This window comes from Pseudaminobacter soli (ex Li et al. 2025), from assembly GCF_029892515.1.
In the GTDB taxonomy this organism is placed as follows: Bacteria; Pseudomonadota; Alphaproteobacteria; order Rhizobiales; family Rhizobiaceae; genus Pseudaminobacter; species Pseudaminobacter soli_A.
On sequence record NZ_JARXVF010000002.1, the window covers coordinates 686,509 to 744,179 of the forward strand.

At 61.5% G+C, this 57,671-nt stretch carries 46 protein-coding genes and 4 pseudogenes (1 of these 50 running past the window's edge); 22 read left to right on the forward strand and 28 right to left on the reverse strand.

The window, feature by feature from the left end; all coding sequences use genetic code 11:
- Positions 1-43: 43 nt before the first annotated feature.
- The 3 genes from M2281_RS14000 to M2281_RS14010 form a co-directional block, all read right to left on the reverse strand.
- The gene (locus M2281_RS14000) at positions 44-994 is read right to left on the reverse strand and encodes a LysR substrate-binding domain-containing protein (RefSeq protein ID WP_280821745.1); all 951 of its coding nucleotides are present in this window, start codon (positions 992-994) and stop codon (positions 44-46) included.
- Positions 995-1,349: 355 nt separating this feature from the next.
- A complete protein-coding gene (locus M2281_RS14005) occupies positions 1,350-2,063 on the reverse strand; it encodes an SDR family oxidoreductase (protein ID WP_280821746.1) in 714 nt (237 codons plus the stop codon).
- Between the two features lie 264 nt (positions 2,064-2,327).
- On the reverse strand, positions 2,328-2,798 hold the full coding sequence (locus tag M2281_RS14010; RefSeq protein WP_280821747.1) for a gamma-glutamylcyclotransferase family protein: 471 nt from the start codon (positions 2,796-2,798) through the stop codon (positions 2,328-2,330).
- Between the two features lie 134 nt (positions 2,799-2,932).
- On the opposite strand from M2281_RS14010, the gene M2281_RS14015 reads away from it, so the two are divergent.
- From M2281_RS14015 to M2281_RS14035, 5 genes are all read left to right on the forward strand, one after another.
- Positions 2,933-3,751 (forward strand): transporter substrate-binding domain-containing protein, encoded by an 819-nt coding sequence (locus M2281_RS14015; RefSeq protein WP_280821748.1) that lies wholly within the window; start codon positions 2,933-2,935, stop codon positions 3,749-3,751.
- Positions 3,752-3,845: 94 nt separating this feature from the next.
- Positions 3,846-5,006: an NAD(P)/FAD-dependent oxidoreductase gene (locus M2281_RS14020; protein ID WP_280821749.1), complete on the forward strand. Its 1,161-nt coding sequence runs from the start codon at positions 3,846-3,848 to the stop codon at positions 5,004-5,006.
- A 4-nt stretch (positions 5,007-5,010) separates the two neighbouring features.
- Positions 5,011-6,000 (forward strand): amino acid ABC transporter permease, encoded by a 990-nt coding sequence (locus M2281_RS14025; RefSeq protein WP_280821750.1) that lies wholly within the window; start codon positions 5,011-5,013, stop codon positions 5,998-6,000.
- Positions 6,000-6,743, forward strand: coding sequence for an amino acid ABC transporter ATP-binding protein (locus M2281_RS14030; RefSeq protein WP_280821751.1), 744 nt, complete (start codon positions 6,000-6,002; stop codon positions 6,741-6,743). Before M2281_RS14025 ends, M2281_RS14030 begins: the two co-directional genes overlap by 1 nt.
- Positions 6,744-7,163: 420 nt before the next feature.
- Positions 7,164-7,901, forward strand: coding sequence for a FadR/GntR family transcriptional regulator (locus M2281_RS14035; RefSeq protein WP_280821752.1), 738 nt, complete (start codon positions 7,164-7,166; stop codon positions 7,899-7,901).
- 236 nt (positions 7,902-8,137) lie between these two features.
- Here M2281_RS14035 and M2281_RS14040 read toward each other — a convergent pair whose 3' ends face one another.
- Complete coding sequence (locus tag M2281_RS14040; RefSeq protein ID WP_280821753.1) at positions 8,138-8,779, reverse strand: HD domain-containing protein; 642 nt, start codon at positions 8,777-8,779, stop codon at positions 8,138-8,140.
- A 108-nt stretch (positions 8,780-8,887) separates the two neighbouring features.
- Between M2281_RS14040 and M2281_RS14045 the strand changes: the two genes are divergently transcribed.
- Positions 8,888-9,862 (forward strand): GlxA family transcriptional regulator, encoded by a 975-nt coding sequence (locus tag M2281_RS14045; protein WP_280821754.1) that lies wholly within the window; start codon positions 8,888-8,890, stop codon positions 9,860-9,862.
- A 456-nt stretch (positions 9,863-10,318) separates the two neighbouring features.
- Here M2281_RS14045 and M2281_RS14050 read toward each other — a convergent pair whose 3' ends face one another.
- The 5 genes from M2281_RS14050 to hutC form a co-directional block, all read right to left on the reverse strand.
- Positions 10,319-10,699, reverse strand: a complete 381-nt coding sequence (locus M2281_RS14050; protein WP_280821755.1) for an alpha-hydroxy-acid oxidizing protein — start codon at positions 10,697-10,699, stop codon at positions 10,319-10,321.
- A gap of 38 nt (positions 10,700-10,737) precedes the next feature.
- Entirely contained in the window at positions 10,738-12,138 is a 1,401-nt protein-coding gene (locus M2281_RS14055) for an FAD-binding oxidoreductase (protein WP_280821756.1), read from the reverse strand.
- Positions 12,139-12,143: 5 nt separating this feature from the next.
- Positions 12,144-13,793 (reverse strand): HAL/PAL/TAL family ammonia-lyase, encoded by a 1,650-nt coding sequence (locus M2281_RS14060; protein WP_280821757.1) that lies wholly within the window; start codon positions 13,791-13,793, stop codon positions 12,144-12,146.
- A 41-nt stretch (positions 13,794-13,834) separates the two neighbouring features.
- Positions 13,835-14,923, reverse strand: coding sequence for a histidinol-phosphate transaminase (gene hisC, locus M2281_RS14065; RefSeq protein WP_280821758.1), 1,089 nt, complete (start codon positions 14,921-14,923; stop codon positions 13,835-13,837).
- Between the two features lie 316 nt (positions 14,924-15,239).
- Positions 15,240-16,019 carry a histidine utilization repressor gene (gene hutC, locus M2281_RS14070; protein ID WP_280821759.1) on the reverse strand — a complete coding sequence of 260 codons (780 nt, stop codon included), beginning with the start codon at positions 16,017-16,019 and terminating at the stop codon, positions 15,240-15,242.
- A 171-nt stretch (positions 16,020-16,190) separates the two neighbouring features.
- Between hutC and M2281_RS14075 the strand changes: the two genes are divergently transcribed.
- The 6 genes from M2281_RS14075 (at position 16,191) to M2281_RS14100 (ending at position 23,887) form a co-directional block, all read left to right on the forward strand.
- Positions 16,191-17,894 (forward strand): urocanate hydratase, encoded by a 1,704-nt coding sequence (locus M2281_RS14075; protein WP_280821760.1) that lies wholly within the window; start codon positions 16,191-16,193, stop codon positions 17,892-17,894.
- 24 nt (positions 17,895-17,918) lie between these two features.
- The gene (hutI, locus tag M2281_RS14080) at positions 17,919-19,169 is read left to right on the forward strand and encodes an imidazolonepropionase (protein ID WP_280821761.1); all 1,251 of its coding nucleotides are present in this window, start codon (positions 17,919-17,921) and stop codon (positions 19,167-19,169) included.
- Positions 19,170-19,248: 79 nt separating this feature from the next.
- Positions 19,249-20,649 (forward strand): formimidoylglutamate deiminase, encoded by a 1,401-nt coding sequence (locus M2281_RS14085; protein ID WP_280821762.1) that lies wholly within the window; start codon positions 19,249-19,251, stop codon positions 20,647-20,649.
- A 546-nt stretch (positions 20,650-21,195) separates the two neighbouring features.
- Positions 21,196-22,092, forward strand: coding sequence for an ABC transporter substrate-binding protein (locus M2281_RS14090; protein WP_280821763.1), 897 nt, complete (start codon positions 21,196-21,198; stop codon positions 22,090-22,092).
- 44 nt (positions 22,093-22,136) lie between these two features.
- On the forward strand, positions 22,137-23,105 hold the full coding sequence (locus M2281_RS14095) for an amino acid ABC transporter permease (protein WP_280821764.1): 969 nt from the start codon (positions 22,137-22,139) through the stop codon (positions 23,103-23,105).
- Positions 23,102-23,887 carry an amino acid ABC transporter ATP-binding protein gene (locus M2281_RS14100; RefSeq protein WP_280821765.1) on the forward strand — a complete coding sequence of 262 codons (786 nt, stop codon included), beginning with the start codon at positions 23,102-23,104 and terminating at the stop codon, positions 23,885-23,887. Before M2281_RS14095 ends, M2281_RS14100 begins: the two co-directional genes overlap by 4 nt.
- 157 nt (positions 23,888-24,044) lie before the next feature.
- On the opposite strand, the pseudogene M2281_RS14105 reads toward M2281_RS14100, so the two are convergent.
- Positions 24,045-24,230: pseudogene (locus M2281_RS14105) on the reverse strand (DUF4158 domain-containing protein); the annotation flags it as partial.
- Positions 24,231-24,496: 266 nt separating this feature from the next.
- Between M2281_RS14105 and M2281_RS14110 the strand changes: the two are divergent.
- Positions 24,497-24,865: pseudogene (locus M2281_RS14110) on the forward strand (IS6 family transposase); the annotation flags it as partial.
- A 17-nt stretch (positions 24,866-24,882) separates the two neighbouring features.
- On the opposite strand, the pseudogene M2281_RS29215 reads toward M2281_RS14110, so the two are convergent.
- The 4 genes and pseudogenes from M2281_RS29215 to M2281_RS14125 form a co-directional block, all read right to left on the reverse strand.
- A pseudogene (locus M2281_RS29215) lies at positions 24,883-25,153 on the reverse strand (integrase); the annotation flags it as partial.
- Positions 25,154-25,301: 148 nt separating this feature from the next.
- Positions 25,302-30,260 (reverse strand): beta strand repeat-containing protein, encoded by a 4,959-nt coding sequence (locus M2281_RS14115; RefSeq protein WP_280821766.1) that lies wholly within the window; start codon positions 30,258-30,260, stop codon positions 25,302-25,304.
- A gap of 21 nt (positions 30,261-30,281) precedes the next feature.
- The gene (locus M2281_RS14120) at positions 30,282-32,003 is read right to left on the reverse strand and encodes a ShlB/FhaC/HecB family hemolysin secretion/activation protein (RefSeq protein ID WP_280821767.1); all 1,722 of its coding nucleotides are present in this window, start codon (positions 32,001-32,003) and stop codon (positions 30,282-30,284) included.
- 168 nt (positions 32,004-32,171) lie between these two features.
- The gene (locus tag M2281_RS14125) at positions 32,172-33,236 is read right to left on the reverse strand and encodes an AraC family transcriptional regulator (protein ID WP_280821768.1); all 1,065 of its coding nucleotides are present in this window, start codon (positions 33,234-33,236) and stop codon (positions 32,172-32,174) included.
- A 412-nt stretch (positions 33,237-33,648) separates the two neighbouring features.
- Between M2281_RS14125 and M2281_RS14130 the strand changes: the two genes are divergently transcribed.
- Positions 33,649-33,987 carry a 4a-hydroxytetrahydrobiopterin dehydratase gene (locus M2281_RS14130; protein WP_280821769.1) on the forward strand — a complete coding sequence of 113 codons (339 nt, stop codon included), beginning with the start codon at positions 33,649-33,651 and terminating at the stop codon, positions 33,985-33,987.
- A gap of 28 nt (positions 33,988-34,015) precedes the next feature.
- Entirely contained in the window at positions 34,016-35,050 is a 1,035-nt protein-coding gene (locus M2281_RS14135) for a ribonuclease Z (RefSeq protein WP_280821770.1), read from the forward strand.
- Here the strand turns inward: M2281_RS14135 and M2281_RS29220 are convergent.
- From M2281_RS29220 to M2281_RS14160, 6 genes are read right to left on the reverse strand one after another with little or no spacing between them, the layout of a single operon-like run.
- The gene (locus tag M2281_RS29220) at positions 34,945-35,205 is read right to left on the reverse strand and encodes a group II intron maturase-specific domain-containing protein (protein WP_425537724.1); all 261 of its coding nucleotides are present in this window, start codon (positions 35,203-35,205) and stop codon (positions 34,945-34,947) included. The genes M2281_RS14135 and M2281_RS29220 overlap by 106 nt on opposite strands.
- Positions 35,206-35,244: 39 nt before the next feature.
- On the reverse strand, positions 35,245-36,288 hold the full coding sequence (locus tag M2281_RS14140) for an ABC transporter ATP-binding protein (protein WP_280821771.1): 1,044 nt from the start codon (positions 36,286-36,288) through the stop codon (positions 35,245-35,247).
- A complete protein-coding gene (gene argH / locus M2281_RS14145; protein ID WP_280821772.1) occupies positions 36,288-37,802 on the reverse strand; it encodes an argininosuccinate lyase in 1,515 nt (504 codons plus the stop codon). Before argH ends, M2281_RS14140 begins: the two co-directional genes overlap by 1 nt.
- A gap of 6 nt (positions 37,803-37,808) precedes the next feature.
- Complete coding sequence (locus M2281_RS14150; RefSeq protein ID WP_280821773.1) at positions 37,809-38,669, reverse strand: carbohydrate ABC transporter permease; 861 nt, start codon at positions 38,667-38,669, stop codon at positions 37,809-37,811.
- Positions 38,666-39,610, reverse strand: a complete 945-nt coding sequence (locus M2281_RS14155) for a carbohydrate ABC transporter permease (RefSeq protein WP_280821774.1) — start codon at positions 39,608-39,610, stop codon at positions 38,666-38,668. Before M2281_RS14155 ends, M2281_RS14150 begins: the two co-directional genes overlap by 4 nt.
- A gap of 9 nt (positions 39,611-39,619) precedes the next feature.
- Positions 39,620-40,870, reverse strand: a complete 1,251-nt coding sequence (locus tag M2281_RS14160; RefSeq protein ID WP_280821775.1) for an extracellular solute-binding protein — start codon at positions 40,868-40,870, stop codon at positions 39,620-39,622.
- A 259-nt stretch (positions 40,871-41,129) separates the two neighbouring features.
- On the opposite strand from M2281_RS14160, the gene M2281_RS14165 reads away from it, so the two are divergent.
- Genes M2281_RS14165 through M2281_RS14175 form a run of 3 tightly spaced genes read left to right on the forward strand, consistent with a single transcriptional unit; the run spans position 41,130 to position 45,703 of the window.
- Complete coding sequence (locus M2281_RS14165) at positions 41,130-42,362, forward strand: ROK family protein (RefSeq protein WP_280821776.1); 1,233 nt, start codon at positions 41,130-41,132, stop codon at positions 42,360-42,362.
- A gap of 13 nt (positions 42,363-42,375) precedes the next feature.
- On the forward strand, positions 42,376-44,781 hold the full coding sequence (locus M2281_RS14170; protein WP_280821777.1) for a PIG-L family deacetylase: 2,406 nt from the start codon (positions 42,376-42,378) through the stop codon (positions 44,779-44,781).
- Positions 44,782-44,788: 7 nt separating this feature from the next.
- A complete protein-coding gene (locus tag M2281_RS14175; protein ID WP_280821778.1) occupies positions 44,789-45,703 on the forward strand; it encodes a DMT family transporter in 915 nt (304 codons plus the stop codon).
- A gap of 241 nt (positions 45,704-45,944) precedes the next feature.
- Here M2281_RS14175 and M2281_RS14180 read toward each other — a convergent pair whose 3' ends face one another.
- Positions 45,945-46,277 carry a hypothetical protein gene (locus M2281_RS14180; protein ID WP_280821779.1) on the reverse strand — a complete coding sequence of 111 codons (333 nt, stop codon included), beginning with the start codon at positions 46,275-46,277 and terminating at the stop codon, positions 45,945-45,947.
- Between the two features lie 730 nt (positions 46,278-47,007).
- Between M2281_RS14180 and M2281_RS14185 the strand changes: the two genes are divergently transcribed.
- The 4 genes and pseudogenes from M2281_RS14185 to M2281_RS14200 all read left to right on the forward strand — a co-directional run bounded on the left by M2281_RS14185 (position 47,008) and on the right by M2281_RS14200 (position 51,066).
- Positions 47,008-48,945: a hypothetical protein gene (locus M2281_RS14185; RefSeq protein WP_280821780.1), complete on the forward strand. Its 1,938-nt coding sequence runs from the start codon at positions 47,008-47,010 to the stop codon at positions 48,943-48,945.
- A gap of 441 nt (positions 48,946-49,386) precedes the next feature.
- A complete protein-coding gene (locus M2281_RS14190; protein WP_280821781.1) occupies positions 49,387-49,572 on the forward strand; it encodes a hypothetical protein in 186 nt (61 codons plus the stop codon).
- Positions 49,573-50,032: 460 nt separating this feature from the next.
- Positions 50,033-50,333 (forward strand): annotated as a pseudogene (locus M2281_RS14195) (Tn3 family transposase); the annotation flags it as partial.
- A gap of 100 nt (positions 50,334-50,433) precedes the next feature.
- Entirely contained in the window at positions 50,434-51,066 is a 633-nt protein-coding gene (locus M2281_RS14200) for a cysteine hydrolase family protein (RefSeq protein ID WP_280821782.1), read from the forward strand.
- Positions 51,067-51,516: 450 nt separating this feature from the next.
- Here the strand turns inward: M2281_RS14200 and M2281_RS14205 are convergent, their stop codons facing one another.
- From M2281_RS14205 to M2281_RS14235, 7 genes are all read right to left on the reverse strand, one after another.
- On the reverse strand, positions 51,517-51,765 hold the full coding sequence (locus M2281_RS14205) for a hypothetical protein (RefSeq protein ID WP_280821783.1): 249 nt from the start codon (positions 51,763-51,765) through the stop codon (positions 51,517-51,519).
- A gap of 250 nt (positions 51,766-52,015) precedes the next feature.
- The gene (locus tag M2281_RS14210) at positions 52,016-52,528 is read right to left on the reverse strand and encodes a L,D-transpeptidase family protein (protein WP_280821784.1); all 513 of its coding nucleotides are present in this window, start codon (positions 52,526-52,528) and stop codon (positions 52,016-52,018) included.
- A 34-nt stretch (positions 52,529-52,562) separates the two neighbouring features.
- Positions 52,563-53,537 carry an ABC transporter ATP-binding protein gene (locus tag M2281_RS14215; protein ID WP_280821785.1) on the reverse strand — a complete coding sequence of 325 codons (975 nt, stop codon included), beginning with the start codon at positions 53,535-53,537 and terminating at the stop codon, positions 52,563-52,565.
- Positions 53,534-54,532 (reverse strand): ABC transporter ATP-binding protein, encoded by a 999-nt coding sequence (locus M2281_RS14220; protein ID WP_280821786.1) that lies wholly within the window; start codon positions 54,530-54,532, stop codon positions 53,534-53,536. The genes M2281_RS14215 and M2281_RS14220 overlap by 4 nt, the downstream gene beginning before the upstream one ends.
- An 11-nt stretch (positions 54,533-54,543) precedes the next feature.
- Positions 54,544-55,434, reverse strand: coding sequence for an ABC transporter permease (locus M2281_RS14225; protein WP_280821787.1), 891 nt, complete (start codon positions 55,432-55,434; stop codon positions 54,544-54,546).
- Positions 55,431-56,369: an ABC transporter permease gene (locus tag M2281_RS14230; RefSeq protein WP_280821788.1), complete on the reverse strand. Its 939-nt coding sequence runs from the start codon at positions 56,367-56,369 to the stop codon at positions 55,431-55,433. Before M2281_RS14230 ends, M2281_RS14225 begins: the two co-directional genes overlap by 4 nt.
- Positions 56,370-56,491: 122 nt before the next feature.
- On the reverse strand, positions 56,492-57,671 hold the 3' portion of the coding sequence (locus tag M2281_RS14235; protein ID WP_280821789.1) for an ABC transporter substrate-binding protein. It continues 407 nt past the right edge of the window; the window shows 1,180 of its 1,587 coding nt (coding positions 408-1,587); the start codon falls outside the window, past its right edge; it ends in the stop codon at positions 56,492-56,494.

A 57,671-nucleotide genomic window follows, 5' to 3' on the forward strand; every position in this document is an offset into this window, starting at 1 on the left:
GATAGACCTGCCTGACATCGTGACCAGATCACGAGGATCGTGGTTAGTCAGAAAGTGGCGTCGGCTTCGGGATAGAGGAAATCTTCATTTCGCTCCTCCAATCCTGCTGCGCCATCCACCGGTGCAGAGCCGCGACCCCCTTTATCCGCGCATGCCCGCGCGGCATCACCAGGTAGAAACCGGGGATTTCGTCCGGGTTCATATCGGCCAGCACGTTACGGCCAAGCGGCGCCACTAGCGCGCCGGACTTGAGGTCTTCCTCGGCATCGATCACCGAAACGAGGCCGATGCCGATCCCTTGCAGCGTCGCGCAGCGCATCGTCGCCGCGTCGTCGAAACCGATGCTGCGGTCTCGGTGCGTCTGTTCCACCATAAGGTGCCGTAGGATATCGGGCCAGAGACGCTTGGACTTGACCGTGTCCAGCAATGTGAACCGCGTCAGGTCCTGTGCAGACGTGACCTGCTGTCCAATGGCCGGAGTACAGCAGATCATTTTAGGGTCAGGCACCAGCAACGTCGTGTCGTAATCCGGCCAACCGCCATAGCCCCACTGGACAGTTATATCGATGTCGTCACGCCCGAAATCGGGCATGTCGATCATGGTCGTCAGCCTGAGATCGGCGCTAGGCAGAACCTCGCGGAACAAGGAAAGGCGTGGCAGAAGATAATGTGTTGCGAAATACGGGCTTGCATTCAGGTTGATGCGATCCCGATATGTCGCTTTGGTGACACGGCGGACCCCTTCGGCGAATTCATCGAATCCGGCCTTCACATAGTGTGAAAGCAGGATCGACGACTCTGTCAGCTCGATCGAACGCCCCTTGCGTTCGAAAAGCGTGACCTGAAGTGTGTCCTCCAGAAGCTTGATCTGCTGGCCAACCGCTTGCGGAGTGACCAACAATTCATCGGCGGCCTGCCGGAAGCTCTTGTGCAGCGCGACCGAGTGAAAAACCCTGAGGGCATTCAGCGAAGGAAGGCGCAGCTTGCTGGTCATAATCAGTCCCCTCCTTCTAGATCACTTTGATCTAGCGCCCGTTGCCAGTCTGTGTTGCCCAGACATACATGTAAAGTCGGGAACAATGATGCTTTCTTCTCTCATGTCGGTGCTCTTTGGACCATCGCTAAGGGAAGCGTCCCATTTGGCATCGGTCATCTGGAGGATCGACCGGCGCGGATAGATTGCTGCCACCGCCTCGAAGACAGTGGATATTCCGCTTCCACTTGGACGTTGCTCGCAACCAATGCCGACCTCGGCCTCGCCATTCTCGACGGCCAGCCAAGCCGAAAGCGCGCCGAGGCCGGAACCGCCGCCGATGATGAGTACGGAAAGATCCTGAATTTATGCGTTCTTACTTGCTTCCGCTCGGCGTTGTCGGGCGAGTTGGCATGATGTCGAAACGGGTGACGTCCGCCCACGCGGGCAGATCGAGAAGGGCAACGACCATCTTTGCGACATCCTCCGGCTGGACGGCTGTGTTGCCGGCATACATGGCCGCGCGGGCATTGGTATCGAGGATGCCTTTGTAGAGCTGAGTCTCGACCCGCCCGGCAACGATCTCAGTGACGCGAATGCCATCGGCGGACAGATCGGCGCGCAAGGCGGCCGCGAAACCGGCGATGGCCGCTTTCGTAGCGGAATAAACGGCGATGTTGGGAAAAGCGATGTGCGCGGCCGACGAACCGGTGAACAGGATATGCCCCGCGCCGCGCTTGCGCATCTGCGGCACAACGAGCCGGGTCAGCATGATAACGGCGCTGAGGTTGACCTCTAGCGTCGCGTCGATATCCGACATCTTCATGTCGGCGAAATTGCCCAGCGGCGGCATCATCCCGGCATTGTTGATCAGAACGTCGATCCGCAAGTCCCCCACTGCAGCCTCGAGCGCATCGCGGTCGGTCACGTCGACAGCAATCGGCGTGATGTTTGGATGCGCCGACCGCAATTCCTTGAGCGCTGTCTCGCTGCGTCCCGCTGCATAAACGTTGTAGCCGGCCTCGCTGAGCGCCAATGCCATAGCGCGGCCGATGCCGCTCGTCGCTCCCGTAATGAAGGCTGTCGTCACATGGACTTCCTTTTCGTATGACATCAGTGTGTGGCGTTGAAGGACGCTGCGAAACCAAGAAGACTTAGGAAAAGCTCTCCAATCAGATTTCGCTAGCGGACGCGATCAGGCAGAGCCGCTGATGAGCTGGTCCTGAGAATGCGCGGAAATCGCTCACTTCCCTAAGAAGGGAGCAGCGACGGCCGTCGTGCCCCCTGCTCCAGCGCCACCACACACGAACCCGAGTTACCTGGCGCCGAGCGTCCCTCGGCGTGCTGGTGGCTCTCAGGCGCCGCGCCGCGCCTTCTCGACAATAGAGTCGAGCTTGGCGATGTACTCCTGAGGCAGCGCGGCCTCACGGGCCCCGTTCGTCACCAGCGCCGCGTAGTCAACTGGTGGAACCCACGGACCGCGATTTCCCTCAACCCGCAGTGTGACCACGCGCGTTCGGCCACCAGTGACGCGAGTGACGTCCAACTCGCGCGCCTCATACCACGCGGCCAGGCCGCCAACCTCGAGCAGTCTCGCCATATCCTCGCGAGACAGTTCATAAAGCACGCCAAAGAGGATGCCATCGGGATTGTGCACGATCGTGCAACCGCCACTGGCGGCATCGGCGTAACGCCAGAAACCCAACTCGTGTTGGTCGTAGAAAGCCACGCCCGTCGCCTTTGCGGAGGGATAGCTCTCCCGCATGTGACGCTCTCCTAGAAGCGTGCCGTAGGCGAAATAGGTGTTGATTGGCGATTGCGTCATGATTGTCCTCTCCAGATCCGACGTTCAGGCTCATTGCAGTCTGCGCGCAAAGCAGCCCGTGTTGACAGTACATAAGACATATGACATCCTATATCTTACAAATCAATTGAATTGCACAAAGGGAGGTAGCTGCAATGAAATTGCGTAATCTTTTGGTGGCTGCGAGTCTGATCGTAACTGGCCTGAACTGCTCTGGTCCCGCCTCGGCGCAACCCGAGCTGAAGACCTTGGTGCCAGGCACGCTGACGGTTGCGATCCCGGATTTCCCATACCCAGGCTTCCTGGACGGGACCGATCCGACAGCGCCAACCGGCGGCTACTATGTTGATATGGCCAACGACCTGGGCAAGCGGCTCGGACTCAAGGTGGCCTGGGTGCCCGCCGATTTTACGGCGTTCATTTCAGGCCAATTCACCGCCTACGATATTGCCGCCGACACCTTTTCGATCACCCCTGTGCGGCTCGAAAAGTTCATGATGACGGAACCGGTTTATTCCTACCACATAGGACTGATGACCAAAAAAGGCGTGCCTGTTTCTACGCGAGACGAAATTGGCAACTTAGTTTTAGGCTCTTGCGGCGCTTGCGACACGTTCCAGTTTGTTGTCGATGTCATCAAGCCGAGTAAGTCGCCACGCGGCTTCGACATTGACATCACCAAGTATGACGCAGCGCTCAGTGGATCGGTTGATGGGGCATTGGGCGACCTCCCGGTCATACTTGCCAAGGTAGCAACGCCGAAATACGCTGGATTGGTCGCCGCTTGCCAGTTCAAAAGCCCAATCAACGCGGCGTGGATCATGCAAAAGAACTCGCCGATCGCCGACGCGGTCAAGACCGCGCTTGGCAACGCCAAGAACGAAGGCAAGTTCACGGAGTGGGAAAAGGCCAATATCTTCCCGAAATTCGGGGGTGTTGATCCGGCCAGCATTCCTCCGTGCGCGGACTATTGATCCCGGTTTGATGTGCGGCGCGGGCCGCGCGTCAGCGCGGCCGCTCCGGCGATGGCCGGCAGGAATCCATTATCTGTAAGTGACGGGATGCAGCATGACCCATACCTGCGATGCAATTGTCGTTGGGGCCGGCCTCAACGGTGCCGCGACAGCGTTCTTCCTTGCACGGAAAGGCATTGGCCGTATCGTCATCGTCGATTCCGGCATGGTCGGCGCTGGCGCGTCGGGGGCTGCAGTCGGGCTACTCAGGTCACACTATGATAACCGGCCCGAAACTGAACTTGCGGTGAAGAGCCTGACTTTCTTCCGCAATTGGCATGAGGCGGTCGGGGGCGACTGCGGCTGGATGCCAACCGGCTTCTTCCGCTTCGTCGAACCCGAGGAAATCAGCAAGATGGAGGCCAATGTGGCTGTCCAGCGTGCGTTGGGTGAAACCGTCCAGATCCTGGACATCAGCGAAGCCCGACGGATTGCTCCGCAATTTAGCTTTAATGGGATTGGCGCGGTCGTCTATGAGCCTGGTTCCGGTACCGCAGACAATCATGAGGCGACGGTAAGCATGCTTCGCCGAGCTTGCGCCCACGGTGCGGAATTATGGCCGTTCACACGCGCGACGGCCATAGAGGTAGAGGCCGGCCGGGTAACGGGCCTCATGACGGATCGCGGGCGCATTGCGTCGCCACTGATCGTCCTTGCAGCCGGCCTGGGCAGCAAGGACTTGGCCGCCTTATGCGGCATTAAGCTTCCACTCGTCGAAAAAACAATCCGCGTCGCCGAAATCCTTCCCCCTGAGACGGTTCAGCTTTCCGTTTCCTATATGGACCCGGTGTCCGACTCCTGGATTACCCCACGGTGTCAAGGGCGCGCGATCGTTGCCGTGCCTCCGGCGCACGCCGCCGACTCGGTAGCCGAGTTCTCGCGGACCGACGCCGAGAGGTCCTTGCCTCCTGTCGCCCGCCGTTTGCCTGGTATTGAAAACTCCATTGTGGTGCGCTGGTGGGCTAGAGCTGATTGCTATGCACCAGACGGAAAACCGCTCATCGGAGGCATCGATGGCGTGGATGGCCTGTTTATCAACACAGCCGGTGCAGGAAAAGGCCACAAGGTTGCGCCGGCAGCCGGCATGGCACTTAGCGAATTGATCGTCGACAGCAAGGCGACCATCGCCGACATCACGCCCTTTTGCCTTACCCGCTTCGACGCGGAGTTGAGGCCGTGGAGCGATACTGAATACAGCAAACGAGTGATCGGGTGACCGGATGATAAAGAACGTCGTGCCAATTCCCAAACCAACCCTGGTGGCCGAGGCGTCACTAGATCCTATTCCGTTCGATGTAGGGATGGCACTACCGATCGCCAGCCTAGCTTTCCCGCCGACCGGCATTCCTGCAGTATTGTTTGCGCTTAGAGCAAAAGCGGCGTCCGACGACCGCAAGCAAATGCTACGCTATGCGATGCGGTCGCGGCTGTGGGCGCAATATTCGTTCGGCTCGCTGTTTGCGGTAGCGGTCGTAGGATTTGTCGTCGCGGCCTTGATTGCCAACAACTACGCGGTCGCTGACGGCTACTTCAACTGGGAGGTGCTCGTCGCCGGCTTTCCACAGATCGTAAAGGCGTTCGCCACCAATATCTGGGTTTCAGTGGCGGCCGAGATCGCTGCGGTGGCCTGGGGCCTAACACTGGCCGTTGCGCGAAGCCTACCCGGCCGGGCTGCGGCGCCGATCCGACTTATGGCGATATTCTATATTGACCTTTTTCGCGGGCTGCCTAGCCTGCTCACCATTCTTATCATCGGCTTCGGTCTGCCGCAAACTGGGCTCCCCATCGTCTCCAATCTGAGCCTTTTCACCAGTGGCGCGCTGGCGCTCACCATTGTCTACGGCGCTTATCTTGCCGAGACCTTTAGAGCAGGCATCGAGGGCGTGCATTGGAGCCAAGTCGCGGCAGGCAGGGCGATTGGGCTGACCTATTTCCAAGTGATGCGGTTTGTGGTGCTGCCGCAGGCATTGCGCAACGTTATACCTCCGCTGCTCAACTGGTACATATCGCTGCTGAAGGACACATCGCTCCTGTCGGTACTTGGCTTGCTCGAAGGTGTAACCACGGCTCGCATCCTGGTAACGGCACAGTCAAACCTCAGCGCACTGACAGGCGTGTCACTCTGTTTCCTTGCGGTAACGATCCCACTAGCCCGCTTTACTGACCACCTAATCAAGCGCAACGCGGCGAAACTCAGAGGGGTAGGTTGATGTCCTACATATCGATCCAGAATGTTCACAAGCGCTACAACGCGACAAACGTCCTGCGTGGCTTCACCATGGATGTCGACAGGCATGAGGTGGCCTGTCTGATTGGCCCTTCGGGTTGCGGCAAGTCGACAATGCTGCGATGCATTAACGGTCTGGAATCTATCGATGCTGGCGATATCCGGGTTGGCAACATAACCGTCTCGGAAGACTTGGCCGACACCGATACACTGCGTCGTCGGGTTGGCATTGTGTTTCAACAATTCAATCTGTTTCCGCACATGACCGCACTCGAGAATGTCAGCCTTGGCCCGCGCCAGGTCCTAAAAATACCGTCCAAGGAAGCGGAAGCGCAAGCATTCACTCTGCTCGAACGGGTCGGCCTGGCGGATAAGGCCAGGCGTTATCCGGATGCGCTGTCAGGCGGCCAACAGCAGCGCGTCGCCATCGCACGCGCGCTGGCAATGAAACCGGAAGCCTTGCTCCTCGACGAGATCACGTCGGCGCTCGACCCAGAACTTGTCGGCGAAGTCCTCAACATCGTCCGTGAACTTGCAAGAGAAGGTATGACGATGATCCTGGCAACCCATGAGATGGCCTTCGCGCGCGAAGTTGCGACACGCATTTGCTTCGTTTCCGATGGCGTTGTCCATGAATCAGGCGAACCGCATCGGCTGTTCAACAATCCGGAAAAACCCAAGACCAGAGCTTTCCTGAAGCGGCTGACCGACGCGCGAAGGATATGATGGCGTTGGTGAGAGCGGCCGAGAAGGTCGTCATCCTCAGTGGCACCAAGGATGCGTCGATCATCCAGCGCGCATGAACATGTGGGACATCGTGGCTGCGGCGGTGGTGATGGCAAATGCACGGCGCCTCGGGTAGCCTGGCGGATAATACCGTCCGGCCGAGGCGACCGTGGTGGCGCAACGGCTCTACGTCAGGCCGTTCGAAGCTCAAGTGCCCGAGTGCAAAACTCCGATCAGCCAAATTTCCCTTCAAACCCAATCGGCATGTGGGCTTGTTCAGGGTTAGCGCTGGAAATCAGGGCATGATAGTATACTTACACGACAACAGTCATCATATCAGGCCAAATTCGCATACCCGACAGTCTCGCCGACGATATAGAATCGGCGGCGAAGACTGACACACTAGATCAGGAATTGCTCATGAACAGCGGCGTGACCTACAGGCGAGGTAATCTGACTGAGTCAGTCATTGGCGAGTTGCTGTCCCGGATCGAAAACGGGGGCTACACATCAGGCCAGAAATTGCCGACAGAACAGGAGATGTGTCAGGAGTTCGGCGTCAGTCGAACAGTCGTGCGGGAGGCCGTAGCATCATTGCGGCTCGGCGGGCGCCTCGTATCGCGGCCGGGTCTGGGTGTGTTCGTCGGCGACCAGGATACGAAGAAGCTGAACTTCGCAGTCGCCAAGATCGACGACATCCGCTCGGCGATTCGAATCCTTGAGTTGCGCATCGGCGTGGAACTTGAGTCGGTAGCGCTTGCCGCAACACGTCGCACGCCTGACGCCATAGCCGACATCACCAACGCTTATGACAAGCTCGCCGTGTGGCAAACGAACAGCGTCGAGCAGGAAGCCCAGGCAGATTTCGACTTTCACTTGGCGATCGCCCGCGCCACCAATAATTCGCACTTTCCGCAATTTCTGGAGGCGGTAGGACAAGACATCAGCTTCGACCTTAGGATGAAGCACGAGCAGTCGCAGCAGGACCGCGAGCGCTATGTGAAGAAGATCTGCCGCGAGCATGGCGCGATCCTGTCAGCGATCATGCAGGGCGATCCCAAGGCGGCGCGCACTGCAATGCGGCGGCATCTCGAGGAAAGTCTGATTCGCTATCGTCGCCTCGTGGACAGCGACTCCAACGCCAAGATCGAGTCCTGAGCGGCAACCACTCAACAATCGGCCGCCCGGTGGCTAACCGCTTCAACAGATCGAGCTAGAGGTTTAAGTCGCGGATAGACAGACCGGCCGCACGGCGGCACAGCGCACCATTGGGCATGGAAATTAAGGGCGCTGGGCTATGAGGTCCGTCTAAAGCTGATGCAAGACGGCATTCCTTGTTGAGCTGCTGCCGCGTCTCGACACCCTCGCGGAAGCGCGTTGAAGTCGGAGAGGGGTCAACCGTGCCAGTGCGAGCAGCGGATGACGCTGCAGAAGTTGCCGCGACGGAAGTGCGGCTCCTTGTCGGCGATGACGTCGGCCTTAACGTTGCCAAAAGTGGTGTCCGGCTTGTGCTTGATGCCGTCGTAGAAGGCCTGGATGAGGTCTTCCTTGAACCTCGGCGTGCGCGGAAAGGCGCTGACGACGGCCACCCGCTCAGCGGCGGAATATTGATCGTAGGTCAGGCCGAGCACGTCCATCTCGACGCCGGCGGTCACCAGGGCAACCACGGGGTGCATGTGGACGGGCACGCCCGGCGTGGTGTGGAGCGCGATCGCGGTCCAGACGGTGTAGGCGTCTTCCTCGGAAATGCCGTGGCTTCTCAGGAAGTCGCGGGCGGCATGAGCGCCATCGACCTCGAAACGCTCGTTCTTACTGCTGTGGCTCGGCATGAGGCCGATGTCGTGGAACATCGCGCCGGCATAGAGCAGTTCGCGATCGAACTTGAGGTCGCGTTGGATGCCGGCCAAAGCGCCGAAATGATAGACGCGGCTCGAATGGTTGAAGAGCAGTTCGGTCTCGGTGTCGCGAATAAATTCGGTGATGGCCCGGGCCAGCCTGGTGTCGGGAATTGCGGCGTCTTTGACGATGAGTGCCATGGCTCTCTCCTGCGCTTTCTGCTCGTCAGCAGGATAGAAAACGAATATCCTGTCCTCAATCGACGTGACATGTCTACAACGGACAAAACCGGACCGAGGCGGACTCAAATGCGTGCGAAGGCCAAAACGATTGTGGTGCTGGCGCTGCCGGGCGTGCAGCTTCTCGACGTTTCCGGGCCCCTGGACGTCTTCGCCGAGGCCAATGCCCAGGTCGGTCATGAGGCGTACCGGCTCGTCGTCGCCGCGGGCGAGCCGGGTCCGATCCGCAGTTCATCGGGTGTGCGACTGATGCCGGACCGGATCATCGATCGCGACTTCGAGGAGGCCATCGATACGCTTCTCGTCGCCGGATGCCCGAACGCAGCTGAGATGCCGGCGGATCGCGTCATCATCGACTGGTTACGGGTGCGGGCGCCAATGGCGCGGCGCTACGGTTCGGTGTGCAGCGGCGCCTTCTTCCTCGCAGCGGCGGGCCTGCTCGACGGACGACGCGTGACCACGCATTGGGCGGTGGCCGAAGAGCTCGGCAGGCAGTTTCCGGACGTGACGGTGGACGAGGACGCGATCCATGTCAGCGACGGGCCGCTGCGCACGGCCGCGGGCGTGACGGCCGGGCTCGATCTGGCGCTCGCGCTGATCGAGGAGGATCTCGGTCATGACATCGCCATGCGCGTGGCGAGCCAGCTCGTGATGTTCTTCAAGCGGCCCGGCGGGCAGATGCAGTTCAGCCGCAAGGGCGAAGCCGTGCCCGCCGGTCGGGCCGCGCTTCAGGAGCTTCAGCGCTGGGTCGCGGCCAACCCCGCGCTCGATCATAGCGTGGCCAACCTCGCTAAGCGCATGGATCTGAGCCCACGGCACTTCTCGCGTCTGTTTCGCGGCGAGGTCGGCATCACGCCGGCGACCTGGGTCGAAGAGGCGCGTGTCAGCGCCGCACGGCGGCTGCTCGAGCGGGGGAATGAGGCGCCCAAGCAGGTTGCGGCCCGTTGCGGCTTTGCCGATGCCGACACCCTGCGCCGCGCCTTCGCCCGGCATGTCGGCGTGACGCCCGCAGAATATCGCAAGCGTTTTGCCGGCATCGCCTAGTGAAGTCGATTGGCCAAGTGCTTGCACACCGCCGTGCTGTGTTTCCCCTTGGTCCCCTCATTGGCTCGGACCGAGGACGGTCTTGACGACATATTTCGACGCGCGGCTCGCCTGACTTAGATTGCTGACGGCGCAATCTGAACCTCCGGCCTGACAGCTCGGAATGTCGGCTTCTAGGAAGCGGCCGAGGCTCGCTCGACGGCCGTGTTGGGGCGCAAAGTCCCCGTTTACGACTGCACCGAGGATGCCGGCTTTTGGAAGACGGCAATACCTGACAAAAGACGGTGATCGGCTCGAAGCGGAGGTAAGTGACGCATTTGCGCTGCGTCAACTTTCTCGTGCATCCGAACGGCGCCGGACATCCGGTGCGGTCGCTCTGCGCGCCAACGCTTCAGCGGCCCGTCGGAGCGAGGCGTAACACTTCGGAACCAGCCGCGCGCAGCTTATCGATCGACCTCAACCCCAGCAGCGCCACCGTGGCGTCCAGTTCGGCCCGCAGCGACGCAAGCACGGCAGAGACGCCGGCGCGAAGGACGACATGCAGGCGGGAATAACCGCCGCCTTGGCCGCGCGGAAGGATGCGGCCTCGCCGCCGGCACGAAACAGGCCGAGCGACCCCACCGGGCCAAGCATGATGGGTAGCGCATGCCGTCCGCCGAGAAAATCTGACTGAAGCTGCCGGAAAGACACATCCCGCAGGACTTGTGGTAGCAACTGAAAATTATCGAAATCGGCGAGGTTGGCACTCAGCGTCGTTTCGGCCGAAGCGCCGCCGTCGATATAGTCGAAGAAGATGCGCGGCAGACGCCGGCGCGCGGCGCGGCGAAAATCCTCCACTCCAACCATGCGCCTGAAGCGCGAGTCCGATGCCATCATCACCGCCCGGCCGAATGCCCGACCAAGATCTTGCCTGGGTTCATTATGCCCTTCGGGTCGAGGGCCGCCTTGATCGCGGCCATGATGCCCAGCGCCGGCCCCATCTCGCGTTCGAGATAGGGCTGCTTGCCCTGCCCGATGCCGTGCTCGCCGGTGCAGGTGCCTTCCAACGACAGGGCAAGCTCGTTAAGCCACCCAACATAGGTTCGCGCGGCAGCCAGTTCTTCGCGGTTCGCCGGATCGACAAGGATCAGGTTGTGGAAGTTGCCGTCGCCCACATGTCCGGCGATCGGCGCGGTCAGTCCCAGCGCTTCCGCTTTCTCGGTCGCAGCCGCGATGCATTCGGCCAGGCGCGAGATCGGCACGCAAACGTCGGTGCTGATGCCCCTGGCGCCGGGCCGCAGGCCGAGAACGGCCCAGAACACATCATGACGCGCTTTCCACAGACGCGCTCGCTCCTCCGGATCGACGGTCCAGTCGAGGCCGGTCGCTCCGAACTCGCGAGCGATCTCGCCGAAAGCTTGCGACTGCTCCGCCACGGCGTTCGGGCCGCCGTGGAACTCGGCCAGAAGTAGCGGCGCTTCAGGCAGATCCTGCCGGGAATAGCGGTTCACGGCCTTCACCGTGGTCGCATCCAAAAGTTCGATCCGCGCAAACGGCAGGCCGAACTGCAGGGCGCCAATCACCGCGCTGCTCGCGGCCTCAACGGTCGGAAAACTGCATCGGGCTGCCGAAGCCGCCTCCGGAATGCCTCGCAGCCGCAACGTCAGCTCGGTGATGATCCCGAGCGTGCCTTCGGACCCGACCAGAAGCCGCGTGAGATCGTATCCCGCCGCGCTCTTTCGCGCGCGATGTCCGGTCCTGATCACTTGGCCATCGGGCATCACCGCCTCGACCGACAGCACCACGTCCTTCATCGTGCCGTAGAGCACCGCCGTGGTCCCCGACGCACGGGTGGCGGCCATGCCGCCCAAGGTCGCGTCCGCGCCGGGATCGAGCGGGAAGAACAGGCCGGCATCGCGCAGATGCTCGTTCAGCCGACTGCGCGTCACGCCAGGCTGAACCACGCAATCCATGTCTTCGGCGTTCACCGCGAGGATGTCGATCATGCGCGTGAGGTCGATGGAGAGCCCGCCATGGGGTGCATTCAACTGGCCCTCCAGGGAACTGCCGGCACCGAACGGAATGACCGGAACGCCGGCGTGCGCGCAGAGCGCGACGATGTCGGCGACTTCAGCCGTACATTCCGGAAAGATCACCGCATCCGGCGGCTGGTTCTCGATCCAGGTCGTGGTGGCCCCGTGCTGGGCGCGGATGGCGGCCCCGGTCTGGAAGCGATCCCCGAACCGGGCCCGCAGCGTTTCAACCAAGGCTTGAGGGAGCGCGCTGACTGCCGGCATCGCGCTCAGCCCATTGCAGCCTGGGCGGTCTGCACGACCGCGCCGGAATGAACCAGGGCGGTTGCTGCATGCAGGCGCGGATAGAGCACCTCGTCGCGCTCGTAATGGTCGATCGGCCGGCCATCGGTCGCGGCGCTCGCGCGCAGCATCGCCAGCACCGCGCGGCTCGCTGGGGAAAGGGCATCCTTCCCCTCGCCCCGCTCAGCCAACCGAAGCTCCAGTGCCTGGGCGGCCATCAGCACTTCGATGCCGACGACATTCTCGATGTTCTTGACGATCTGCCTGGCGTGCCGGCCGGCATTGTTCGCCATCGAAACATGGTCTTCCTGGTTTGAGCAGGTCGGGATGGAATCCACGCTGTCGGGATGCGCCAGCGTCTTGCAATCGGATACCAACGCTGCCGCGAGATATTGCGGCAGCATATAGCCGCAATCCATGCCGACATGCTCGCTGGCCACCAGCATGTCGGGCAGGCCGCGGTTGAGCGTGCCGTCGTTCAGCCGGAACAGGCGCCGTTCCGCAATGTTGCCGATCTCCGTCACGACGATCGACAGGAAGTCGGCGGCGAAGGCCACATATTCGGCATGGAAATTGCCGCCGGAAAGCGCCTTGAGGCTGCGCCCGGGCAAGCGGTCGGCAAAGATCAGCGGGTTGTCGGTCGCGGCATTGATCTCCGTCTGGATGACACCGCGTATGAATTTCAGCGTATCGCGCACTGGGCCCAGCACCTGCGGCACGCAGCGCAGCGAATAGGCGTCCTGCGGCGGCTGACGCTTCGGGTCGCTGTTGATGCCGCCGTCGATCAACGCGCTGCCCGCCAGCAGGCGGCGGATATTGGCCGCGCATTCGATCTGGCCCGGATGCCCGCGGGCCTCGTGCAATTCGGGAATGAAGGCATCCCCGAAGCCCATCAGAGCCTCGATCGACATCGCCGCCGCGACTTCGGCGGTGGCGAGCAGCGTTTCGGCATCGGCGAGCGCAAGTGCGGTCTGCGCGGTCGAGAAGGACGTGCCATTCAGAAGGGCGAGCCCCTCCTTCGGCCCAAGCACGAGGCGCTCAACCCCCGCGGATCTCATCGCTGCAACGCCCGAAATCAGCTCGCCCTTGTACCAGGCCTCGCCGCTGTCGATCTCGGATTCGCCCGCTTCGTCGCGCGACATAACCAGCGCCATGTGAGCAAGCGGAATGAGATCTCCGCTTGCTCCGAGCGAACCATATTCCGGAACCGCCGGGATCACGTCCCGCTCGAGCATGGTGAGGATCGTCTCGACCACCTCGCCGCGCACGGCCGAGTAGCCGCGTGTCAAGCTGACGGCGCGGATGAGCATCGCGGCGCGAACAACCTCCTGGTCGAGGTGACGCCCTACCCCGGCGGAGTTCGACACCACGAGCCGCCGCGACAGGTCACGCGCTTGCGCCGAGGTCTTGAAAGCCTGCCGCCCCGACAGCGACCCGAAGCCGGTGTTGATCGAATAGATCGCCTGCGTGGGCTCGCCGCGGTCCATCTGCGCCGACAGCCCCGCGACCCAATCCTCGCTGACGCGCATCGCGGCGCGGGCGGCATCGGTCAGGACCACGGCGCGGCGATGCCTGGCCACATCGATCAGATCCTCGAGCGTTATCGGGTTCTCCCCAAGATGAAGCGACTTCGTCATTTTTCTTGCCCCTCCTCCAAAGGCCGCGACTTATTATTCTCTTACGCAGGCCCCCATTCGGCCACGGCCGCCAGCACCGCGGCCGTGTCGGCGGCAGTTCCGGTCGTGATCCGCACTCCTTCGCCGGCAAAGCAGCGCACAGCGATGCCGGCCCGGCGCAGATGCAGCGTGAATGCTTCCGCTTCGCCGCCTACCGCCAGCCACACGAAATTCGCTTCCGAACGCGCCACCGGCAGCCCAGCAGCGGTCATGCCTTCCGTCAGGCGCATGCGCTGCTCGATGCTGCATGTCACCCGCTCCGCGACGACGTCTTCCTCATCGAGCGCGGCCAGGGCGGCGGCAAGCGCAGGCGCGGGCAAGGGAAACGGCGGTGCGATCGCATTGACTGCGGCAACGATGTCCGGATCAGCGAGACAATATCCGACACGCATGCCGGCAAGCCCCCACGCCTTCGAGAAGGTGCGCAACACGGCAAGGTTAGGGTGCCGGGCAAGCCGCCGGGCGGGAGATGCCGCAACAGTCGCAGCGTCCGCGGCATAGTCCGCATAGGCCTCGTCGAGGATGACGAGGGCATCCTTCGGCAGGGCTTCGATCAACGCATCCAGTTCTGAGGAGCCGAGGGCCGTGCCGGTCGGATTGTTAGGATTGCAAACCAGCACGACGCGGACACCCGAGCCGCTCGCCTTCAACATGGCGTCAGCATCCAGCCGGTTCTCGGCGTCAAGCGGTACCTCGACTAGCCGCGCGCTGGCGCCTCCTACGATGATCGGATAGGCCTCGTAGGAGCGCCAGGGCGTGACAACCGCATCTCCCGGATCGCAGTAGGCGCGGACCAACTGGTCGAGCATGACGATAGAGCCCGCCGACACCGCGACGGACTCCGCAGGCAGGCCATGCCGCCTCGCCAAAGCGTCGGTGAGTGTCTCGCCACGCAGGTCAGGATAGCGGTTCGTGGACGCAAAGGCGGCGGCGGCGGCCGCCTGGACGGCTGCGCTGGGCGCGTCGGGCGCTTCGTTCGAGCCCAAGCGATGAAGGAAGGGCGTGGACTGCCCGGCGCGACCTCGCCCATAGCCGGGCAGACCTGCAAGCCGGCGGCTGGGCTCAGGCGCGCGACGCATCCGGTCATTCATGGGCACCCCCCGCGCGCCCGAACTTTAGCCCGTCCCGGCCCGAGCGGCGCTGCCGCCAGCGCACGGCACGTGCCCCATGCCGGCATTGCGGGAGGCAGACCGGTAGCCTCTGGGCCGCTACCCACTTAGAGCGCCGCCCCGTCTCCGTTCCGGCGAGTCGTAAGGTAGGCCCACTTGGAAGCATATATCCCGACATGCGGCACCCGCTTCACGCATTGTATAGACAACACCAACATCTTCGACGATCAGACCTTTGTCAAGACAGGGCTGCCGCCTCTCGATGGTGAGCGAGAAACGAAACGCGATGCCGTTTTCGCTAGCGAGCGGCCTTCATGCGCCCAGCGAGGCTAAACCGCGAGCCCGGATGCAGGAGGCGCGCACTTGACGCGATCATGCCACGCGACCATGTGCGCCGCCGCAACAGGAGCAGCGGTTCGCCCGACTGCATTTCCAGCAACTTCCGACTGACCTCGTCCACCGGTACCGCCTGGATGATATGCTCGATCTCTTCCAACGGCCCCGTAGCCATGAGGTGCGCGTGCGGCGTGATTTTGGTGAAGTCTTGCTCCAGATAATCAGGCGAAAAGCGCGGATTTACATACCTGTCTTCAATCTGCAATGGCTTCCCATTCTCTCGATGCACAAGAATAGAATGGAACACTATCGATCCTGGAGAAATATTCATTTCCGTCGCAATAGTAAGATCGCTATTCACTTCTTCAAGTTTTATTACGTCTGTCGTATGTAGATTTCCCCTACCCTCGATCTCTGAATGGATATTGCGAAGCTCAAGAAACGTTGACTGGCTGCGACGCGGAGCCACGAATGTGCCTGCGCCCTGCCGGCGAACCAGGACACCTTCGGAGGACAGGTCGCGCAATGCGATGTGGATCGTCATGCGCGAGGCGCTGAACTGCCCGGCCAGGCGCGACTCCGACGGAATCCGGTAGCCTTCGGGCCACTCACCGGAGCTGACCTTCGCCAAGACATGATTGCGCACCTGTTGCCCCAGCCCGATGCCGTCACCTTCGACAGCAGCCTGCTTCTGGGCGCCTTCCATCCGTCTGCTCATACCGTCGCCTGCTGATTTGTTCATCTTCGCAATGCTCTACACGTTAATGCAAGTTGCAACCAACAGCCAACTCAAAACTAATTTGGTCTTTCCACGCGCCCTTGACAAAACCAACTCTTAGAGATGTATGTAGTTGTATAGACGTGTATGGCGGTCGACCCCGGAGGGTGTGTCGCCTACTTGGACGAGGAGGACATGATGGAAAAGCCTGAGATACTCTATTCCGTCCGCGCCATGGGCGGAAACAACCTGCGATGCAAGGGCTGGAAGCAGGAAGGCATCCTGCGCATGCTCGAGAACAACATGGAGAATGCCGAGCATCCTGAAGAGCTGGTCATCTACGGCGGCATCGGCAAGTGCGCCCGCAACTGGGAAAGCTATCACGCCATCGTCAAGTCCCTGCAGGAACTGGAGAACAACGAAACGCTCGTCATCCAGTCCGGCATGCCAGTGGCCATTTTCAGGACCAATGCGCTGGCGCCACGCGTGGTGATGGCCACTACCAACATCATGAAGGCGACCTGGCCAATCTTCTATGATCTGCAGGACAAGAACCTGACGATCTTCGCCCAATACACTGCCGCGCCATGGGAATATATCGGCACCCAGGGCGTGATCCAGGGTACGTTCCAGACCCTTGTCGCCATCCGCGACCAGAAGTTCGGCGGCGACATGCGCGGGCGCATCCTGCTCACCGCCGGTATGGGCGGCATGGGCGGCAACCAGCCGCGCGCCATGACCATGCTTGGCGGCGTGTGCATCTGCGCCGACGTGGACGAGAAGGTCATGCGGCATCGACGCGAGGTCGGCTATTGCGACGTCATCGTGCATGACTTCGACGAAGCGGTGCGCATGGCGAAGGAAGCCGCCGCGGAACGGCGCCCGCTGGGCATCGCCCTGTTCGGCAATGCGGTGGAAGTGCTACGTAAGGCCAGGGAAACAGGCTTTGCACCGGACATCATCACCGACATGACGCCGGCGCACGACCCTTTGTCCTACATTCCCGTCGGACTTGGCGTCGAGGAAGCGCGCGAACTGCGCAAGACCGACCGCGACGAGTATTTCAAGCGGGCCGGCGCCTCGATGGTAGAGCAACTGACCTTGATGAACGAGTTCTACGACAAGGGCGTTCAGGTGTTCGAATATGGCAACTCGCTGCGCAAGGAGAGCCGTGATGCGGGGATGACGCCCAAGGACGCCATGAAGATTCCCGGCTTCGTAGCCGCCTATATCCGGCCGCTGTTCTGCGAGGGGCGCGGCCCCTTCCGTTGGATCTGCCTGTCACGCGCCCCGGAGGATCTTGCCAAGCTCGACGACCTGGTCGAGGAAATGTTCGCCGATGACGCCCTGGTGACCGGCTGGATCCGCCTCGCCCGCAAGCACATTCCGATCGAGGGCTTGCCAGCGCGCATTTGCTATCTCGGCTTCGGCCAGCGCAAGGCCTTCGGTCTGCGCGTCAACGAGATGGTGCGCTCGGGCGAGCTAAAGGGCCCAGTGGCCTTCTCGCGCGACAATCTCGACTCGGGCTCGATCGTGAATCCGACTTTCGAATCCGAGCGCATGAAGGACGGCAGCGACCTGATCTCCGACTGGCCTTATCTCAACGCCATGCTCAACGTCGCTGCCGGCGCCGACCTGGTTGCGATCCAGGAAAACTACTCCATGGGCGAGGCCGTGCACACCGGTGTGACCATGATCGCAGACGGTTCGGCCGAGGCGGAGGTGCGGCTGGCGGCGTGCCTGACCACCGACTCCGGCATCGGCGTGGTGCGCCATGCGCAGGCCGGCTACGAGATCGCCCGCGCTGCCGCGGCCGAGCGCTTCGCCAAGGATGGCGTGCAGGTGCCGCTGTGGTGGAGCCCCAAGGCCACCTTCGGGCCGTACAGCCTTTCGGCCTGACCGCACAGACATGGGAGCACCGCAATGGACAAGATCACGGCACTTGTCGAAAACGCTGGCCAAGTGCTGACCTGCGCAAGCGCCGCGCCCGATCTTGTCGGTGCCCGAACCAATACGGTGGTGGCGATCAGCGGAAACGCAATCGCCGCCATCGGCACTCCCTTAGAGATCGCCGCCAAGCATGATTTGAGCGGGGCGGCTCGCATCAACGCGGATGGCGGGTTGGTGATGCCCGGCTTTGTCGACTGCCACACACATCTCGTCTTCCACAAATCCCGCGTCGAGGAATACGCGCAGAAGGTGCGCGGCCGCAGCGCGGCCGAAATCAAGGCCATGGGCATTCCCGTCGGCATCACCGCCACGGCCCGGATGATGCGCGAGGCCTCGAAGGACCAACTTCTCGAAAGCGCGGCAGAGCGCCTTCAACACATGCTGGCCTGCGGCACGACCACGGTGGAAAGCAAGAGCGGCTATGGGTTGAACACGGCGACCGAGATCAAGATGCTGGAGGTCAACCGTCTGCTCGGTCAGCACCAGCCGATCGAGGTCGTGTCCACCTTCCTTGGTGCGCATGAGTTTCCCGACGACAAGAGCCGCGAGGCCTACATCGCCGAGATCCTCGACGAGATGATCCCGGAAGTCGCCCGGCGAGGTCTCGCCGAATTCAACGACGTCTATTGTGACGATGGCTATTACACCGTCGCGGAATCGCGCACGATCCTCGAACGCGGCCGGGAATACGGGCTCGGTGTCAAGATTCACACCGACGCCTATTCGCACATCGGCGGCTCGGCCCTCGCAGCCGAGCTGCAGGCCGTTTCGGCCGACCACATGAACTTCACCGCGCCGGAAGAATATGCGGCGCTGCGCGATGGCGGCGTGGTTTGCGTGGTCATGCCGGCGCTTGACTTCGCCGTGGGTCACTCGCGCCCCTTCGACGCCCGCGCCATGCTCGATGCCGGCATCACGCTTGCCCTCGCAACCGACATGTGCCCGGGCTGCTGGCTGGAATCGATGCCCTTCGTCATCCAGCTCGCCTGCCGGCTCTACAAGTTCAGCCCGGCCGAAGCCATTCGCGCCGGAACCCTTCATGCCGCCAGGGCGCTCAACCGGGGCGACCGGATCGGCTCGCTCGAAGCCGGCAAACAAGCCGACATCGCGATCTTCCCCTATGAGCGCTACGAGGACATGGCCTACCGTCTGGGCCGCGGCCGGGCGCGACTGGTGATGAAGGCGGGAAAGGTCGTGTTCGACGAACAGGAAGCGAGGACCTGAGGGTGCGCAAGATACTGCCTGGCGACGATCCGACCGCGTCGGAGCGCCCAAGCAGATTGAACAGATCGAGGGAAATCTCATGTCCACCATCTACCAGGTCGAGCATCTGCACCAACAGCGCGGCTGGCTTTCACCCGGTTACATCGAAATCGGCGACGACGGCATCATCCGCGCGGTCTCAGGAACAAAGCCGCAGGGCAAGATCGCCGAGCGGTTGCGCGGCTTCGGCGTGCCGGGCCTGTCGAACCTGCATTCGCACGCCTTCCAGCGCGCACTGGCAGGTCGGACCGAGTTCGTCACCACGTCGCGGGCCGAAGACAATCTCTGGACCTGGCGCAAAGAGATGTACCGCATGGTCGACCGCCTGACGCCCGAGGACTACGAGGCGATCGCGGCGCAGGTCTATCTCGAGATGCTGCAATTCGGCATGACAGCCGTCTGCGAGTTCCACTACGTCCATCACCGTCCCGATGGGCAGACATATGCCAATCCCGCCGAGATGTCAGACCGACTGATTGCGGCGGCAGCGCAGACGGGCCTGGGCCTGACCATCCTGCCGGTGCTCTATGCCCATGGCGGCATCAACAAGCCACTGGAGGAGACGCAAAAACGCTTCGCCCATTCGGTCGATGCCTATCTGAAGCTGATCGACACATTGCACTCGCGCCGCGCGGCCAATCCCAATCTGCGGGTCGGCATGGCGCTACATTCGCTGCGCGCCGTCACTCCCGACGAGGCGCAGGCGGCGCTGGCCGGCGCCAAGGCGATCGACCCTGAAGCTCGGCTGCACATCCATGTTTCGGAAACCACCCACGAGGTGGCCGAGGTGGTAGCCGGGCTAGGTGCGCGCCCGGTGCAATGGCTGCTGGACAATGCGGGCCTTGGACCGAACTGGTGCCTGGTCCACGCGACCCATCTCGACGCCTCCGAGATTGCCGGACTGGCCGCGAGCGGTGCGGTGGCGGGGCTGTGCCCGCTCACCGAGGCGACTATGGGCGACGGGTTCTTCCCCCTGGTCGAATATCACGAGGCCGGCGGGGCCTTCGGCATCGGCACCGACAGCCACTACAGCACCTCGACCGCCGAGGAATTACGCATCCTGGAATGCGGCAAACGGCTGGAACTGCGCCGCCGCAACGTGATCGCACGACCTCACAAAGCGCATGACAAACGCGAGGTTCATACGGGGCGCCTCTTGTTCGAGGCCGCGCTCGCAGGCGGCGAGCAAGCTTCCGCGCAGGGCAGCGGCGCGCTCGTGGTCGGCAAGCGGGGCGATCTGGTGATGCTCGACCCCGACAGCAATCCGCTTCTCGGCCACGGGCCGAACACAGCCCTGGACGGCTGGATTCTCGGCGGAACGCAGAACCCGGTCCGCGACGTGATGGTCGCAGGGAAATGGGTGATCCGAGACGGTCGGCATCCTCTGGAATCCGCCGTGCGCGTCGCTTACCAGCAAGCCATGGCAAGGCTGACCAACTGAACAATGGGCGTTGTTCCCGGCCACGGCAAATACCGGACGGCTCAGCGAAAAATGGTATAGGGCACTTTTGATGACAGCGCGTCTGGAAGGCGATCTGGCGTTCTGCAGGCCAGTCCTGCAGGGTCACTCATCCATTTCCCGACCCGTGGACAAAGCCTTCTTTAGATTACTCTGCATCCTTGCCGGGATCCGTGACAGTGCATTCGCGGCTCGTCCCGGAAAACTGCGCCAACTGGCATCTACCAAGCGCGAAAAGGGGAATCGCGCTTGACAAGAAAGGCGCCGTCAACTTGTATATGTAAGTATATATCTATTGCCATTGATTGGCGCCCGAGAATGGGCGCCTGGAGGAATCGATGCGAAAAGCTCGCGTCACCCCATCGCGCTCCTGCACTAGGCTTGAGCAAGCCGGATCGCAGGATCGAGGCCTGCCAAGCGTGCCGACGAGGGGCAACGTCGAGCGGGCCATTACCGGGCGAATGGACAACGCGTGCCTGTTTCGAGGTTTGTCAACGTCGCCATCGCGACAATAACGGGAGGGAAGACATGAGCATTGGACGTTTTCGTCGAGTTCGGCTCGCCTCGGGTGCCGCGGCCGTACTGTTGTTGGTGGGGCCGATGCTCGCGAGCATCGCCAATGCCGACACCGACATTTCCACCAAGATGGACCCGAAACTCAATGCGATGCTGCCGGCCAAGCTGAAGGAAACGGGCACGATCCGGGTCGCCAGCAATGTCGAATATCCGCCCTTCGAATATTACGACACCGACAACACCACGATCATCGGCCTCGACAAGGATTTGGCCGACGCGATCGGGCAGAAGCTCGGGGTCAAGCTTGAGTTCTCGAACATGAGCTTCGACGCCATCATTCCGGCGCTCGCTGCAAATCGCTACGACATGGCGATGTCGGCGATGACAGACACCGAGGATCGCCGAAAGAAGGTCGATTTCGTCGACTATTTCACCTCGGGCGGTGGCTTCCTTGTAAAACAGGGTAACCCAAAAAACATTCATGGCCTCGCAGACGTCTGCGGTATCACCGCGGCTATCGACAAGGGCACCACGGAAATCGAGGACGCGAAAAGGGCTTCCGAGGATTGCGTGAAGGCCGGCAAGAAGGAGGTCAACGCCAAAGTGCTTCCCGGCACCAGCAAGATCGTGCTGGCATTGAAGTCGGGCCGCGTCGACGTGGCGATGATAGACACCTCCGCTGGCGCCTATATCGCGCAGCAGCACAAGGGCGCGTTCGAAGTGCCGGGCACCTCCTATGCGCCGCGCCCCTACGGGTTGGTGCTGCCCAAGGACTCCGACCAACTGACCAAGGCGCTGCAGGCAACCGTGCAGGCGCTGATTGAAGAGGGCACCTACGGCAAGATTCTGGCGAAGTGGGGCCAGGAGGTCGGCGCCATCACGCAGGCCACGATCAACGAGGGCAAGTAAGGCGCTCACAGGCCACCCGGCCGCCAAAATCTCTGGAGTTCGCCATGTCCGTCAACGAGACCAGTTCCAAGGGAATGAGCGTCGATCCTACGATCGACCTGGTCATCAAGCCGGCCAGGCATCCATGGCGCTGGGTGGCCGTCGCCTTCGTCGCGCTCCTCGCGGCGACGACAGTGCACACACTCTTCACCAATCCGCGCTTCGAGTGGTCCGTGGTGGGCGAGTATTTCACTTCGGACACCATACTGCTGGGCGTGCAGCGCACACTCGAACTGACGGCCATCGCCATGGTGATGGGCGTCGCCCTCGGGGTGTTGCTCGCAGTAATGCGCCTGTCGCCCAATCCCATCCTATCGAGTTCGTCCTGGCTATTTGTTTGGTTCTTTCGCGGCTCGCCGCTGCTGGTGCAGCTGCTGCTGTGGTACAATCTTTCCGCGTTGTTTCCGAATATCGCGCTGGGAATTCCCTTTGTCGGTCCCGATTTCGTCGAGCTGGACGCCAATGCACTGATCACGCCTTATATAGCGGCAATCCTCGGCCTCGGCTTGAACGAGGCAGCCTACAGCGCGGAGATCATCCGCGCCGGTATCATCTCGATCGATCATGGTCAGACCGAAGCGGCGCAGTCCATTGGGATGTCCCGCGGGCGGCTGCTGCGGCGCGTGGTGCTGCCGCAGGCTATGCGCGTCATCATCCCCCCGCTCGGCAACGACACCATCAACATGCTCAAGATGTCAGCGCTAGTCAGCATCATCGCCGTGCCGGAGCTGCTGTTTGCCGCACAGACGATCTATACGCGCACGTTCGAAACCATCCCGCTTCTGATGGTCGCGGTCATCTGGTACCTGATCATCGTCTCGATACTGAGCGTCATCCAGTACTACATCGAGCGCCATTATGCCCGGGGCGGAAGCCGCAACCTTCCCCTCACGCCCCTGCAAGGCATCCGGATGTTCCTCGGCCTGACGTGGAGGCGCCCGCTCGACACCGACGAGAAAAGGAGCGCGTCATGAGCTTTCAACCGAGCTCTTCGGCCAAGGTGATGGTACAGGCAACGGGCGTGCGCAAATCGTTCGGTGCGCTGGAGGTTCTCAAGGGAATAGACCTGTCGCTTTCCTATGGCCAGGTCATGTGCCTGCTCGGGCAATCCGGCTCCGGCAAGAGCACGTTTCTGCGCTGCATCAACCACCTCGAGCGCATCGACTACGGTCGTATCAGGGTAGACGGCGAACTGATTGGCTACAAGGAACACAACGGCCATCTGCAGGAAATGCACGAGCATGAGATCGCCCGTCAGCGCATCAACATTGGCATGGTATTCCAGCACTTCAATCTGTTCCCGCATATGACCGCGCTGGAGAACGTCATCGAGGGGCCGATCGGCGTGAAGCGGGAGCCACGCGAGGAAGTGAAGGAGCGGGCGCATGCCATCCTGCGGCGCGTCGGCCTGGCCGAGAAGGTCAGCGCCTATCCGCGCCAGCTTTCAGGCGGCCAGCAGCAGCGCGTGGCAATCGCGCGGGCTCTGGCCATGCGGCCCAAACTAATCCTGTTCGACGAGCCAACAAGCGCCCTGGACCCTGAACTGGTCTCCGACGTACTGGACGTCATGCGCGACTTGGCCGAAAGTGGCATGACCATGATCGTGGTGACGCATGAAATCGGCTTCGCCCGCGAGGTCGCAGACCGCGTTGTTTTCATGGCCGGAGGCGAGGTTGTCGAAGAGGGAAAGCCGGCCGATGTGCTGGGTAATCCCTCGCATCCACAAACGCAGGCATTCCTCTCCAAGGTGCTCTAACTAACGCATCAGTGATGCCAGACTAAGTCAGCAAAGAGCAACTGCGGCCGGATGCCTGGCTTAGGCTGCCGTTCCGGCAGCGGCTTTCCAATGTGCAATCGCTCGAAGGCAATGTGGACGGACCTCAATGGCAGAGTATTTCGAGCAAGGCGGAACCAAGATCGTTTTGGCCTAAGAGCCGTCCCGTTTGCCGCATGACGCAGAGCTGAATTGCGAAGCCCAGTTTATTCTGGGACCGACGGCGGGGCTCACGTTCCAAACGATCTACAGGATCCAAGGTATTGTTGCGAATAAGGTTATCCTCGTCCGTCGCGCCTGGCGCAGGCTCTGCGCAGCGGGCAATTGCCGGCCATCAGGGGACAGGGCAACGCCTTCCCTCGAGCCCCCCGCTGACAGAGCAGTTCATCTTGACGATGAGCAGGATTCGCGATGGCTTCATTCGGCAAGTCAGGGTCTCTTCAGTCCTGAGTTGCGTGCCAGCCGAACACCCGGCCCGCCGCCATTTTCCGGAATGAACTCAATGCCAGCAGCTTCGAAGGGGATGTGCCGCAAACTTTCCGTCAAGGTGGTGCGAGGCATGAAGGTTCCGTCATTTGTGGAGTGCATTTCATGTTTTCCGGTCGGCATTTCGAGCGTTCCGTGATCCTGCTTTGCGTGCGGTGGTACCTTGCATACAATCTCAGCCTGCGGAATCTGGAAGAGATGATGGCCGAGCGAGGCATCCGCGTCGATCATTCCACGATCCACCGCTGGGTCGTTCGTTTCTCACCGCTTCTGCTTGAGGGCTTCAACCAGCGAAAGCGAGCGGTGACCGACAAATGGCATGTCGATGAAACGTACGTGAAGGTCAGTGGCAGGTGGATGTATCTCTACCGAGCCATCGACAGCGCAGGTGACACCCTCGAGTTCTTCTTCAGCAAACATCGCGATCTGGTTGACACCAAACGCTTTCTTCGAAGAGCACTGCGACGTCATGGCCTAGCGGGCGTAAAGGGCTACGCCGCTTTCGGTATCCTCCGCTCCTCTGCGAGGGGCAACGCATCTTCGATGCCCCTCGCAGAGGTATCGAACGGCGTTTTCAATCTTGGTGTGGCCGACCAGGATTTGCACTGCTCGAAGATTGCCAGTGGCTTTGTAGATGATCGAAACCTTGGTGCGCCGAAGCGCATCCATGCCGTAATCCTCAATCGAAGACCTAACGCTTCAATCCAATGCCCAGACCATCCGGGCATACTGCCTCTTGCTTATGTGGGCTGAATGATCGACCAAAGCAGACGTTCGGCAGAAGCGATGCCTGTCATCGTGGTCATTCTTGTGCCTCATGGGTTCCAGAAAAGCGGGCCGGAAGTGGCGCTAGCGCGATTATGCCTTAAACTCGGCAATCGATAACAGTGCTGGCGAGCCCAGAAAATATTCAGTCCTGGTCTTGCGCATCTAAAACTTCATTCAGGACCGAGGGGGAGTTGAGCAGAAGAGCTGTAGAACTGGCAAAACCGGTGACCTTCGTCCTTTCGATCTGGTCAGGGAATAGGGGCGTGAAGGAACCCAAGATGACGTCTGCCGAGGCGAAAGCCGCAGTATCAGCGAGCGTGTAATTTCCGGCATCCAAACCGCCGAGTGTGAGGCCGGTGATGCGGACTGGCTTGTCGTATCCCGGCATTGCGCTGTCGAAGGCAGCAAAGACGGAAGCAATGCCAAGCTGGTCGCCCGCGATCATCCCGTTGAAGCGTGCCCCGGAGTTGTTCAAGGTCGCTCCCGTCGTGCCATCGAAGATCTTGTCATTGGCGGTAATGCCGGTGATCGAGGAAATCACGGCTCTCGAGATATCCGCCGTAGCCGTCGCGGTTCCGGCGATGGTGTAGTTATCGCTATCCGCGCCATTGAGGGCGATGTCGCCAACCGCCACGGACTTGCCCGTTCCCGCATTCTTGTCGGTGAAGGTCGCGCTGCCCTGGGTGAACGAGACGCTGTCGCCGGAGATGATGCCAGACAAGGTCCCGGCATTTGTGATCGTGGCAGCCGCGGTGCCGTCATACGTCTTGTTGCCGGCAGTGAAGCCGGAGAGCGTCAGCGTGGCCTTCGCGATGTCGGCGGTGGTGGCAGCCGTCGTGTCGGCCAGCGCGTAGTTGCCCGCATCGGAACCGTCGAGCGTCAGACCGCTGACGTCGACTGTCTTACCGGTGCCGGCATTCTTGTCGGCAAAGGCGCCCATGGCATTCGCAACCGTCAGGCTGTCGCCGGCGATCATGCCGGAAAAACCCGCAGCCGACGTGTCGAGCACGACGGCGGTCGTGCCGTCATAGGTCTTGTTCCCAGCTGTGATACCTGTGATCGCGGAGATCGTCGCCTTTGTGATGTCGGCGGTGGTTGCCGCCGTCGTGTCGGCGAGCGCGTAATTTCCGGCGTCTGCGCCACCAAGTGACAGGCCGGCTATGTTGATCGTCTTCCCTAAGCCCGCGTTCTTGTCGGAGAAAGCGCCAGTTGCCCTCGCAACCTCGAGATTGTCACCAGCGACCATACCTGTGAAACCGACACCCGACATATCGAGCGTTGCAGCGATAGTGCCGTCATAGGTCTTGTCCGCGGCCGTGATACCGGTGATCGCGGAGATTACCGCCTTGGCGATATCGGCCGTGGTCGCGGCTGTCGTGTCGGCAAGGGTGTAGTTGCCTGCGTCCACGCCGCCGAGTGACAGACCGTTGATGTTGACCGCCTTCCCCGAGCCTGCATTCTTGTCGGCAAAGGTGCCGGTAGCGCTGGCCACCATGAGGTCGTCGCCGGAAATTATGCCCGAAAAACCTGCATCCGACGCATCGAGTGTGGCAACCGTCGTACCGTCATAGGTCCTGTTCGCGGCGGTGATGCCGGTAATTGAACTGATGACCGCCTTGGTTATGTCTGCGGTGGTCGTGCCGGTTGCGGCGATGGTGTAGTTGCCCATGTCGACGCCGGTGAGCGCGATGCCGCCGAGCGTCACGGTCTTGCCCGCTCCGGCATTCTTGTCCGAAAAGGAAGCGCTGCCATAGGTGAAAGATACGTTCTCGCCGGAAACAACTCCTGAAAGCGTCCCGGCATTGGTAATGGTCGCGGTCGTGTTGCCGTCATAGATCTTGTTGGCGACCGTGAAGCCGGAGATTGAGAGTGCGGCCTTGGCGATGGTGGCGGTCGTCGTGGCCGTCGTCGAAGCGAGCGCATAGTTGAGTGCATCCACGCCGCCGAGCGTCAGGCCGCTGATGCCGACCGTCTTGCCAGTGCCAGCATTCTTGTCACCGAAGGTGCCGGTGCCGGTAGCAACCGCCAGGCTGTCTCCAGCGATCATGCCCGAAAACCCTGCGCCCGATGTATCGAGCGTGGCGCCAGCCGTGCCGTCATAAGTCTTATTGGCCGCGGTAATGCCGGTGATCGCAGAGATCACCGCCTTGCCGATATCGACCGTGTTCGAGCCGCCGACGAGCGTGTAGTTCGAGGCGAGACCGGTACCGTTGCCGAGCGCCAGCGTGTCGAGCGAAACCGCCTTGCCGGTCCCAGCGTTCTTGTCCGCCATAGAGCCGGTGCCGGACAGCGTCAGCGTCTCGCCGTTGGAGAGATTGGTGAGACTGAAGATCGAAGAATCGAGACCGGTGGATCCGTTATAGGTGCGGCTGCCGGCGATGCTCACCACACGCTTCGCTATTGTGAGGCCGCCGGTGCCGTAGTCGACATAGTAATCGCCCGCCGAACCGGTGGAATAGGTCAGCGACAGGACGCTCGGCGCGGACCAGGCATAGGTTCCGGCATTCGCCGAGGCGTTGATCGCACTGCCCCAGCTGAGCGAAACATTGCCCGCTGCCACCCCGTCCAAAGCGACGCCGCCCAGCGACGGATTTCCGTCGCCATAGACCCGCGAGAGGTTGCCCGACAGGCGAACATAGTAGTCATAGAGCGGCGCGCTCGCCAGCGATCTTAGCAGCGGCGCGCCGCCCGCCTTGGACGTGCCCCACACTGAAGAAAAATCCCAGCCGGCATCGATGAAGTTGAAGGGATTGTTCATCTGCGCCGTGGTTAGCCCCGTCGCCGAGCATGTACCGCTATTTGCGCCACAGGCGGCACTCTGGCCGGTTGTTTCACTGCCATAGAAGCTGGCCGTGATCCCGCTGGAGCTGCCGTTGTATCCTGCAAGGCCGCCGCCAGCGCCGCTCGTCACGCGGCCCGAGGCATAGGAGTTGCTGATCGTGCTGAATTCGTTTCGCCCAACCAGTCCGCCAGCGTAGCCGCTGCCATTCACAGTGCCCGTAGCATAGGAATTGCTGACTCCACCGCCGTCTCTGTTCCACCCAACCAGCCCGCCGGTGGCATCGCCGCCTGTCACCGAGCTCGCAGCATAGGAACTGGCAATCGTTCCGCCACTGTTCCAACCGACGAGGCCGCCGACGCTGTCGCCGCCGCTCACAGCTCCAGTGGCAGAGGAGTTGCTGATCGCAGTGGCGGTGCTCCAGCCGACAAGGCCGCCAATGTTATCACTGGTACCGATCGTCCATCCGGAGGCATAGGCGTCGTTGATGGTGCTGTTTTGGCTTTTTCCCACCAGTCCGCCGATATAATAGTTGCCGCTCACCGTACCGGCTGCATAGGCATGGTCGATCGTAGTGAGATAGCTGAGCCCCACCAGCCCGCCGACATAGATTTGTCCGCTCACGGTTCCGGTCGAGTAGGAATTGGTGATCGTGCTGTTTTGGACATATCCTACCAGGCCACCGACATGATCGCTGCCGTTCATGGTGTTGCGGACAAGGCCGACATTGCGGAACGTCGCGCCGTTCGCGTAGCCAAACAGGCCGACGAGGGAATTCCGCTTGACGGTGAGATCGGTGATGACATGGCCGAGGCCGTCGAAGATACCGGTGAAGAAGCCGGTATTGGATGAGCCTATGGGCACGAAGCCGGCGCCGGAGTTCCAGTTGGCAGTGTCGCTGGCATCGATGTTGCTGCCCAGCACATAGTTGCCGCCAAGCCCGTTGTTCATGTTCTGCAGCGCGTTGACGTCGGTGATGATTGTGTAGTTCTTTACCGTCCCGTCCGAGCCCAGCTTGGTCGAGAAAGTGCCGCTGGAGGCAAGATTGATGGGCGCATTGACGGTGTAGGTGGCGGTGTTTCCGGCCGCGACCGCGCCCAGCCCATATTGCAAGGACAATCCGGCGGCCCCGGAGGCATATATGGCGCTGTTGATGACAATGTTGCGGTAGGCATTCAACGTCAGCGTATTGGCCGCCCATGTCACGCTGTCGTTGACGAAGATATCGCCATTGCCCGCTTTGGAACCGCTTGCGCTCTGGATAGTGACGTTGGTGCTGCCAAGCATGCCGGATAGCGTTGCCGCTGAGATGTCGCCGCCCGAAGCCGCAATCGTGTAGTCATTGGGATCGATCAGCCAGGTGCCGGTCGTTCCGCCGGTTGCCTTCGTGGTGATCTGAGCGCTGTCAGCGATCTTCACCTTGCTGGCCGAGGTCTCGATGAAACCGCCATCGCCGCCATTCGGCGCCGAGGCATCGAGCCTGCCGGAGACTTTGACCTCGCCATTGTCCATGCCTCCGAGAAGCAGGATGCGGCCCTTCTTCTTGGCGATGGTCTTCGCCTCGATAGTGCCGGAATTGTTGACGACGCCCTTCTTGGCTGCCGACGCACCCTTGGCCGTCAGGATCGCCACGCCGCCATCGGCCTTGATCAGACCCTTGTTCTCGACCAGCGCCTCCACGGTAGAGCCCTTGACTTCGACCGAGAGAAGGCCGTCGCCGGTGAAATCGAGCAAGACATCGGTGCCGGCGGCGAGCCCGGCAGAGCCGGTGATGGTCCCCTCGTTGCTGACTTTCGGTGCGATCAGCGCTACCACATTGCCGGTGATGGCACCCTGGTTGACGATGCTTCCGCCCGAGCCGGTGAAACGGTAATTGCCTGCCAGAAAATCCCCGTCGCTGATGCCAAGCGTCGAACCGACGAAGCCGCCGGCCTGCACGCTCGCATCCTTGCCGACCACAATGCCATTCGGATTGACGAGGAAGACCTGGCCGTTGGCCGTGAGCGAGCCGAGGATCTGCGACGGATCCTGCCCAACCACGCGATTGAGCGCGACGGAAGAGGCACCCGGCTGGTTGAATGTGACGCTGTTCCCCGCCCCGATGGAGAAACTCTGCCAGTTGGCGATCATCCTGTCCGTGGACTGGTTAATCGTCATGGCGTTGCCATTCGTGGTGATGGTGCCCGAGCCCGAAACGATCTGGCCGCCGGTGGGCAACACGCTTTGCGCCAGCACCGGGCTCGACAGCATGGTGGCTGAAGCCAGCGCAGTTGCGAGGCTGCGCCGATTGCTCAACCAGAAATGCCTGTAGACCCTGTTCATCCGAACCCTCCCTCAGGATTCCTAGAAACTGATCGAGCCCTGCAGCCAGAACTGCTGGCTGCGGGCGGTTCCGTCCGCATTATTGCCTGTGATGATCGATCGGCCGAGATTGCCGCCCAGCGCATGCGCCCAGGAGACTGAGAAGCTCACATTCTCACGGGTCCAGCTGGCAGAGAGGCCTGCGCTGGCTAGCGCGAAGTCGTTGCAGTCACAGGCGTTGAGCGGCAAGACGCCGTTCGGGTCCTTGTTCACCCAAATACGGCCGGCATCGAGGAATGTAGCGAGTTGCAGTTGCCCCCAGTCGGGTCGCACCGGCGCGTCGTATCGAAGCTCGACCGTTCCTATGAATCCAGAGTCGCCGCGCCCCTCGCCCACCGGCCAGCCACGCACGCCATAGGGGCCGCCAAGCGCGAATTCCTCGGAGGAATCGAGGTTCTTGCTCGCCCATTGACCATAGATGCGTCCAAACAGCGAGAAATCGCCCGGCAATTTCTGTAGTCGCGCCACTTGCAGGTTCAGCCGGTTGAACGAGCCTTGCGTATTCAATCCGGCCCGGTCGGCCTCGGCCGCGCTGTCCACCCGCGACAGATCCAGATCGCCATAAGTCCAGCCCAGCGACCAGCTTGTCAGCCCGCCGCCAAGAAGAAGATCGCGCGCATCGCCATTGATTGCGAATGTGCCGGAGAGCGAGCGCTTGTCCTGGAGTCGCCCGACGATGCTCTCGTCAACTAACGCCTTCCAGTTCAACTCGCTGGAGAGCCATAGGTTGAGATTGCGCGAGCGGATCAGGCTGTAATCAAGCCCCGTGCCGGCATATCGGGCGTTGCCTTTGAGCCCCAGGAGCGCGCCGAAAGCGTCGATGTTGCGGTAATCGAGATAGGCATAATCGGCATTGAATGTGAAGTCGCTGGCACCCAGTGGCATGCTGAACGCGGCCTGCCCGAATTTCTGCCCTTCGGAAAAGGTGCCGGTCAGCTGCGTCAGGTCGCCGTAGCCACTGAGGTCGGTGACGTTGACTGACGCGTTGCCCTGCGCCTTGCCGGTCGAATGGTCACCGAAGTTGTTACCCCACAGCGTAGCGGAGAGGATCGGCGTCTGCTCCACGCCGACCACCAGCTTGCTGGAATGCGGTGTGCTGCCCGGCATCAGCCTGGCGCGCGCCGTCACGCCTGGCAGGTCGTTCATCCGCAGCAGCGCCGCCTCGAGATCCTTTTCCTCGACATTGTCGGTGCGAATACGGGCCTGGGCGATCCGCTCCAGAAGCGCTTCACGAATGCGAACGCCGCTTTGGCGCTTGAACTCGATATCCTCCAACGCGCCTTCGACGATCTGGACGGTGACGACGCCCTCGGTGATGTCCTGCGGCGGCAGTATGGCGTAGCCTAGCAAGCGGCCGGACTTCTGGATGGCGATCGTTACCTCGTCGGCGATCGCCTTGATGCCAGCGATGCCGAGACGCCTTCCCCTCGCCTCGGTGGCGATGCGGGCGCCCTCCGTCTCGGGCAATATTTCGACCTTGCCGGCGAAGCGCAGGTCTTTCAGGATAATCGTCTCGCCCTTTTCCGGACCGACGATCCGAGGTTCGGCTGGCTGCGCCGCTTCGGCTTCAGGCAGGCGCTCGAACCGCTGCAATTCCTCGCGCCTTTGCTGCTCCCGCAACAGAGAGCCGGCATCCTGAGCCAGGGCCGGGACAGCCCCGCCGCCAAGAAGCAACCCGACAAAAATCACCCGCTGCAAAGCCAATGCCAATCACCGCAAAGATGCCTTTCTCCTGTCCAGTGCGAGCAAGGGACGAGGAAATCAACATCCGTGAATGGTCGGCGCCGAGAAGAAGCCCGGCGAGCAAATATTGCTCGAAAACGTATCCTTATGCGCAAGCGAGCATGTCGCTGGACCGGGCCAAGTCGACTTTCAGATCGACGCGAGGGCACTTCTTGGTTGTCTGATCCACTCGTGCCACGAGAAATGGGACCCATCCTGGACCAGAGGCTTCTTTGCCAGCGCAAATGCACGAACCTGCCGCGGACTCATCCCATGGACCCGCTCAAAGGCGCGGCTAAAGTTGGGTCTGTGGGCGAAGCCAAACCTCTCTGCGATGTCGCCAATCGTTCGGTTACGCTCTGCCGGATCGGCCAGCACTTGCCGCGCCAGATGAAGGCGCTGTGTTTGGATATGGGCTGAGATCCCACCCCTTTCCTCAAACAGATAGGATAGCTTGCGCCGGGAAATGCCGAAACGAGCAGCAAGTGTCGCCGGCGAAAGGTCGCGATCCAGAATGTTCAAATGCACATGACGGCAAATGGCGTCGACCAGACATGTCTCGACACCGGACATAGCTTCCTCCGCGACCGTGCCATTGATGGCTGCAGCCGTCAGATCGAGCGTGGGTCGTATCAGAGCCGCCGCATTGGCCGTGCTCATGCCGGGTGCGAGGCGGAACAGGGACCACAGGTGATCGTGCAGCAGTTCCGTCAGAATATTGCCGTCACCACGCAAGACACGCGAACCCGTTGCGTCAGGATCCTTTATCAACGGCGCAAGCATCGAACGCGGAACGATAAGAGATAGGGCTTCGACATCCGAAATCGCTGTCCGCATCACGGCACTCAGATCGTGAAACAGCAGATCCTGGGAGCCCAACTTGTAGTCCAGATCGCGCTTGCGACAGAAAACGTTGCCTCGCGCGAAGAACCGCAGGACATAGTGATCAACGCCATCCTGAGCGATTCGAAACCGGGAGCGGTCAAAGGTCTGTGCCATCGAACGCGAGACACACAGAACCATGTTGCCGAGTAAAAAGGCTTCGACGTGGGCCTCGAAGCCATCGGCGAGATCGCGCGACAGTCGAATGTCTCCCAGGGAGCCCATCTGTTCGTGCCACAGAGCGAAAGCCTGTCGAGCCGGCATACCGGTGGTATCGAGCAGGGAGTGCGGAATCATACCCGGCTCCTGCGTTTGCTTCGGCACGTGCGCCATATATCCCCCACCTTGAGAAGAGGACTTTTATTGTCCTGTTCCTCGAACGAACTCTATCGTCATTGTTATCAAACAAGCGTGCAATGTCACGTTGTCCGTCGCGTGCCGAAGTTAGGCAGCCGCCGTAGAATTCAGGCGAGTGAGCCAGTCACCGCCCTCCATCGTGCCAAGGCGTCGAGGCAGTGAAGGTCGTCCCTTGAAGAGATGGCTTCGCTACACATCTTAGATGACATGCGCAAGCATACGAAACAGAAGCCCGATGCCGAACCGGGGCCACGGAGGACAGCCGCCAAAGGGTCGGCGCCGGTCGGCAACAGGCATCTTGCCGAGCAGCGGCGCAAGTTCCTCCGTACCCACTATACGAACAAATTCCCGAGCCGGTGAGATTGCCGGGAGGCGAAGGGAGGACGGGATGGCTGAAAGTCTAGCTCAAAAGGTTTGCACCCCGTGCCGGGGCGGCACTATACCGCTGACGCAGGAGGAGGCGGCGGTCTACCTATCCCAGACGCCGGGATGGGAGTTGCAGGACGACGGGCGCTGGCTGCGCCGCAAGTTCAAGTTCGCCGATTTCCGGGAAGCGCTGGGCTTCATCGACAAGGTTGGCCGACTTGCTGAGGAACAAGGCCACCATCCCGACCTCTGTTTCGGCTGGGGTTACGCCACCGTCTCGCTACAGACCCACAAGATCAAGGGGCTGCACGAGAACGATTTCATCATGGCAGGCAAGATTAGCGCGCTGGCTGGCCTGTGACCAGCCGCAGCGGTCCTGGATCTGGGGCATGGCCGACCTCATTCAGCCGAAACTCGTAAACGAGCCGTTCTCCGATCCTGTCCTGTTTCTCGATTTCCGCTACCGACGCCGCGCGCTTTTGTTCGACCTGGGATACCTGACGCCGCTTTCCGGCCGCGAGATCGTGCGGGTGAGCCATGTTTTCGTCTCGCACATGCACATGGATCATTTCGTGGGCTTTGATCGATTGCTTCGGTCGCAGCTTTACCAGCCAACCAGTCTCTATTTGACCGGCCCACCGGGGCTCGGAGATGCGGTCGAAGCCAAGCTCAGGGCATATACCTGGAACCTGCTCGGCACACATTCGGCTGATCTGGTGATTTCCGTCGCCGACTGGGCCCCGGCCGGGTTTGTGCGATGCAGTCTTTTCATGGCTCGGGCGGGCTTTGCGCGCGAGGAGAGCGAACCGCCGCGGCTGCCATCTGGCGTGCTTCTCGAGGATGACGAGTTTCGTGTCGAAGGGGCGATGTTGGATCACGGAATCCCCAGCCTTGCGTTCGCGTTGCAGGAGAAAATCAGGGTCGATGCGCGCAAATCGCGGCTCGACCAGCTCGGCCTGCGCATTGGGCCCTGGCTGACCGAGGCCAAGCGATCTGTGCGGCGCGGCGATGCGCCTGACACCAAAATTGCGGCCGGCCGTCGAGAGATATCGCTGGCTGAGCTGCTGGCCACCCAGGCACTGACGACCGGTCCCGGGCAGCGGATCGCTTATGCGACCGACCTGATTTACAGCCCGGAGAACGTGGCCCGCGTCGTCGCGCTGGCGCGGGGTGCCAGGCAGTTCTTCATCGAGGCCGGCTACCTCGACGAGGATCGAGCGCTGGCCGCTTCGAGGCGCCATTTGACCGCCGCACAGGCCGGACGTATCGCCCGTGCGGCAGGCGTGGTCCGTGCCGTGCCGATGCATTTTTCCTCCCGTTATCTGAAGCGAGAGGATGAGCTCAGGCGCGAATTCGAAGCAAACTTTGATGGCGGCTCGAAGGCCGGGCATCCCGCAAGGACGCGCAACGGCCCCAGCTCTTGAGTCCGAAGGTCGAGATGCATCAATGCCCGAGAAAGGGCCGATTTGTGATACCAGCCATAGTAGTTGATCCACCCGCAAATAATCGGCCTGAACATCTTGGCCAGATCGTTAATGCGCTTGTACAATCGCGTCGTTGCTGGCGGAGGGATGAGCAAGGATGGCGCGACCGGTCCGGTCGCGCCTAGGGCCTGCGATCACTGCCGGCCGAGCGCCCTCTCGGTCTTTCCGTCGAAGAGATAGAGGCTGCCGGGCGCGGCGCGGCAGGCAAGGCTGGAGCCGGTGGCCGGGATAAGCTTGGCCGGCGCGGTTGCGATGACCTGCGCCCCGGCGATGTCGAGATGCACCAGCGTCTCCGGTCCGAGCGGCTCGACGGCCGTCACCGTGCCTTCGAGATGCAGCCCGCCATCCACCTTGTCGGAGCCGGTCTGCGCGATGAGGTCGTGCGGACGAGCGCCGATCAGGATGTCGCCATCGGCAGCGGGCGCGACACCATCGCCGTTCCTGCGGCCCTTGAGCAGGTTCATCGACGGGCTGCCGATAAAGCGCGCCGTGAAGACATCCACCGGGCTTTCATAAAGCTCGGTCGGCGTGCCGACCTGCAAGATATTGCCGTCGCGCATCACCACGATGCGATCGGCCATGGTCATGGCCTCGACCTGATCGTGGGTGACGTAAACTGTCGTGGTCTTCAGCCGCTGGTGCAGGCGCTTGATTTCGATACGCATCTGCGCGCGCAGTTGCGCGTCGAGGTTGGAAAGCGGCTCGTCGAACAGGAAGGCTGAGGGGTTGCGCACCATGGCGCGACCGATCGCGACGCGCTGGCGCTGGCCGCCGGAGAGCGCTGCCGGCCGACGCTCCAGATAGGCTTCCAGGCCGAGGATGCGCGCCACCTCGTCGATGCGCGCATTCTTCTCCGCCTTGGAGAGCTTCGACGTGAAAAGACCGAAGCCGATGTTCTGGCGCACCGTCATATGTGGGTAGATCGCATAATTCTGGAACACCATGGCGATGTTGCGCTGCTTGGGCTCGCGCTCGTTCACCACGTCGCCGCCGATCTTCAGCGCGCCGCCGGAAATATCCTCCAGACCCGCGATCATGCGCAGTGTGGTGGATTTTCCGCAGCCGGACGGCCCGACGAAGACGACGAATTCGCCATCGGCGATCGAGAGGTTGATGCCGCGCACCGCCTCGACCTTGCCGTAGCGTTTGACCAGCTTTTCAAGTTCGATGGTTGCCATCAGGACACCTCTGCCAGGGCCTTGAATTTCTCGGTGAGTTCACGCGCGGCCGCCGCCTCGCGCGCGGCGTTGCCTTCCGCAGCCTTGTCGAAGGAAGCCGCCTTGTCACGATAGGCGGCAAGCGCCTCGGCCATCGGCGCGGGGGCGGGCCCGCCGAAGCGGTCGCGCACGGCGACGAAATGGGCTGGCGAAACGATCTCCTCGAAGGTGTCGCGGCCGAAGGAAGGCTCGCAGCCTGTCGACTGCCGGAACGCGGCGAGGAAAGGCTCGTAGCCGTCTCTTTCCAGCCCGCCGCCCGCGGCGACCACGGCCTTGGCGACGGTCGCCGCGATCTCGTGCGCCTGGCGGAAGGAAAGCCCCTCGAGCCGCACCAGCGAATCCGCAAGCTCGGTGATGGTGATGCAGGAACGACGGATATTCTCCGCCACCCGGGCCGGGTCGATGCGGATCGCGGCGACGAAAGCCGCCAGAAGGTCGAGCACGCGGCCTGCCGCGACGAAGGCCTCGTAGCCCATCGCCTGGGTCTCGCCCTCGCTGTCGTTCATATCGGTGAAGGGCGTGTTGTGCATCACGCCAAGCACGGTGCGGGCGCGGCCCATGGTCTGGCTGGCCAGCAGGCGCATATGCTCGATGGGCACCGGATTGCGCTTCTGGGGCATGATCGAGGAGATCTGCACGAAGGCGTTTGGCACGTAGATCTGGCCGACTTCGAAGGCGGTCCAGAACTGGAAGTCCTGGATGAGACGGCCCAGGTGCACGAACATCAGCTCGATGGCCGAATAGGCCGAGGTGACGTAGTCGACCGCCGCGATGCAGCTATAGGAATTGCGCAGCGGCGCGGCGAAACCGAGCAGATGCGCCACGCGCTGGCGGTCGATCGGGAAGCCCGACGTGGTGATGGCGGCCGCGCCCATGGGCGACAGGTTCACGATCTCGCGCGCCTCGGCGAAGCGCTCGATGTCGCGGATCAGCACCTCGATGGCAGCGGAAAGATAGTGGCCGAACGTGGTGGGCTGCGCCGGCTGGCCGTGCGTATAGGCCACCACCAGCGTGTCCTTCTCGCGCTCGGCAGCGTCGATCAAGGTGGCGAGCAGATGCCGCGCCTTGACCATCAGCACGTCGATACGATGCTTCAGGCCGAGCTTGAACAGCGTGTGGTCGATGTCATTGCGCGAGCGCGCCGTATGCAGGCGGCCGGCGACATCCGGCCCGAGACGGGCCTTCAGCTCCTTCTCGATGAGGAAGAAATAATCCTCGACCTCGCCGGTGTAAACCAGCGTCGAGGGATCGACCTCGCGATCGATGGCTTCGAGCGCGGAGGCGATTGCCCCAGCCTGCTTAGGGTCGAGAATGCAGGTTTCGACCAGCATCACCAGATGCGCGCGGTCGATGCTGCGGAAGCCCTCGACATGATGGCTTTTGGCGCCATCGAACAGCGGCCGCAGCACTGTTTCCTTGTAAACGGGATCGGGAAATACGCTATTGTCGGCGAGCCTTGGGTTTGGTTCTGACATTTCCGGTTAGCCTTTGAGGCCCGCCAGCATGACGCCGCGGACGATGTAGCGCTGGAGGACGATGAAGACGATAAGCGTCGGCAGGGTGGCGATGGCCGCGCCCGTCATGATCATCTCCCACTGGATGGACTGCTCCACGGCGAAGCTCGAGAGACCGACCGGTAGGGTGTAGAGTTCGCGGCTGGTGGTGACGATGAGCGGCCAGAAAAAGGCGGTCCAGTTGCCGAGGAAGGTGAAGATGGCAAGAGCCGAGAGCGCCGGGGTAACCAGCGGCAGCGCCACCTTCCACCAGATCTGGAATTCGTTTAGGCCGTCGACACGCGCGGCTTCGAGGAAGTCGTTGGGCACGCCCTCGAAGAACTGCTTCATCAGAAAGGTGCCGAAGGCCGTCATCATGCCGGGGAACATGATGCCCCAGTAGCTGTCCAGCCAGCCGAGCTTGCTCGACATGAGATACCACGGGATGACGAGCATCTCGGTGGGGATCATCAGCGTCGAGAGAATAGCGAGGAAGATGAAGTAGCGACCGCGGAACTCGAACTTTGCGAGCGTGTAGCCAACGAGGCTGTCGAAAAACACGTTGGACGCCGTGACGGCGACCGCCACGATCATCGAATTGAGGAACCAGCGTACGAAGCGCCCGTCGGCAAGGATGGCGATGTAGTTGTTGAGCGTTGGCGCGGCCGGGATGAGGCGCAGATCGTAGACCTGGCCGGCCGTCTTTAGCGACGTGGAGAACATGAAGGCCAGCGGCGTGACCATGACGAGGCCACCGATGAACAGAAGCGTCCACGCCAGGATGCGGCCGGGCCGGATATTGGCGTGCGAGAGCGCCGGGCCGCCGGATGTCTGCGTCACGGCGCTCATTTCTTTTCCCTCAATATCCAAAGCTGCAGCAACGACACCACGAGCAGGATGGTGAACAGCACTACCGTCTGCGCCGCCGCGTAGCCCATCGCGTAGGAGGAGAAGGCGGTCTGATAGATCATCAGCACTAGCGGCTTGGTCGAGCCCAGCGGCCCGCCGGGGTCGTTGGTGGTCATGTTGTAGACCTGGTCGAAGATGCGCAGGAACCCGATGGAGGAGAACACCACCAGAAACACCGTGGTGGGCTTCAACAGCGGCAGCGTGATCTTGCGCAGGATCGCCCATTCACCGAGGCCGTCAATGCGCGCGGCCTCGTAGAAGGTGTTGGGGATTGCCCTGAGCCCCGCCATGAAGATGATGATCTGGAAGCCGAGCCCGGCCCAGATGGCGGTGACCATGATGGACGGCAGCGCCTGATCCACCGAGCGGATGAAGGGCTGCTGCGGGATGCCGAGCGTGCCCAGCACGTTGTTGATCACGCCGATCGGCGCGGGCTGGTAGAACCAGCGCCACACCCAGGCCATAGCGGCGGCCGTGGTGAGATAGGGAAGGAAATAGAGCCCGCGGATCAGCCCGTGCAGGAACCGCACGCGATCGAGATGATACGCGATGACGAAGGAGAGCAGCAGGCTGATCGGCGTGCCGACGACGAGATAGGCGAAGGTGTTCTTGAACACCTTCCAGAACTGCGGATCGGCGAACAGCTTCTTGTAGTTGGCAAAGCCGATGAACCTCGGTGGCTTGAGAAGGTCCCAGTTGGTGAGCGACAGCCAGAAGGCCTCGATCGTCGGATAGAAGCGGATCACCGAATAGAACAGGATCGGCAGGGCGAGGAAGCTCCACACCCACACCAGCCGCTTCGTCCGCATGGAGCGGCGGTCCCAGAAGGAACCGCCGGGGCGGCTCGCGGCCACCTGCCCTTCAGCCGTCGTCGCCGACATCGAGATGCCTTACGGCTTCGCGGCGTCGATGATGGCCTGCTCGGCCTCGGCCGCCTGAGCCAGCGAATCCTTCACCGACTGGCCTTCCAGCAGAACGCGGTTGGTCATGTCCATGGTGTTCTGGCGCTGGCCTTGTTCATCCACGAACATGGTGGTGTGGGCGTATTCGAGCCCCTTGAGGAACGGCCCGTAGATCGGGTCGGCCAGGTTTACGTCGGTCATGGCGGCGGCGCGGCGTGCCGGCAGCTCGCCCACTTCCTTCAGCCAGATGTCCATCGCCTCGGGTGACGAGATGTAGGCCAGGAACTTCTTGGCTGCTTCCAGCTTCTCGCCTTCGGTCTTGGCGCTGATGCCGTTGGCAAAATAGCTGGCATAGTTGGAGCGCACGCCCTCGGCACTGGCCGGCAATTCGGTCACGCCCCATTCGAAGCCCTCGATGGACTTGAAGGCACCGAGACGGAAGGTGCCGTCGATGGTCATGCCGGCCATGCCGGCACGGAACGCGGCCTGGCCCTCGTCCATGAAGCCGGCCTGGCCGATCTTCCTTTCCATCTGCAGGTCGGTGTAGAACTTGAGCGCCTTCTCGCCGGCCTCGTTGTTGTAACTCACCTTGCGGTCGCCGTCGGTATAGGGCTCACCGCCGAACTGGCGGATCAGCACTTCGCGCCACCACTGGTGGTCCTGGCCGCCCATGTCGAGCGTGGAACCGGCGACGACGAGATTGCCGGTGGCATCATGCTTGGCGATCTTCTCGGCCGCTGCGACGAACTCGTCCAAGGTCTTGGGCGGATTGTTCGGATCGAGGCCAGCCTCGGTGAACAGCTTCTTGTTGTAGAACAGGGCGAGCGAGCGCACGGCGGTCGGCAGGCCGTAATAGTCGTCGCCGCGCTTCATGGCGCTGACGATCGGGAAGAACTCGCTTTCGATCTTGTCATGCGGGAAGGCGTCTGTTGGCAGCGGCTGCAGGATGCCGCCGGCCACGAACTTGTCGAGCCAGCCGTAGAAGAGCTGCATGACGTCCGGACCCTGACCGCCCATCTTCGCAGCGATCACGCGGGTCTGGTAGTCGGCATAAGGGAAGGTCGTCTGCTTGACCGTGATGTCAGGATTGGCCTTCTCGAAATTCTCGATCAGCTTGTCCATCGCCTTGACGCGGGTGTCGAACACATACTGCCAGTATTCGATCTCGACGGCCTGCGCCGCATTGAGCGCCAGGGCGCTGAATCCCGCCAGCAGACCGGCAAACAAAATCTTGCGCATATCAACCTCCAGCTCGCCTCACCGGGGTCCCCCGCGTGCCGGCATATCCATCCCCTCGGCCCGGCATGCCCCGTGCAAAACCCGGCCATCTTTAGCCTGTCCGCCTGTGCGGACCATGCCTCGCGGCTGGCGGCAAATGCCAGCACACTTTCCGCTTACGGTTCCCTGCCGCACGTCTTTTGTCAATAAGATAATTTACTTGAATTAATCTGTTGTGGATGGAGTCGTTTCGGCGCTATCAATCTTGCGGAGGGGCAGGATGACCGGAACAATGTTTCAATCCGGCGGCACGCATCAGGTCACTCTGGGCAAAAACCCGGAGCGCACCCGCGATCACAATCGCCGAGTCGTTCTGGACGCCGTGCGCCAGCACGGCTCGCTGGGCCGCATGCAGATCGCCCGGCTCACCCAGCTTACCGCGCAGGCAATCGCCAACATCGTCGACGAACTCGTCGGCGAGAACCTGCTGATGGAGACCGGTCGGCTGCGCTCCGGCCGAGGGCTGCCACCGATCCAGTTCGCGGTCAACCCGGGCGGCGCTATGACCATGGGCGTCGAGATCGCAGCCGATCACATGGTCACGAGTGTGCTCGACCTTGCCGGGCATCCGCGCTCGCGGCGGATCACGGCCGTGCCGGACGCGAGCCCCGGACAGGTCGTCGCGCATCTGCGCACGGAGATGGAAACCGTAAGGTCCGCCTTCCCCGCGCCTCTGCTCGGCCTCGGTGTCGTCATGCCCGGTCCTTTCGAGATCGATGGCATGACCTCGGTCGGTCCCACCACCCTGCCCGGCTGGGCCGGTATTGACGTAGCAGCCTTCATCGGCGAGGCCTGCGGCGAACCGGTGATCGTGGAGAACGACGCGACCGCCGCCGCCGTGGGCGAACGGCTGTTCGGCGCGGGACGCTCCATCTCCAGCTTCGCCATGATCTATTTCGGTGCCGGCGTCGGCATGGGCATGATCGAGGAGGGCGCACCCTATCGCGGCGCCTTCGGCAATGCCGGCGAGATAGGCCATATTGTGGTCGTGCCGCACGGCAAGGCCTGCCCATGCGGCCAGCACGGCTGCTTGGAGCGCTATGCATCGCTACATGCGCTGCAGGAACGGCTGACCGAAGCTGGCATGGAGCGCCGAGACTTCACCGGCCTTGTGCGGTTGCATGCCGAGCGCCACCCCATCCTGGTGGAATGGATGGAGGAGACCGCGACCCGGCTGGCCCCCATGATCGGCATGATCGAGAACATCATCGACCCGGAAACGATCGTGCTCGGCGGCACGTTGCCGGACGCCGTTATCGACGAGATCATCGCGCGCATGGGCCAGTTGCCCATCTCCGTCGCCAGCCGCCGCGCGCGCTCATTACCGCGCGTGCTGCGCGGACAGACCGGGCAATATACTGCGGCGCTGGGGGCCGCCGCGCTGCCGCTTTTCGAAATCACCACACCGAAACTGGAAACATCGGCCGCAGCACTTTCAGAACCCGAAGGCTGAGGGAGGACAGACCATGCTCACCGCACGCGAACGCATCGAACGGCAGAAGGCGAACCCGGCGCTGCTGCGGCTTCACCGCGCGCTGAGCCGGCTGATATCCACCGTCACGATGATGAACACCGGCGCGCATCCCGACGACGAGCAGAGCGGGCTGCTCGCCTATCTGCGGCTGGGGCTGGGCATGCGCGTCATCGTGGCCTGCTCGACGCGCGGCGAAGGCGGGCAGAACTCGCTCGGGCCCGAGCGCCTCGGCGCGCTCGGCATGCTGCGCACGCGCGAGATGGAGGAAGCCGCTCGCGCACTCGACGCCGACGTGGTCTGGCTGGGCCACGGCCCGGACGACCCTGTGCACGATTTTGGATTCTCCAAGGACGGTGACCGAACTTTCGACCGCTGGGGCGAACAACGCGTGGTAGAGCGGCTGGTGCGCGCCTATCGCAGCGAAAGGCCGGACATCGTCGTGCCGACCTTCCTCGACGTTCCCGGCCAGCATGGTCACCATCGCGCGATGACGCGTGCGGCCGAAAGCGCGATTCGGCTGGCGGCCGATCCGAACGCCTTTCCCAAACATTTTGACGATGGGCTCACGCCCTGGCAGGTCGCTAAATATTATCTGCCGGCATGGTCGGGCGGCGGCGACACCTATGACGACGAGGTTCCGCCGCCGGACACAACCGTGATGGTGGAGGCTTTGGAGCGCGAGCCGGCGACCGGCGTGGAATATGACCACATCGGCGAATGGTCGCGCTACTATCATGCCTCGCAGGGCATGGGGCACTGGCGCGAAACCGCCAAGTCGCGCTGGCCGCTTCACCTGCTGATCGCGGACGGAAAAGCGGGACCGGAAGGCTCTGTTCTCGATGATCTGCCTGCATCGCTCGGCACTCTGGCAGCATGCCACGAGCTTCCCGTATCAGCGGCTGAGAACTTGACCGTTGCCGACGAAGCCATCGGCAAGGCCATTGCCGCCTTCCCGGCGCGGGATGCGATCATTGGCCATCTTCTCGATGCTGCCCGCCATCTCGGCGAAGCCCGCGCCCAGGCATCGGCATCCTTTACCGCGCTTCACGGCCACAGGCTGGAGCGCAAGACAAAGGAGATCGACGCCGCACTCGTGGAGGCCGCCGGCATTTTCGAGCGCGCAGCGCAGATGCCGGCCACGTTGACGCCGGGCAAGGCCGCGACGCTTACCGTCGATCTTGCGCATGACGGCGCGCACACTGCCGTGCGCATCAAGCCCGTCCTGCCGCGCGGCGTGGCGGCTGAGACAGTCACGAACACGGGCAGCAAACACAGCTTCACTGTCACCGCTTCCGGCGACGCTCCCTATTCGTCGCTCTATCCCGCCGCATGGTGGGCTCTCGGCGGCAATGGCGGGGCGCATATTGCCCTGGAGGCGGATTTCGGAAACCACACCGCGCATGCGGTTTTCGACCTTGAGGAACCTTTCGCCGTCCAGCCGGCGAATTCGGTCTCCATGGAGCCCGAAGCGCTCATCGTGCCGATCGACGGCTCGCGCCGCGTCTGGCCTGTCAGCCCGCGCGTGAATGGTTCCGACATCGCCGTTTCCCTCGTCGCCGATGGCGGCTGGACACTGGCCGGCACTCCGGAAAGCCCGCTGCTGCGCGCACCGGAGGTTCTGGTGCCGGGGCTGACAAGCGTTACGCCTCATGTGGACGGCAGGGAGGCGTTCCGGCTCACGCCCATCGCTTATGCGCATGTCGGTCGCCTCACATACCGCCAGCCTGAGACGCTTCACGTGCTGACGCTCGACCTGAAGCTGCCGCAAGGTGCGCGCATCGGTTATGTCGGCGGCGGGGCCGACCGGGTCGGCATCTGGCTTTCCAGAATTGGGCTCGATGTCGCCGAGCTCGATGCTCAGGAACTCGCAGGCGACCTGTCTCAATACACCACGATCGTCGTCGGCATCTTCGCCTTCGGTCAGCGCAAGGACCTCGCCGCGGCCACGCAGAGGCTGCACAAGTTCGTCGAGGATGGCGGCCACCTCATAACGCTCTATCACCGCCCGAGCGACGGCTGGAACCCGTTCGCGACGCCGCCCCGCCGTCTCGAGATCGGCACGCCTTCGCTGCGCTGGCGCGTCACCGATCGCGATGCGGAGGTCACCGTGCTGGAACCAGACCACATTCTGCTTAATGGCCCCAACAAGATCACCGCAGAGGACTGGACCGGCTGGGACAAGGAGCGCGGCCTCTATTTCGCGTCGCGCTGGGATGAGGCCTACACGCCGCTATTGTCCATGCACGACGCCAACGAACAGCCCCTCACCGGCGCGCTGGTTTCGGCGGAAATTGGTTCCGGCCGCCACACCCATACCAGCCTAGTGCTGCACCACCAGATGGATCGGCTGGTGCCGGGCGCGTTCCGGCTGATGGCCAACCTAGTCCAGCCCGCGTGATCGGGACATGGCCGGGCAGACGGAGCAGGCAACACGCAGGGCGAAGCGCGAGGGCATAGCCTGGGTGCTGGCCGACATGGTGCTTGTGGCGGGCGGCATGACGTCGCTCGTCAAGGCGCAAGGCGTGGTCTATCCGGCCTTCCAACTCGTCTTCATCCGCGCCCTGATCGGACTCTTGTTCATACTGCCGCTGATCTGGCGGCATCGCCACCACATCCGCAACACGCGCCATCCCTGGCGCAACATATCGCGCATAAGCTGCAACGCGATCGCGCTGACTAGCCAGTTCCTGGCCTACACCCTGCTGCCGCTGGCGACCGTGAACGCGCTCAGCTTCTCGCGGCCGCTGGTGACGATGGCGATGGCCGCCGCTTTCCTGGGCGAGAGAATCAGCCGGCTGCGCTGGATCGGCGCCGGTGTCGCCTTCTGCGGCGTGCTGGTCATGCTGGCGCCCGGCGGCGTCGAGTGGAATGTCGGCCTGCTGGCGGTTGCCGGCACCATCATCTTCGGCGCGCTTGCCATCATTCAGACGCGCATGCTGCGCGAGGAGAACACCACCGTGATGATGGTGTTCTACACGGTGGGCCTCGTGGTGATCACCGCCATCCCCGCGATCTATACCTGGCATCCGGTGAAGACGGCCGACTGGGCTCCGCTGCTCGCCATCGGGCTACTCGCTCAGGCCGGCCAGTATTGCTTCCTACGTGCCTATCGGCTAGCCGATGCCAGCGTGCTGGCGCCCATCGGCTATCTGTCGATCATGGTTACGGCTCTTGCCGGCTACATCTTCTTCGGCGAGGTACCGGGCAGTCGCGTCATCTTCGGCGCGGCGATCGTGCTGGTGGCGCTCCAGACTACGGCACTGCTGGAACGCCAGATCGGCAAGAGACGGCGTGCGCGGGCGAACGAAATGCAGCCGTGAGGCTGCAATGACCCGGCGGCCGCTGTTCCGAGACCATCAGCCCTACAAGGTGTGCGATGCGCCCACCCGCCGCTGCCTGGAGATGGAGTTCAGGCTGAAAAACTGGGGTGTGCCGCACAGTCTAACCTGTGAAGCGCCGTCAGGCTTGCTCCACGAAGCCGCGCTTTAGCCGTAGCATCATTTGCGTCGTGTCGGCGCGCCAGTTGGAGCGCACATATGCGCCTGGGGACAGTTGAGGCCGCTACCGACCCGTGACGATACGCGAGCGCTCACCATACTGGATATCGACGCGGCCACTGAGTGGAAACTCCACCATGTAGAAGGTGACGAAGGTTCCGGCATCGACAACGAGTTCCGGACCATAGGGAAGCAGGTTGAGGGAAGCATCTCTGCAAGCGATCAGATGATGACGAAAATCGAGGCTGGTTGCTTGGTGGGACAGTAGCAGACGATGCGGACGATAGCAGGTCGACAAGGCAGCGACGGCTTCCGGCGCGCTGCCTGACCAAAGACCGGGCGCACTGGCGAGCCGAGTTGAAGCGTCGATCAGGTCGGGCACCATATTGGTGAACATGACAGGGGCGATGGGGGCCGGTTGTCCATCTGGGTCGAGGGGGCAAGGCAGCCGAAGTCTCAGCGCAACACAATCATGCAACTATTGGAAAAGATTAGATTTTCACTGAGCTCTTAAAGTGATGAATCCGTTTGACCTGTTCCCTGCCAGGAAGGCGACATTGATCTTCGTGATAAGGATGCAAATGTTATGATGCGGCAGCGTCGAACCCCACTCCCCCGTAAATCAAGCGAGAGTTTCTTGCCGACGTCGGAATCGATGACGTTCGTAAGCAGCCGCGGACCTTCTTCGAGCTCGATGAGGGTGACATCGTAGGGCCTGCATAAGGTATGTTAGAAGTTCGAGATAATCGTTCAGTTCCCAATCCGTCACGTGGCCATGGAAGCGGGTTAGCTCCCAGCCGAAGTCTCAGTGCGACACAATCATGCAACGATTTGAAAATATGAGATTTTCACTGATCTCTTAAAGTGACGAACCCGTTTGACCTGTTCCCTGCCAGGAAGGCGACATTGATCTTCGTGATAAGGATGCAAAGGCCATGATGCGGCGGCGTCGAACCCCACTCCCCCGTAAATCAAGCGAGAGGCCTGCTTCGTCGAATTAACAAAGTCCGGCGAGGCCGGGAATAAATCCTTGCGGAAACAAGTCTCCTCATGGCGATCCATCTGAAATCGCGGGAGACGGTGTGCTCGCATACGGTTTCCTCTCTTGATCGCTTGGGAGCGAACCGATGGAAGCCCTGCTGACAAAACGCGGACGCGGACGTGAACTGGCCATTGTGTTGCATGGCCCTCATGGCTGTCCTGAAGAAATGCAGGGAGTTTCTACAGCGATCGAGGAGCGATCCGAGGATATCGACATCCTTACGCCTATTTTGCCATACGGCGGTTTTTTTGGTCTGTTCAGGACAACGCCAGTCGAGCAAATCGTTCGCGATGTCGTCGAAGAAATCGACAAGGCGCTCGCCGATCGCGAGAGGCGGGGCGACGGCGGCGTTTACGAGCGTCTCATTTTGGTCGGCTACAGTTGTGGGGCTGTGATTGCCCGCAAGATCGCCATAGTCGTGCACGGCGAGACTGCCTCGGCCCCTTTCGTAAAGGACTTGAAACGGCTCGAAAGGACATGGGCCGGAAGCATTGAGCGGATCATTCTTCTGGCAGGAATGAGTCGCGGATGGGCGCCTGAGATTGCTCGCGATTGGTTGCAGTCGGCATTCTGGACGCTCGGCTCGTGGTATTGCGCGATCGCCGCGATGCTTCGACTGCCTGTCCCGACCTTATATGCGATGCGGCAAGGCCAACCGTTCATTGTCCAGACACGTCTTGAATGGCTGGCCCTGATGAGATCGAGCCGGCTGGTGGAAAAGCGTGGGGCGCGCGCTCGAGAATTGCGCCGTCGAGGGGGCCGCTTCTCCACTTGCGAGGCTGTGCCTCCGATCTTCGTGGTCCAGCTGCTTGGCGCAATTGATGATCTGGTTTCGCCGGATGATGCGGTCGATATCGTTGTCCACAAGGGCGACAACGCGTCCTTTGTGCTGATCGAGACGCCGGACACCACACATCATGGCGCCATAAATATGCGCAAGCCGGACAAGGACCAGCGCAAAATGCTTGAGGACGCGCTCGGCAGTGTTTTGGTGCCGGACGCCAGATCCCTCGCGGATACATGTCGAGAATTCACTCTGACGGATCAGGCGCGGTTCCTGTTGCTGGCGAAAGCCGCTGGCGACAGTCATGACGATCTCAGAAAAATCGCCGTCGCTCGCAACCATATGGCCGATACCCTGTCGGCTACGCCTGACGGCATGGTCTCCGACGTCGTTTTCGTGATCCATGGCATCCGCGACAAGGGATTTTGGACCCACAAGATCGCGCGCGCCATCAAACTGCAAGCCGAGCGCGAGCAGCGTGTGTTTCGCTCCTTCACGGGTACCTATGGCTATTTCGCGATATTTCCTTTCGTGGCGCCGTGGATCCGCCATTGGAAGACAGGTTGGCTCATGGATCGTTACGTGTTGATGCGCGCCCTTTATCCCGAAGCAAAGTTCTCTTATGTCGGACATTCGAACGGCACATATCTCCTGGGGCACGCCCTGCTGCACTATCCGGCGGCGAAATTCCATCATGTCGTTTTTGCGGGCAGCGTCGTGCGTTGCGACTTTCCTTGGAGCGCACTCTTGCCCGACAAATCAGCAAGTATGCCCGGGCAGGTCGACAAGGTTCTCAATTATGTCGCCACCAAGGATTGGGTCGTCGCCATTTTTGCGAAGGCGTTTCAGACCTTCCCGGCAATGTTCGACCTCGGAAGCGCCGGATACGACGGTTTCAACGAATATCGGGGAGAGACGCGCCACCCAGACCTGCACGAAGCCAAATTCATAGTTGGCACACATGAAGCCGGCATTCGAGAGGCCCATTGGGACGATATTGCGCGATTTATTGTGAAGGGCGAACCGCCGACCAGCGATGCACCCCGCGAGGCGCCGCCCGAATGGAAATCCGTTCAGCCCAGGCTGTTGCGTTTTGCGAGTTCTGGGGCGCCGGCGCTTTTAGTCGTTTGGGCGTTGCTGGGCGCTCTTTTCATATGGTCGCTCGCCACGATCGCATGGGAGGCCTGGCTTCCAGTGCTTTATTGCGCGGCCGTTTATCTCTTCGTCACGCGATTCTGAAGAGCTGAATGCAAACCAGGCGCGCCAAAAACGCGCGGGACGTTCGGCACGCGCTTCCTATCTGGCAAAGCGCAACGGGCGCCATTTCATACAAGTCCATTTCGCCGTCCAACGTGCGCAGCTTGTCGGCAACCGCCCTATCGCGCCTCGCTCGACACTATTGACTTCCGCCTAGTCCGCTAAGGTTGGCAGAGTAGAGGATAAACAACAGCATCGATTAGGCGAGTGACGACACGTTTCCGTTCGGCACCACAAAGCGGCCGAGCCGCATGACCTGAAAGGCAAAAAACCCACCGCCTCGAGAGAGACGGCGGGTCAATGCTTGGCGGAAAGATGGCCTGAACCGCAAGGGGCGGCCGACCCTACCGGGCGCGCCTAATACCCCGCATGATACCCAGGATACCAGGGGCCGTAGTAGGGATTGCGGTAGGGATACCGATATTGACCGAACCCAAAGGAGGTGTCGCCGCCACCGGAGTCAACGCCTCGGTCGTGGGAGGCTGCGCCGCCGCTCCCCATACCGCCGCCGCCCATGCCGCCGCCGTGTCCGCCGCCACCGGCGCCGCCATGTCCGCCACCGCCGCGGACGAGTTGCACGCCGCCATGATCATCGTTTTGCGTGTGTAAGAGGACGCCTGTCTGCAGGCCGCTTTGGTCGCAGCGCATAGCGGTGCTGCAGCTCAGATTGTGTATGCCGCTGTCCGCCGGTTGCGTTGGAAGAGCGCGGAAAGCCTCGCCTACCGCGTTGACCGTCGGGATGATGTCAGGAATGGAGCTCGGAAGAGGCGCAGCAAACGCACCGCCGTAGAGCGCTCCAATGCCCAGCAAGCCCGAACATGCGAGTGTTGAAAGATAGCGTGTCATTGTCTTCTCCAAGGGTTAACTATCCGCGGAGCCCAATGCCTGCGATGATCGCAGGGGTTTGACCTTGATGCGATGATCGTTGGGGTTGAGCCTCTATCGGACCTGTAAAGTAGACTCTCCGCGGACAAAAAAATTCCCTTGGATAGCGCGTTTTTGAGGGAGCTCATGGAGGTGCTGTCCACGCCCCGAGTGGCGGACAGCCCTTTAGCGCGCGTAACGACCGTCGTCTGACGGACAGTGCTTCCGTGCGAGCGACCCAGCGGCAAAACGGGGCGCTGCCAATCTGCGCCAGGCAGCGAACCGGGATCACAACTCTACAGCCACCTGCCTGACCAATATGGCTACTTCAGCCTCCTACCCAGCAGTCCGACAGGAAGCGAAGCGTCTATGTTTTGGATGGCCTGCTTGGTCAGGACACGATCCTCGATATTCAGGAGCACTTTACCGACACTGGCGGCGCGAGCGGTCATGTCCTTGGGCTGTTCGCTTTGGTCAACAAGCGCTTCGCGCTTCGGCTATCCAATTGAGCAGCTTGACGCGTGGGACGAAGAAAATAGAGTGCACTGCCGGGCTTCAAGGCGACTCCATGCCCGTGTGGGATCCCAGGCGTTACGAGGCGACAAGTTGCGCACCCGCGCCATAGGCAAGCTCAAGCCGCAACCGGACGCGGAACATGGCGGTTGTTCACCTCTATCCAGGAAGGAGTTCGCAGACATCATAGGAACAGCACTCATAGTCGGTGACATCCAGCGCGGTATCACGGACGCTTATCCGTTCGCACGGCAGGTCGTGCCTGCGCTGACGGACCTTCTCCCTCGCGCGCGAGCCGCTGGCATCCTCATCGTGTTCGTGCGCATCGCGTTCCGAGCGAACCGTGCGGATCTGCCACCGGGCAACCTCTTCTCCGCCTTCTTCGACGCCGGGGACAGCTTTCACGAGGGGGCGGCTGGTACCATGATTGATCTACCGGTGAAGCATGAGGACGTCGTTGTGCTGAAGCGCCGGGCAAGCGCCTTCGCCGGTACAGACCTTGACCTCGTGCTGCGTGCCCATGCCGTTGACGCAATCACCATCGCTGGAGTGGCAACCAGCGCGATGGTCGCCGCGACCTTTTACGACGCTGCTGATCGCGGCTACCGGACAACAGTGCTTCGTGATGGATGCGCGGATAGCGATCCCACCGTCCACGACTTCTTCATGGACAAAATCTTTCCAAGCCGGGGAGCCGAGGTCGTGTCGTGCGCCGAGTGGCTGTGACCCTTACCGACCCGCTACAAAGCCTGCGTGCTTCAAAGCGCGTAATCGAGCGTCCAAATGAGCGGGCGTGATAGTCAAGACCGTGCACGATGGACAGCAACGGCGCGTGCGCGGGTGTTGTCTTGCGGGCTGAGGGTCAATCTTCGGTACTAAATTACAAGAGATGTGACCATAAAGGGGTTTTGGCTCATTTTATCGACCTTGGTCTAGCAAATGACAACCGGCGTGAAATCCGGAATGTCGCCCAGGCGGCAGGCGTCGAATGCCGCAGGGCAACGGGGATTGACGGCGCAGCCAGGTGGCGGCCGCAGCGTCTCCACCGGCGCGATTGGGGGAGCGAGGCTATGGCGCCTGCGGGTACGGGTGGGCCGTCGCCGCAACTGACCTTGCCTTTCCCAATCTCACAGAAGTTCGGCTATCGATGATAGCAGCCTGTCGATCTGCTGCGGTCTATGCTGTGAAAACGCGGCAAACGTCAGGCGCATTCGAGTAGCCAGACGCGGGCGTGACCTTCACCACGATGTCGCGTTTGGTGAGTTCTGCATGAATTCGTTCAAGATCCAGGTCTCCACGCACCGAGACGATAGGAACCGGGGTATCCTCGATCTCGAAACCCTGGCTGCGGAAGCCGCCGCGCATATGCTTCACATTGCGTTCGAGGTTTGTGCGCATCTGTGGTGTCGTTTTCAGCAACTGCATAGCAGTGATCGCGGCCGCTCCTGGTGAAGGCAGTGATGCACTTCTTAGAATCATGGCGTTGCATTTGATCCTGTCGGCAAGCTCGCGATTCCCTGATGATCGTCGCGCGGGCTTCCGGCTCGCGCGAGCGCCTCTATGGGGAGAAGTAACACTCGCCCGAAGCCGGCAAGGCCCTAATCTGTGGCTGCCGGCTGCATCCTATGTCCCGATATATGACTTGGTGCAGGCGGACTGCGCCCGTGGATCTTCGTCAGGCCGCGTCGGAAAAGCAGAGATGCGTGGAAGGCTTCGCCAGCTCCAGGAAGGCCAGGAGATCCTCCCTCGAAAGCGCGGCGCACCCCTCCGTCGGCGAGTAGGTCGGCCGAGCGATGTGAAGAAAGATCGCGCTGCCCGCTCCGGCAATCGGAGGGTCGTCATTGTGCCCCAGCACGACGATGCAGTCATAGAGATCGTCATCGCGCCAGAGCTCCTCATGGCTGGCCGCAAAGGGCAGCTTAACCTGAAGATTGTAGTTGGGGTGCGAAGGGTCATCGCACCAGCCATCCAACTTGTCGATTTCATGGCAGGGGAAGTGCGTCGCTGGCATGGCCATTCGATCGGCTCGGTAGAAAACCTGGCGGATCGGCCATCGGCCGATGGGGCTCGCGCCGTCCCCCTCGACTTTTTCTACGCGCAAGCCGCCACGGCCGACGGCGCAACGCCATTGCTTATCTCCGTATTCGGCCTTCCAGCCCTCGCCGTCCCGCGACACGATCAGATCCAAGCTCAGCTCCTTCTTTGCACTGAAAACGCCCCGGTCATAGGTCCAGGGGGAAATGACATGCGACCGACCGGCCGCCCTGATCGGTCAGGGCTGGCTCCTGTGTCCGGCAGGTCGCCTGCGCGTAGGGACAGCGCGCCTGGAAGCGACATCCCGACGGCAAGTTCATTGGGCTCGGAATGTCGCCGACCAGCATCGGCCTGTCGCGGTTTCTCTGATGGGGATCGGCGCGCGGAACCGCCGAGATAAGGAACATCGTGTAGGGATGACGCGGATTCGAGAAGATTTCCTCCGTCGTTCCGACCTCCACCATCCGCCCGAGGAACATCACTCCGACGCGGTCGGCGAACTGGCGAACCACGCTTAAATCGTGAGTGATGAACAGATAGGTCAGCTTCAGCTGTTCTTGAAGGTCACGGAGCAGGTTGAGCACCTGCGCCTGGATCGACACGTCGAGTGCGGACACCGCCTCGTCGCAAACGACGAATTCCGGACTGTTGGCGAGCGCGCGGGCGATGCCGATGCGCTGCCGCTGCCCCCCACTGAACTGGTGAGGATAACGATGCAACAGATGCCTGCGCAACCCCACCATGTCGAGCAGTTCCTTGCAGCGGGCCTCGATTTGTTCCTCCGTTCCGAAGCCATGGGCGCGTAGCGGCTCCGCTAGGATTTCCTTGACGCGCATCCGGGGATTGAGCGATGCGAACGGGTCCTGAAAGACGATTTGAAGCTTCTTGCGCATCGCCCGCATTGCCGTTTCGTTGAGAGCGTTCAGATCCTGCCCGCGATACCGCACAGTGCCGGCCGTCCGCTCGAGAAGCCGCAGCATTACGCGGCCCAGCGTGGTCTTGCCGCAGCCCGACTCGCCTACTAGCGCGAAAGTCTCCCTCTCGTAGATATCAAGACTTATGCCGTCCACGGCGCGGATCGCCCGATCCTGTCGGCCAAAGAAGCTCGTTCCGATAGGGTAGTGCTTGCTAAGCCCGTCGATTGAAATGAGGACCTCGCTCACAGCTTTCCTCCCTGTTTGTTGTGGAGCCAACAGCGGGCTTTGTGGCCATTGCCGAGATCCGTCAGTTCGGGTTGTTGTACCTGACATACGGGCATCGCGTCGCCGCATCTGGGATGGAAACGACAGCCTTGGGGAAGTTTCGCAAGGTTGGGCACAACGCCCGGAATGCTGTTCAGGCGTTCCGTCGTGCGCTTCTCTGTGGCCTTCGGGATAGAAGCGAGAAGTCCCCTTGTATAAGGATGCGATGGTCGGTCGAAGAGGTCGAAGACGCTGGCCTGTTCCACGATCTGGCCCGCATACATCACGTTCACCTCGTCGCACATCTCCGCGATGATGCCGAGATCGTGTGTGATCATGATGATTGCCGTGCCTACCCTGTCGCGCAGCGCCATCATTAGTCGCAGGATCTGCGCCTGTGTCGTTACATCCAGCGCCGTCGTCGGCTCGTCCGCAATCAGCAGCTTCGGCTCACAAATCAAGCCCATGGCGATCATCGCCCGTTGCCGGAGACCGCCTGAGAGTTGATGCGGATATACATCGAGGCGCGCCGCCGGCTCCGGTATGCCGACGGTTTCGAACATGCGCAGAACATTTTCGCGGATGGCACGTCGGCCCATATCAGTGTGAATCGCGAGCGGTTCACCAACCTGCTGTACCATGGTCTTTACAGGGTTCAGCGACGTCATGGGCTCCTGAAAGACCATCGAGACTTCACGGCCGCGCTTGCGTCGCATCTCGTCGGGATGCAACTGCGTCAAATTCGTTCCATCGAGGAAGACGCCGTCGGCGCTCACCTTGCCGGGAGGCGACGACACTAGTCCCATCAGTGAGAGCGCCGTCATGCTTTTGCCAGAGCCGGATTCACCCACCAGGCCCACGATCTTGCCGCGGCCCACGTCAAACGACACGCCGTCGACAACCTTGACCGGGCCATTCTGGGTCTGGAATTCCGTGCGCAGATTACGCACGCTTAGCAATGTGCTTTGATCTTTCATCGCCTCGCCCGTCAGTCTTTCATGTAGGGATCGAGCGCGTCGCGCAGGCCGTCACCGACAAAATTGAACGCCAGCACCGTTATCAGGATGGCCACCCCGGGTATGATTGCGACTAGCGGTGCCGAGAAGAGGTATTCCTTGCCCTTGGCCACCAGCAGTCCCCAACTCGCTTCGGGAGGCTGGACGCCCACGCCGAGGAAGCTGAGGCTCGATTCCCACATGATCGCGTCGGGAATGCTGAGCGAAAACAACACGATCAGTGTCGGGATGACATTGGGGAAGATATGACCGATCATGATCGCCCGCTTCTTCGTCCCGTTCGCTCGGGCTGCTTCGATGAATTCCCTCTCCTTGACGGCGAGCGCTTGGGCGCGCACCACACGCGCCACACCGGCCCAGCCGACCAGGCTCAGCGCGATGAATATGTTGAAGAGGTTCGCACCCAGCGTGTACATCACCACCATCGCCAACAGCAGCGACGGGAAGGCAATCATTGTGTCGGCCAGGCGCATGATGATGAAATCGATCCTGCCCCCGTAGTAGCCACTGATGATGCCCATGACGGCGCCGATCATTAGCGAGATGAAACTCGGTACGATTCCGACAACCAGCGAAATCCGGGCGCCATAGAGAATCCTGGTCAGCAGGTCCCGGCCGAAATTGTCCGTTCCGAGCCAGTAGGTGGCGGACGGCGGCAGAAACTGCTCGTCCAGGGCGACGCGATAGGGGTCGTGAGGACTGATAAAGGGAATGAAAAGCGCGACGAAGATCAGCGCGCCAACGAGGATCAACCCGACCATCGCCATGCGGTTGCTGGCGAAGATCCTCAACGCGTCGCGGAAGTAGCTGTCGTCTCCGGTATCGTCGGTGAAGTCTTCGGTCGTTTCGGCGAACTGCGTCATTTCGATCCTCCCTTCATCTCGTGCCGAATGCGGGGGTCGAGAACGGAGTAGAGGATGTCGGCAACTAGGTTCCCCAGGATGACGAGTACGGTGGCGAATAGAACGGATCCTTGCAGAAGCGGCATGTCGCGCGCCTGAATGGCGTTGACGGAGATACGGCCCACGCCGGGAATGCCGAAAATCGCTTCGGTGATGACAGCGCCTGACAAAAGGCTCGCGACCTGGATCGCCATGATGGTCACGACGGGAATGAGCGCGTTCTTGAGCGCGTGCCGGCGGATCACAAGGAGCTCGCGAAGCCCCTTGGCCCGGGCTGTGCGGATGTAATCATGGCGCATCACTTCTAGCAGGCTGGAGCGGGTCAGGCGGGCAATCACGCCGGCGGAACTCCATCCCAGAACGATGGCGGGCATGATCATGTATTGGAAGCCGTAGAACCCGGATACCGGCAGCCATTTCAGCTTCAGGGCAAAGATGTATTGCATGAGCAGAGCCGACCAGAAGATCGGCATCGACACGCCCAGAAGCGAGAAGCCCATGAAGAAGTGATCGAGCAGTGAGTCCCGCCGGATCGCCGACAGGACGCCAGCAGGGATACCGATCACCCAGGAAACGACCGCCGCGCAGAGGGCGAGATAAAGCGTGTTCGGAAAAGCGTTGAGGATGAGCGTCGTGACGCTTCGGTTGAGCTTGATCGACACGCCAAGATCCCCCTGGAGGGCGGCGAAAAGAAACCTGAAATACCGCGTGATGAGCGGATCATCGAGGTGCATCTGCGCGCGAACACGATCGATAACATCGGCGCTCGCATGTTCCTTCATCATGAGCGCGATGGGATCGCCGGGAATCACATTGAGCATGATGAAAAGCAGCGCCGTGATGCCGATCAAAACAGGGATCGACATCGCGATGCGCTTTGCCACGAAAGTTAGCATCGAAAGAAGTCTTTCATTGCGCCTCGCCGAAGGGAGAGCTTCGAGGAGGTCAATTTTGAGAGAGAGGTCGGCAAGCGCGCTTGGCGGGCGCAGCAGAACAGCACCCGCCACGTCACAACGCCTTATTCGACTTCCATCTGGTAGTAGCTCATGTCGCTCCAGCCGTTCCACGGCACCACGAAGTTCTTGACACGCGGTTGGACGACATAGGCGTGATCGAGGCTAAACAGCGGCACCCACGCCGCGTCGTCTTGCACGATCCGATCGGTCATCTTCTGATAGAGCGCGCAGCGTTCCTCGGGATTGGTCATTGACCGTGCTTTGTCGAGCGCTGCGAAGACTTCGGGATCGTTGTTGTTGTAACCGCGGACCGCCGTCCCGCTCTTGCTGAAGAACGTGTAGAAGAAGTTATCCGGATCGTTGAAGTCAGCAGACCAGTTTTGCGTGTAGTTGTCGACCGTTCCTGCCTTGCGGCTCGCATAATAGGCCGACTCGTCCATCGTCTTGATCTGGGCGTTGAAGCCGGCTTCCTTGATCTGGGCCTGAATGATCTGGTTCATATCAGACCATTTCGAGGACCAGCTACTGACCTGTGTGAAGCTGATGTCCACCCCGTTGGGGTAGCCCGCCTCTGCCAGCAGCTGCTTTGCCTTCGACGGATTGTACTCGATGGGCGTTGCAGGCGCGTAGCAGGTGACGCCACGAGGCATCACGCCGTTCTCGATCATGCCCTTGCCGTAGAAATTCTTCTGAAGAATTTCCTGGCGATTGATGGCCATCTGGAACGCCTTGCGCACACGCACGTCGTCGAAGGGCTTCAGCGCCTGGTTGATGTGGTAGTAGTATATCCCGACGCGCGGACCCGCCCGGACTTGATCTTTCCACTGGTCGCTGCTGGTGAAATAGGGCAGCTGCGTTGGTGCGTAGTCGATGTCAAAGACGTCCAGTTCATCGGACTCGAAGAGAAGCCGCAGCGTCTCCGAATCCGCGACGATGCGGACGATGATCCGATCGAGCTTCGGGCGGCCGCGGTAGTACTGCTCGTTGGCTTCCAGAATCTGATTGTCGTTGAGGTTGTATTCTACCAGCTTGAACGGACCGGTGCCGTTCGTGGTTTCGGGCGAGAGACCGAACTGATCGCCGAGCGGCTCTGTGAACTTCCGGTTGAAAATCGAAGCCCCGGGGCTAGCCAAGAGCGCGACGAAGGCTGCGTAGGGTTCCTTCAGGACGACCTTGACGGTGTACTTGTCCACTGCCTGCAAGCCGGGGACCGTGGCTGCAGTTCCGTCCAGACGCTCCTTG

Coding starts and splice junctions, on each gene's coding strand:
- M2281_RS14000 (WP_280821745.1), bottom strand. CDS start 994: ATGACCAGCAAGCTGCGCCTTCCTTCGCTGAATGCCCTCAGGGTTTTT.
- M2281_RS14010 (WP_280821747.1), bottom strand. CDS start 2,798: ATGACGCAATCGCCAATCAACACCTATTTCGCCTACGGCACGCTTCTA.
- M2281_RS14015 (WP_280821748.1), top strand. CDS start 2,933: ATGAAATTGCGTAATCTTTTGGTGGCTGCGAGTCTGATCGTAACTGGC.
- M2281_RS14020 (WP_280821749.1), top strand. CDS start 3,846: ATGACCCATACCTGCGATGCAATTGTCGTTGGGGCCGGCCTCAACGGT.
- M2281_RS14025 (WP_280821750.1), top strand. CDS start 5,011: ATGATAAAGAACGTCGTGCCAATTCCCAAACCAACCCTGGTGGCCGAG.
- M2281_RS14030 (WP_280821751.1), top strand. CDS start 6,000: ATGTCCTACATATCGATCCAGAATGTTCACAAGCGCTACAACGCGACA.
- M2281_RS14035 (WP_280821752.1), top strand. CDS start 7,164: ATGAACAGCGGCGTGACCTACAGGCGAGGTAATCTGACTGAGTCAGTC.
- M2281_RS14040 (WP_280821753.1), bottom strand. CDS start 8,779: ATGGCACTCATCGTCAAAGACGCCGCAATTCCCGACACCAGGCTGGCC.
- M2281_RS14045 (WP_280821754.1), top strand. CDS start 8,888: ATGCGTGCGAAGGCCAAAACGATTGTGGTGCTGGCGCTGCCGGGCGTG.
- M2281_RS14055 (WP_280821756.1), bottom strand. CDS start 12,138: ATGCCGGCAGTCAGCGCGCTCCCTCAAGCCTTGGTTGAAACGCTGCGG.
- M2281_RS14060 (WP_280821757.1), bottom strand. CDS start 13,793: ATGACGAAGTCGCTTCATCTTGGGGAGAACCCGATAACGCTCGAGGAT.
- hisC (WP_280821758.1), bottom strand. CDS start 14,923: ATGAATGACCGGATGCGTCGCGCGCCTGAGCCCAGCCGCCGGCTTGCA.
- hutC (WP_280821759.1), bottom strand. CDS start 16,019: ATGAACAAATCAGCAGGCGACGGTATGAGCAGACGGATGGAAGGCGCC.
- M2281_RS14075 (WP_280821760.1), top strand. CDS start 16,191: ATGATGGAAAAGCCTGAGATACTCTATTCCGTCCGCGCCATGGGCGGA.
- hutI (WP_280821761.1), top strand. CDS start 17,919: ATGGACAAGATCACGGCACTTGTCGAAAACGCTGGCCAAGTGCTGACC.
- M2281_RS14085 (WP_280821762.1), top strand. CDS start 19,249: ATGTCCACCATCTACCAGGTCGAGCATCTGCACCAACAGCGCGGCTGG.
- M2281_RS14090 (WP_280821763.1), top strand. CDS start 21,196: ATGAGCATTGGACGTTTTCGTCGAGTTCGGCTCGCCTCGGGTGCCGCG.
- M2281_RS14095 (WP_280821764.1), top strand. CDS start 22,137: ATGTCCGTCAACGAGACCAGTTCCAAGGGAATGAGCGTCGATCCTACG.
- M2281_RS14100 (WP_280821765.1), top strand. CDS start 23,102: ATGAGCTTTCAACCGAGCTCTTCGGCCAAGGTGATGGTACAGGCAACG.
- M2281_RS14115 (WP_280821766.1), bottom strand. CDS start 30,260: ATGAACAGGGTCTACAGGCATTTCTGGTTGAGCAATCGGCGCAGCCTC.
- M2281_RS14125 (WP_280821768.1), bottom strand. CDS start 33,236: ATGGCGCACGTGCCGAAGCAAACGCAGGAGCCGGGTATGATTCCGCAC.
- M2281_RS14130 (WP_280821769.1), top strand. CDS start 33,649: ATGGCTGAAAGTCTAGCTCAAAAGGTTTGCACCCCGTGCCGGGGCGGC.
- M2281_RS14135 (WP_280821770.1), top strand. CDS start 34,016: ATGGCCGACCTCATTCAGCCGAAACTCGTAAACGAGCCGTTCTCCGAT.
- M2281_RS14140 (WP_280821771.1), bottom strand. CDS start 36,288: ATGGCAACCATCGAACTTGAAAAGCTGGTCAAACGCTACGGCAAGGTC.
- argH (WP_280821772.1), bottom strand. CDS start 37,802: ATGTCAGAACCAAACCCAAGGCTCGCCGACAATAGCGTATTTCCCGAT.
- M2281_RS14150 (WP_280821773.1), bottom strand. CDS start 38,669: ATGAGCGCCGTGACGCAGACATCCGGCGGCCCGGCGCTCTCGCACGCC.
- M2281_RS14155 (WP_280821774.1), bottom strand. CDS start 39,610: ATGTCGGCGACGACGGCTGAAGGGCAGGTGGCCGCGAGCCGCCCCGGC.
- M2281_RS14160 (WP_280821775.1), bottom strand. CDS start 40,870: ATGCGCAAGATTTTGTTTGCCGGTCTGCTGGCGGGATTCAGCGCCCTG.
- M2281_RS14165 (WP_280821776.1), top strand. CDS start 41,130: ATGACCGGAACAATGTTTCAATCCGGCGGCACGCATCAGGTCACTCTG.
- M2281_RS14170 (WP_280821777.1), top strand. CDS start 42,376: ATGCTCACCGCACGCGAACGCATCGAACGGCAGAAGGCGAACCCGGCG.
- M2281_RS14175 (WP_280821778.1), top strand. CDS start 44,789: ATGGCCGGGCAGACGGAGCAGGCAACACGCAGGGCGAAGCGCGAGGGC.
- M2281_RS14180 (WP_280821779.1), bottom strand. CDS start 46,277: ATGTTCACCAATATGGTGCCCGACCTGATCGACGCTTCAACTCGGCTC.
- M2281_RS14185 (WP_280821780.1), top strand. CDS start 47,008: ATGGAAGCCCTGCTGACAAAACGCGGACGCGGACGTGAACTGGCCATT.
- M2281_RS14205 (WP_280821783.1), bottom strand. CDS start 51,765: ATGCAGTTGCTGAAAACGACACCACAGATGCGCACAAACCTCGAACGC.
- M2281_RS14220 (WP_280821786.1), bottom strand. CDS start 54,532: ATGAAAGATCAAAGCACATTGCTAAGCGTGCGTAATCTGCGCACGGAA.
- M2281_RS14225 (WP_280821787.1), bottom strand. CDS start 55,434: ATGACGCAGTTCGCCGAAACGACCGAAGACTTCACCGACGATACCGGA.
- M2281_RS14230 (WP_280821788.1), bottom strand. CDS start 56,369: ATGCTAACTTTCGTGGCAAAGCGCATCGCGATGTCGATCCCTGTTTTG.